The sequence below is a fragment of the Roseateles sp. GW821-FHT02E12 genome (assembly GCF_059421665.1).
The window spans coordinates 1-54,328 of the sequence record NZ_JBWKVK010000004.1 but is presented as its reverse complement, the minus strand read 5'-3'; the positions used below and the strand labels follow the sequence as shown (position 1 = coordinate 54,328).

The following is a 54,328-nucleotide window of genomic DNA, read 5'->3' as shown; positions in this document are numbered from 1 at the left end:
TTGAACATCCCCGCCTTCCTGACACGGCCCGCCACCGGCAAGGGCCCCTGGCCACTGGTCGTCATGGTGCACGGCGGGCCTTTCGTGCGCGACCACTGGGCCTGGGACGCCGACACGCAGTTGCTGGCCACGCGCGGCTACGCGGTGCTGCAGCCCCAGTTCCGCGGTTCCACAGGCTTCGGCAAGGCCTTCGAGCAGGCCGGCTACGGTCAATGGGGCCTGGCCATGCAGGACGACATCACGGCCGGCGTGCAGCACCTGATCCGCACCGGCGTGGCCGACCCGAAGCGCATCTGCATCTATGGCGCGAGCTACGGCGGCTACGCGGCCGTCTGGGGCCTGATCAAGACGCCCGAGCTCTACCGCTGCGGCGTCAGCTTCGCCGGCGTATCGGACATCGCCCAGCTCTACGCGGACAGCTCCGACTCCACCAAGATCACACGCGAGACGGCCCGGCTGCGCGTCGGCGACCCGGAGAAGGAGCGTGCCAAGCTGGACGCGGTCTCACCGCTCAAGAATGCCGCCCGCATCCAGGCGCCGCTGCTGATCGCGCATGGCGACGACGACATGCGCGTGCTGATCGGCCACAGCGAGCGGCTGATGAAGGCCATGGACAAGGCAGGCCGGCGGTATGAGTGGCTGCTGCTGAAGGACGAAGGCCACGGCTTGAGCACCGTCCAGGGCGCCGAGTTGTTCGCCACCCGCCTGCTGGGCTTCATCGACAAGCACATCGGCAAGCCCACGGGCGCAGACGCGGACAAGTAAACGCGAGGCATTCGGGGCATCAAGCCGCGGCCTGATGCCGCCCGCTCACGAGTGGTCCCATCCCAGCCGCACCACGCCGCAGTGCCGGCACACGAACTTGTAGAACGCGTTGTCGCCCGCCGGCTCGTAGCCCTTGGTAGCGCGGGCCCAATCCTTCTCGGTCAGCCCGTAGTGCTGCCGCCAATCCGCCTTCGTGGCTTCGCTCGCGTCTTCCACGTCCTCCTCCAGCGCGTCGCCGTGGAACTCACAGGCGTCGTTGCAATGCGCCAGCCACTCCTCCTGCTGCCAGCATGAGTAGCCGGGTGTGCGCAGGTTCACCTCGTCGATGACGTCTTGGGCAATGCCCGCTTGCTGCAGCGGGTGTGAGTCAGAAAACCTCGCGCCCAGCTTGCCCGCCGCGGAGCCGTCAGCGATGCACCAGGGGCACAGGCGCTCGTCCAGGTCGCTGGTGCCGTAGACCGGCTGCACATAGACGAAACCACGCGCCTGGCCGCAACAGGCGCATTCGACCTGCCGCGCTGCGATGGCGCCGGTAGCCAGCGGGTCGGGGTGATAGCGGAAGGAAGGCATGTTCATGCCTGCACGCTAGCAGACGCCTGGGCGAAAGCGCCTCTTGGGCGACGCGGTCAGTTCTAGCTGCCTGGTGCCGAGTCCTGCGCCTCGACAAAGGCCCGGCGGAATGCGAGCGGCTCCGCGATACCGTTGATGGGCGCATGGGACGAGCCCGTGCCGGCGATGACGAGCGTGCCGAAGTTGAGCATCCGGCCGATCAGCGACTGATTGACCTGGATGCTTTCCACCTTGTTGATGTTGATCTCTATCGTGCTGCGGCGGATGAACCCGTGCTTGACGATCAAACGCTTGGTCGTCACGGCCAGTTCGGTGGATCGGATGCGGACGTAGGCGACGCCCCAAAGGATGAGGCCCAGGCCGAAGGCCGGCAGCAGGATCAGGCCGAACAGCAGCAGGTGCCACACCGACCAGAGGCTGGTGCGCCCCAGGTGGACGACGCGCTCACCGGGCACGAGAACCTCATCGACGTAGCTGGACATGTTGGGATCTGTGGAGTGGATGCCGAGGATTGGACAACAGTGTCAGTGCATCGGCATCGGCTGGGGAATGCTGAAGAATCCGACTAGCTGGATGGCTAGCCGCCAGAGGCAGCCGCAATGCCGCGCTGGTGGATGCCATGGGGTCAAGGACCCTCAATGCCTGTCGGACAATGCGTGCATGAGTACCCCGCCCCGCCCTCCGCAGCAATACGAAGATTTCATGCGCCATGTGTTTGAACATGGCGTTCACAAGAGTGACCGCACCGGCACCGGCACGCGCAGCGTGTTCGGGCACCAGATGCGCTTCGACCTCAACCAGGGCTTCCCGCTGGTGACGACGAAGAAGGTGCATCTGAAGTCCATCGTGCTGGAACTGCTGTGGTTCCTGCGCGGCGACAGCAACGCCCGCTGGCTGCAGGAGCGCGGCGTGACGATCTGGAACGAATGGGCGCGAGAGGACGGTGACCTGGGGCCGGTGTACGGCGTGCAGTGGCGCTCTTGGCCGACGCCGGACGGCGGCCACATCGACCAGATCGCCGAGGTGGTGAAGCAGCTGAAGACCAACCCGGACAGCCGCCGCATCATCGTCAGCGCCTGGAACGTGGCCGAGCTGTCCAAGATGGCGCTCATGCCCTGCCATGCGTTCTTCCAGTTCTATGTGGCCGACGGCAAACTGAGCTGCCAGCTCTACCAGCGCAGCGCAGACATCTTCCTGGGTGTGCCCTTCAACATCGCGAGCTACGCGCTGCTGACGATGATGCTGGCCCAGCAGTGTGACCTGCAGCTCGGCGACTTCGTCTGGACGGGCGGCGACTGCCACATCTACGACAACCACGTGGAGCAGGTGCAGACCCAGCTCGCCCGCGAGCCCCGGCCCTACCCCGCCATGACGATCAAGCGCCGGCCGGCGTCGATCTTCGACTACGAGTTCGAGGACTTCGAGCTGAGCAGCTACGCCCCCCATCCGGCGATCAAGGCGCCCGTCGCGGTATGAGCTTCATCACTTTGGTGGCGGCGGTCGCGAAAGACGGCGCCATCGGGCGCGACAACGCCCTGCTGTGGCACATCCCTGAGGACATGGCTCGCTTCAAGGCGCTGACCATGGGCAAGCCCGTCGTCATGGGCCGCAAGACCTGGGACTCGATTCCGGCCAGGTTTCGCCCCCTGCCTGGGCGGCGCAACCTCGTCGTCAGCCGCAGCATCGGCGAGTTACCTGGCGCCGAGGTCTTCGCCAGCCTGGACGCCGCCCTCGCCGCCTGCGCGACCGAGCCAGAGACCTGCGTCATCGGCGGCGGCGAGATCTATGCCCTGGCCTTGCCGCGGGCTGACAAGCTGGCGCTGACCGAGGTGGATGTCGTCTACCCTGATGCGGACAGGCATTTCCCGGCCTGGCCGCGCGATCAATTCATCGAAGCCCACCGCGAGACGCGCACGAGCGTGAACGGCATGGCCTTCGATTTCGTCGATTACCTACGCAAGGAATAGAACCATGTCCGGAAAAGGCTTCCATGTCCACGGCCCCCACGAGCACGAGCTGGAGCACGCTGCCCAGCACGAGCCCAAGGGCTTTGCCGGCAAGCTCGCCGTCATCACGGCCATCCTGGCCACGGTCGGCGCCTTCTTTTCCTACACCGGTGGCGTGACCCAGATCAACGCGGCCCTGTACAAGAACGACGCGGCCATCAAGAAGACTGAAGCCAGCAACCAGTGGGCCTTCTACCAGGCCAAGAGCAGCAAGCAGAACCTGTCGGAACTGGCCCTGGACCTGAGCAGCAACGAGGAACAGAAGGCCAAGTACCGCGACAAGATCGCGCGCTACGAGAAGGAAAAGGCCGAGATCAAGGCCAACGCCGAAAAGCTGGAGGAAGAGTCCAAGCATTTCGAGCATGAAAGCGCCGAGCAGATCCATCTGCACCACCGCTGGGCTCAGGCGACGACGGCCTTGCAGGTGTCCATCGCGCTAGCCGCCATCACGCTGCTGACCAAGAAGCGCTGGATGGAATGGGCCACCATCGTCGCCGGCAGCATTGGCATCGTGCTGGGCGGCCTGGCGGCCTCGCACATCTGACGCAGCCGGAATGAAAGGCCGGCAAGCTGGCCAGGGGCGTCAGAGCTTGTAGCTCAACGAGATCGCGAAGTTGCGCGGCGCGTTGTAGATGGCACCGTACGCGAGGCCGCCGATGGCCTTCTTGTCGAACAGGTTGTTGACGTTGAAGCGCACCGTGGCGGCCTTGTTCAGCTCGTAGGCGGCGAAGGCATTGGCCACCAGGTAGGCGTCCTGCCTGGCGCTGCCCACCTTGCTCACGTCATCCTGCCAGCGGCCGCCAACACCCAGGCGCAAGGCCGGCAGCACGGCCAGGCGGGTGTCGACGCGGAAGTTCACCGTGTTGCGTGGCACCCATTCGTAGATGTCGGTGCCATCGGGGCCGGTCAGGTTGAGGTGGGTGTAGCCCAGCGTCAGCCGGGTGTCCTTGCCGACGCGGCCGGTGGCTTCGAACTCGAAGCCCTTGGACTTCACGTCCTTGCCTTCGTACCAGTACTGGCCGTCCAGCTTGGTGCCCGTGCCGCTGATGATGCCGCCATAGGTCGCCAGGCCATCCTGCTTGGCGCTGAATACGGCCAAGGTGGTCAGCAGGGCCTTGTTCAGCCACTCGGCCTTCACGCCAACTTCGGTGTTCACGCCCTTCATCGGCGCCAGGTACTCGCCCTTCTTGTCGGTCTGGTCCTGGTTCTGGAAGATGTCCGAATAGGAGACATAGCCGAGCACGTCCGGCGTGAAGTCGTAGGTCAGGCCCGCGTAGGGGCTGACTTCCTTGGTGTCTGGATAAGCAGTGTTGGTGGCCGCGTTGCCGTAGATAGACGCACCGCTGCGCTCCAGGCGCACGGCGTTCAGGCCGACGATGCCCTTGAGCGAGTCGGTCAGCGCCAGGCGCGAGGCGGCGTACAGACGGGTCAGCTTCTGTTCGCCGCGGGTGCTTGGCTCACGCGGGCCCCATTGCGGTTCCGTGTAGGCATCGCCGCCGTAGGGGAAGGCCGGCAGCGGATCAAGCATGTGGGTCTGCGCGGCGAAGGTGTCCACCGACGTCTTCTCGCGCGACTGCGTCACGCCCACCAGCAGGCTGTGCTTGCGGCCGAAGGCTGAGAACTCGCCGGACAGGTTGGCGTCCAGCACGCGGTTGTCGCCGCTGCCCTCGCTGCGGTAGGGCCAGCCGACCAGGCCGGTGTTGTCCGGGTTGAGCACGCCGGTCTGAGAGTAGGCGTAGAGCAGCCGCGTCGACTCGTTGCCATGGCGGGCGTTGTAGGTCAGCTTGGCTTCCCAGTCGGGGCTCAGGCGATGGGCGTACTCGATGAAGGCGTTGTAGGACTTGTTGTTCCAGTAGGTCCACTTCTGCGAGGTGGACGAGCCCGCATCGAAGTCGGCCTGCGTGCCGTTGGAGCGCAGCAGCGTCAGCGAGCCCCACATCGGCGAGTCCTGCTTGGCGTCAACCGCCGTGACGCCCACGGTCAGCACGCCGTCGCTGCCGATCTGGCCGTCGACCACGCCGTAGACGGACGTGCGCTTGTCGTGCAGATCGCGCAGGTGCGAGTCCTTGTCCTCGTGCGCCACCACCAGGCGGCCGGCCCAGGCGCCGTCCTCGGTCAGCACCTTGTTGTAGTCCAGCGCCACGCGCTTCTGGCCGTAGGAGCCGAGGGTTACGTCGAACTCGCTGCCGTCCTGGTTCTTGGGGCGCTTGCGGATGTAGTTGATCGTTCCCGATGCGTTGCCGACGCCCGTCAGCAGGCCATTGGCGCCACGGATCAGCTCGATGCGATCGAACAGGAAGGTGTCTTCCCGGCCGACGACCGTGCCCCAGGAATTGGTCATGCCCAGGCCGTCCATCTGGGTCAGCTGGATCTCGAAGCCGCGCGCGTTGAAGGTCGCCCGGTTGGTTTCGTACTGCTCGACGTTGATGCCGGTGGCCAGGCCCAGGGCCTCGTTGCTGCCCGTGAGGCCGAAGTCGGCCATCTCGTCCTGGTCGATCCGGCTGATGGTCTGCGGCGTGTCCTTCAGCTCCATCGGCAGGCCGGTAGCGCCCTTGGAGATGCGGTTGGCGCGCTTGCCGGTAACGACGACGGCTTCGATCTGCTGGGTCTGGGCTTGGGCCTGGGCATTGCCCAACATGGCGCTGGCCGCAAGGGCACACGCGCTCAGCACGAATTTGTTCTGCATGGATAAACCTGACGGGAGGGCGGCGCAGCTTGGCGATGCCAGCGGCGTGCCGGCTGCGCCCCGGAGTTGGCGGGGGACTGTCCGTTCAACTATAAATGCAAACGCGAATGAGTCGCATGTAGATTCGCATAAAATGCTGGACTAGCGCCGCCCCTGCCGCAGGGATGGCCTCCAGGAGATCGCATGTCTGCTCACTTCCGCCGCGTCTGGGCCTGGCCCATTGCGCTGGCAGCCCTCACCGCCTCCGGGCTCATCAGCGCCCTCGTCTCCGACAACTGGGGCGACGCCTGGGCCTGGGTCGCCCTGGGGCTGCCCGTGGTCGTCATGGCGCGATACAGCTTCGCGGGGAAGCGGGCATGACGGCGCGCACCCTGCGGGTCTGGGCCTGGCTGCACAAGTGGAGCAGCCTGGTCTGCACCCTCTTCATGCTGCTGCTGTGCCTGACCGGCCTGCCGCTGATCTTCATGCACGAGATCGCTCACCTGACCGGCAAGGCCGTCGAGTTGCCGGACCCAACCGCCAAGGCCAGCCTGTCCACGTTGGATACCGTCATCGCCGCCGGCCGCGCCCGCCACCCTGAGCGTGTCGTGCAGTACGTGTCGCCCGACGAGGAGGACGCGCGCCTGTGGTACGTCACGCTGACGCCCACGCCCGACCCGACCGACGACTACCGCTCCGTCGCCGTGGACGGCCGCAGCGCCACGGTGCTGGCCGAGCCGCGCTTCGACGAAGGCTTCATGTACTGGATGGCGCGGCTGCACATCGACCTCTTCGCCGGCCTGCCCGGCAAGCTCTTCCTCGGCCTGATGGGCCTGCTGCTGGTGATCGCCATCGTTTCGGGCGTGGTGCTCTACGCGCCTTTCATGCGCAAGCTGGACTTCGGCACCGTGCGCCAGGCCAGCGGCCCGCGCACGCGCTGGCTGGACCTGCACAACCTGCTCGGCATCGTCACGCTGGTGTGGGCCCTGGTCGTGGGCGCCACCGGCGTCATCAACACCTGGGCAGACCTGCTTATCAAGTACTGGCAGTACGACCAGCTCACCGCACTGCTCGCGCCCTACAAGGGCCAACCCCTCGTGCCCGAGGCGGAGCGCGCACCGCTGCAGCACGCGCTGGCCGCAGCCCAGGCCCAGGCGCCCGACAGCAAGCTGAGCTTCATCGCCTTCCCCGGCACCGCCTTCTCCAGCCCGCATCACGTCACCTTCTTCATGAAGGGCAACACGCCGCTGACGGCCAAGCTGCTCAAGCCCGTGCTGGTGGACGCGCGCAGCGCGCAGGTAACGGCTGCACCCGACTTGCCCTGGTACCTGACGGCGCTGCTGGTGTCGCAGCCGCTGCACTTCGGCGACTACGGTGGCATGCCGATGAAGATCATCTGGGCGCTGCTCGACGTGGCGACCATCATCGTCCTCGGCAGCGGCCTGTACCTGTGGCTGAAAAAGCGCCGCCAGGTCGCCGCGCGGGCGCCCTCCCCTGGCCCTGACGACATCCCGGTGGGCACCGCCCGCGCCGGCCAGTGATGCGAGACCCTGTCTGGCGTGGCGCCGTGGAATGGGCCGTCGTACTCGCCGCGGTCGTGGCTGTCTACGTGTTCATCCCGTTCACGCCATGAGCGCCGCTACGATGCCCGTCCATGCTCCACCGCATCGACGAAGAGATCAGCTTCCGCAAGCTGGAGATCCTGCTGGCTTTCATGGAAAGCGGCAGCCTCGCGCGCGCGGCGGAGCGGCTGGGCGTCAGCACGGTCAGCGTGCACCGCGCCTTGCACTCGCTGGAGACCGGCACACGCTGCAGCCTGTTCAGGCTTGAAGGCCGCAACCTGCAGCCCAACGATGCGGCCCACGCACTGGCCGACGTGGCCCGTGAGGTGCTGCAGACCATGGCCCACGGCATCCGCGCCACGCGCGAGATCGCCGGCTACGCGGCCGACCGCATCCGCATCGGCTCGCTCTACTCGCTGACCAGCGGCACCGTGCCCGCCCTCATCATGGCGCTGCGCCTGCGCAAGCCCGACATCCAGACCGAGCTGGTGCTGGGCTCCAACAGCGACCTGCTGCGCAAGCTGCGCGACGGCGTGGTGGACGCGACGGTGATGGGCTTCCCGGAGGGCGCAGCCGACGTCGAATCCCAACTGCTGTTCGAGGACGAGATCTTCTTCGCCGCGCCGGTCGACTCGCCCTACGCGAAGCAGACCGAGGTCGACCTCGGCGCCTGCGCCGACGAGCGCTTCGTGTCCCTCAACGAGGGCTATGTGACGCACGACCGCTTCGTCGACGCCTTCCACGTCGCCGGCTTCGAGCCCAACGTGGCGATGACGACCAACGACATCTTCTCGTTGATGAACCTGGTGGGCGGCGGCATCGGCTGCACGCTGCTTCCCGGCCGCGTGCGCGGCGTGCTGCCGCGCAATGTCTGCCTGGTGCCGCTGGCGGCGCGCTACCGCATGCGCCAGAAGATCAGCGTCATCTTCCTGCGCACGCGGGAGCGTGACCCCAACCTGCTGTCGCTGCTGGCCGCCTGCCGCAGTCACTCGGCGGAGTTGGAAGCCGCCAAGGGTTAACCCACGACCGTTGCAGCGGGCGTAAACGTCGCCCGGTGAGGTTGATTGATCGCCAGAGGGGCCGCTTCCACACTGCGGCCGCATACCGCCACCCATGGCGGACCCTGGAGACAAACCATGACCCTGACTCGACGCCAATGGATGGCGGCCACTGCCGCTGCCACCGCCACCGCCGGCTGGACCGACGCTTTCGCCCAGGCGGGCAGCCTGAAGATCTCGCACCAGTTCCCGAGCGGCTCGCTCACCGAAGGTGACTTCCGCGACCGGCTGTGCCGCAAGTTCGCCGCCGAGGTCGAGAAGCGCACCAGCGGCGCACTCAAGGCCTCGGTCTACCCGGGCTCGTCGCTGATGAAGACCAACGCGCAGTTCTCGGCCATGCGCAAGGGCGCGCTGGACATGAGCCTGGTGCCGCTGTCCTATGCCGGCGGCGAGGTGGCCGAGACCAACGCCGGCCTGATGCCCGCCCTGGTGCCCAGCTATGAGCAGGGCGCGGCGTGGAAGACGGCCGAGGTCGGCAAGCTGCTGTCCAAGGTGCTGGACGACAAGGGCGTCATCATCGTCAGCTGGGTCTGGCAGGCCGGCGGCGTGGCCAGCCGCGCGCGGCCGCTGGTAACGCCGGACGACGCCAAGGGCCTGAAGGTGCGTGGCGGCAGCCGCGAGATGGACATGATGCTGAAGCAGGCAGGCGCCTCCGTCATCACCCTGCCCTCTAACGAGATCTACGCGGCCATGCAGACCGGCGCGATGGACGCGGCGATGACGTCCTCCACCAGCTTCATTTCCTTCAAGCTCGAGGAGATCGCCAAGCACCTGACCTCCGGCCGCCAGCACACCTACTGGTTCATGTTCGAACCGCTGATGATCTCCAAGGAGGTCTTCAACAAGCTGCCCAAGGCGCAGCAGGACGTGGTGATGGCCGTGGGTGCCGAGCTGGAAGTCTTTGCCCGCGACGCCGCCAAGGCCGACGACAAGACCGCCGCCGACATCTACGCCAAGGCCGGCGCCAAGGTCTACGACATCGACGAGCCGACGCTGAAGAAGTGGCAGGCCATCGCACGCGACACCGCGTGGAAGGACTTTGGCGAGAAGAACGAGTCGTGCGCCGCCATCCTCAAGGCCGCGCAGAAGCTGCTGTGAGCACGCCATGAGCCACGGTTTTGAAATGCAGCCGGCGGCGGTGGCCGGCATCGACCCCGACACGCCCGCCCTGCTGCGGCCCGTCGCGCGCGGGCTGAACTTCATCAACCACGCCATGGTGGTGCTCGGCATGCTGGCCCTGCTGGTGGCCTCGGCCGTGCTCACCTACAGCGTCTTCTCGCGCTACCTGCTGAAGGCGTCCACCGACTGGCAGGACGAGGCCGCTGTGTTCTGCCTGGTCGGCGCCACCTTTCTGTGCGGCGCCTTCGTGCAGGGCCTGCGCGGGCATGTCGGCATCGAAGCCATGGCCGGCCTGCTGCCGCGCTCGGTCAACCGCCTGCGCCTGATGCTGGTCGACCTGATGTGCACGGCCTTCTGCGCCTTCTTCGCGTGGAAGTCCTGGACGCTGTTCCACGAGGCCTGGGCAGAGGGCCAGACCACGTCGTCCTCCTGGGCGCCGCCACTGTGGATTCCCTATGGCCTGATGGCCCTGGGCATGACGCTGCTGAGCCTGCAACTGCTGGTGCAGCTCACGGCCCGCATCAACGGCCTCTTCAAACCCACGCAAGGAGTCGCAGCATGAGCATGCTCGCCCTCGGCTCGCTGTTCGGCGTCGTCACGCTGCTGTTCATGTTCTCGGGCGCGCCGATCGCGTTCGCGCTCGGCAGCGTCGCGGTGCTGTTCATGGCCATCTTCATGCCGGCCTCGGCGCTGGACACCGTCACGCAGAACGTCTACGAGGAGATGGCCAGCATCACGCTGCTCTCCATCCCGCTGTTCATCCTGAAGGGCGCGGCCATCGGCAAATCACGCGCCGGGCAGGACTTGTACGCGGCCATGCACGTGTGGATGGGCCGCATTCCCGGCGGCCTGGGCATTGCCAACGTGTTCGCCTGCGCGCTGTTCGCCGCCATGGCCGGCTCCAGCCCGGCCACCTGCTCGGCCATCGGCAGCGCCGGCATCCCGGAGATGCGCAAACGCGGCTACTCGCCCGGTTTCGCGGCCGGCATCATCGCGGCCGGCGGCACCCTGGGCATCCTGCTGCCGCCGTCGATCACGATGATCCTGTACGCGGTGGCGGCCGAGCAGTCGCTGGGCCGGCTCTTCCTGGCCGGCATCATGCCGGGCGTGCTGCTGGTGGGGCTGTTCGCCGGTTATGCCGCGCTGCGCTACCGCAAGGAGTACGCGCTGGCCGAGGCCGAATACAAGCGCACCGGTGCCGCCTCTGCGCTGCTGGCCAACGAGACCTTCACGAACCGCCAGAAGTTCGAGATGCTGCCGCGCGTCGTGCCCTTCGTGCTGCTGCTGATCGGCGTGATGGTGGCGCTGTACGGCGGGTTCGCGACGCCGTCTGAAACCGCCGGCCTGGGCGCCCTGCTGGCCCTGCTTCTGATCGCCGTCATCTACGGCGTGTGGCGCCCCAAGGACGTGGCCCCCATCCTCACGTCGACGCTGAAGGAGTCGACCATGCTGATGTTCATCATCGGCATGTCGCTGCTGTTCTCGTACGTGATGAGCTATCTGCACATCAGCCAGGCGGCGGCGGAGTGGATCGTCGGCATGCACCTGTCCAAGTGGGTGCTGCTGGCGGCCGTGCTGCTGATGGTGATCCTGCTGGGCTTCTTCCTGCCGCCGGTCAGCATCATCCTGATGACCGCGCCCATCATCCTGCCACCGCTCAAGGCCGCGGGGTTCGACCTGATCTGGTTCGGCATCCTGATGACCATCGTCATGGAGACCGGCCTCATCCACCCACCGGTGGGGCTGAACATCTTCGTCATCAAGAACATCGCGCCCGACATCGACCTGCGCGACATCATCTGGGGCGTGCTGCCCTTCGTCATCCTGATGCTGCTGGCGGTGCTGCTGATCTGCATCTTCCCGGGCATTGCCACTGGGTTGCCCGACATGGTCATGGGCGCCGTCGCCACGGCGCACTGAGGAGCACACGATGAACGCTCCTGCCTGGAACCTGCGCGACCGCCAGCGCCGCGAGCGCCTGGCCCGCGCGGCCGAGGCCCTCGGCACGCGGCTGCAGGGCCGGCGCGTCGCCACCGATGCGGTGGTGGCGCTGCTGGAAGCCGTGCTGCAACCCGGCGACCGCGTCTGCCTGGAAGGCAACAACCAGAAGCAGGCCGACTTCCTCGCGCAGTCGCTCACCCAGGTGGACCCACAACGCGTGCGCGACCTGCACATGGTGCAGTCGGTGCTCGCGCTGCCCGAACACCTGGACGTGTTCGAGAGCGGCATCGCGAAGCGGCTGGACTTCAGCTTCTCCGGCCCGCAGGGCACGCGACTGGCCAAGCTGGTGGCAAGCGGTGGCATCGAGATCGGCGCCATCCACACCTACCTCGAACTGTTCGCCCGCTACTTTGTCGACCTGACGCCCAAGGTCGCGCTGGTGGCAGCGCATGCTGCTGACGCGCAAGGCAACCTCTACACCGGCCCCAACACCGAGGACACGCCGGCCATCGTCGAGGCCACAGCCTTCTCGGGCGGCATCGTCATCGCCCAGGTCAACGAGATCGTGGATGTCCTGCCGCGCATCGACATCCCGGCCGACTGGGTGGACTTCGTCGTGCCCGCGCCGCGCCCCAACCTCGTCGAGCCGCTGTTCACGCGCGACCCGGCGCAGATCAGCGAGATCCAGGTGCTGATGGCCATGATGGCCATCAAGGGCATCTATGCCGAGTACGGCGTACAGCGCCTGAACCACGGCATCGGCTTCGACACGGCCGCCATCGAGCTGCTGCTGCCCACCTACGCGGAGTCGCTGGGCCTCAAGGGCAAGATCTGCAAGCACTGGGCGCTGAACCCCCACCCTGCCCTCATTCCCGCCATCGAGGCCGGCTGGGTGGAGTCCATCCACTCCTTCGGCTCCGAGCTGGGCATGGAGGACTACATCCGTGCCCGGTCGGACGTGTTCTTCACCGGCGCCGACGGCAGCCTCCGCAGCAACCGCGCCTTCTGCCAGGCCGCCGGCCACTACGCCTGCGACCTCTTCATCGGCTCCACGCTGCAGATCGACCTGCAGGGCAACAGCTCCACGGCCACGCTCGGCCGCATCACCGGCTTTGGCGGCGCGCCGAACATGGGTGCTGACGCGCGGGGCCGCCGCCACGCCAGCCCCGCCTGGCTGAAAGCCGGCCGCGAGGCGCGCGACGGCCGGCAAGGTGCTGCGGGCACACCACGGGGCCAGAAGCTGGTCGTGCAGATGGTGGAGACCTTCCGCGAGCATATGCAGCCCGCCTTCGTCGAGCGGCTCGATGCGTGGACGCTGCAGGAGCAGGCCCATATGGCCCTGCCGCCCATCATGATCTACGGCGACGACGTGAGCCACATCCTGACCGAGGAAGGCATCGCCAACCTGCTGCTGTGCCGCAGCGACGAGGAGCGCGAGCAGGCCATCCGTGGCGTGGCCGGCTACACCGCGGTGGGCCTGGCGCGGGATGCACGCATGGTGGAGAACCTGCGCGACCGTGGCGTCATCAAGCGGCCTGCGGACCTCGGCATCGACCCGCGCGACGCCACCCGAAACCTGCTCGCCGCGCGCAGCATGCGCGACCTCGTGCGCGCCTCCGGTGGCCTCTACAGCCCGCCCAAGCGCTTTCGCAACTGGTGAGGAAACGATGACCACCCCTGGCCTCGAAACCCTGGACTACGCCTTCACCGGCACGCGGCCCGCTGGCGCCTTCACGCCCGTGCTGGTCGGCGTCGTCGGCTCCGGCAATCTCGAAGTGCTGCTGGAGCCCGCCGCAGGAAGCGACTGCCGCATCCACATCGAAACCTCGGCGCGCGGCTTCGGCACGATCTGGTCGGCCGTCGTCAGCGACTTCCACCAGCGCCACCAGCTCGCCGGCGTGCAGCTGTCCATTCACGACATGGGCGCCACTCCGGCGGTCGTCAGCCTGCGGCTGGACCAGGCCGCACAGGAGTTGCAGCCATGATCTCCTACGCGGAATGCTCGGCGCGCGAGCGGCTGGGCCTGATCGTCGACACCGGCAGCTTCCACGAATGGCTGCCGCCCGCCATGCGGCTCACCAGCCCGCATCTCGCGCAGCTTGGCGTGCCCTCTTCCTTCGACGACGGCGTGGCCATCGGCCGCGCAAAGCTGGCAGGAAATGAAATCTTTGTCGCCGCGCAGGAAGGCCAGTTCATGGGCGGCGGCGTGGGCGAGGTGCATGGCGCCAAGCTCGTTGGCCTGCTCAAGCGCGCCCTGCGCGACAAGCCGCGCGCCGTGCTGCTGCTGGCCGAATCCGGTGGCGTGCGGCTGCACGAGGCCAATGCAGGGCTGATCGCCGTCTCGGAGGTCATGCGTGCGCTGCTCGACGTGCGCGCGGCCGGCATCCCGGTCATCGTGCTGATCGGCGGGGCCAACGGCTGCTTTGGCGGCATGGGCATCGTCGCGCGCTGCGCCGACCACATCGTCATGAGCGACCTGGGCCGCCTGGCCATGTCGGGCCCCGAGGTCATCGAGGCCTCGCATGGCGTCGAGGAATTCGACTCACGCGACCGCGCGCTGGTGTGGCGCACCACCGGCGGAAAGCACCGCTGGTTGAGCGGCGATTGCGATGTACTCGTCGAGGACGACGTCACCGCCTTCCGTGAGGCTGCCATCGCAGCACTGGATTCGGGTCGACCGGTCACGCTCGACTTGCTGGAAGCCGAGCACACGCGGCTGGCCGCCAGGCTGGCCTTCGCCGGCGCGGAGGCCATCGCGCTGTGGTCCGCGCTGGGTGTGCAAAACGCCGCCCGCGTGCCCGACCTTGACGTGGCCGGCGTGCTGGCCCTGGGAGCCCACTGATGGACTGGCAGACATTGGCAACCCAGCTCTTCGGCGCTGGCCACGGCATCGTGCGCGATGGCGACTTCCTGCGTGGCGAGGTCGAGTTCGACGGAGCGCCGCTGGCCGTCATCGGCACCACCGACCACGCACCCATCGGCGTGCAGCTCGCGCTCACCCAGGCTCGCGCCGTTCTGGACACCATGGCCCAGCACCCCCGCCGCCCCATCCTGCTGCTGATCGACACGCAAGGCCAGCAGCTGCGCCGCCGTGACGAGCTGCTGGGCATCAACCGCGCGATGGCTCACCTGGGCATGACGATCGACCTCGCCCGCCGCCGCGGCCACCGCGTGCTGGGCCTCGTCTACGACCAGGCGCTGTCCGGCGGCTTCATCACCTCCGGCCTCATCGCCGATGCCTGCGACGCGCTGCCCGAGGCCGAGATCCGCGTCATGCGCCTGCCGGCCATGGCCCGCGTTACCAAGCTGCCCGAGGCGCTGCTGGCCCAGCTGTCCGAATCCAACCCGGTGTTCGCGCCCGGCGTGGGCAACTACGTGGCCATGGGCGGTGTGCGCCGGCTCTGGCAGGGCGACCTGGCCCAGGCTCTGCGTGAGGCCCTGGCCGATGCATCGACCGAAGACCGCCGAGCCGAGGACGGTGCCGCGCGCGGCGGGCGCAAGCTCGCCGCCAGCGTCATCCAGCAGGTGCTAGACGCCGCCTGAACGCCATGACGCCGCTGCACCGCCACCAGATCGCCTGGCTGTCACGCGAGGGTTGGCAGCATGTGCTGGACCGCCACTGGGACGCCGAGGCCCGCGACTGCCTGCGGCACTGGGCCGCGCAAAGCCTGCCCGTCGTCGTCACGCGCCAGCCCGAGGATGGCGGCCACGTTGCGCTCGGCCTTTGCGCACCGCAACGCTGGCACCGCCGCCGTATCGCGCTGCAAGTGGCGCTGGCCGACGTGCTGTATTTCGACGAGTTCCCGCGCCTGGAGCAGCTCATCAACCAGCTGCCTCTCACGGCCCGTGTGCCCGCACGCCGGCTGGCCGCGGCGCTGCAGGCCAGCGGCACGACGGCGCGTGTGTACGGCAGCCAGGGCTGGCGCCACCTGACGGGGTTGAACCATCTGCGCGAGGGCTCGGACCTCGATCTCTGGGTAGGTGTGACCGACGCCGAGCAGGCCGATGCCGTGGCGGCGGCGCTGAACGACTTCGCCGCGCCGACGCGGCTGGACGGCGAGCTGGTGTTTGCCGGCGACGCCGCGGTGGCCTGGCGTGAATGGCAGGCCTGGCGCGAGGGCCGCGTGCGCGCCCTGCTCGTGAAGCGCCTCCACGGCGCCTCGACGGTCACCTCGTTCGAATTGTTCGATGGCGTCGAGGTAGTGGCATGAGGCCGCACCTCGCCCCCGCCTCGCCGGCGCTGACCGCACAGGAGATCGGCCGCGCGGCCACGCTGGCGCTGCACGACGAACTCGCGCTGTCGCCCAAGCCCGGCCTGGTCACGCTGACCGACCGCGGCAGCCATGCCGACATGGACGCCCACACCTTCATGCGCAGCCTGTTCGCGCTGCGCAGCTACTTCGTCCGCATCGCCGAGCTGGGCGCAGCCGGCGCGCCCTTCGAGGCGCTGGAGCGCTGCGGTATCGCCGCCGAGGCGCGCATGCTGGCGGCCACGGGCGGCATCAACACCCACCGTGGCGCGATCTTCATGCTGGGGCTGCTGTGCGCGGCGGCCGGTGCCCTGGGTCAGCGCGCCACGCCCGCCGAGCTGCGGCAGACCTTGTTGGCGCGCTGGGGCGAGGCCCTGAGCGCGCGTGCGCAACGGCCGTCCAACCTGCCGGGCGGCATGGCTGCACGCCGCTTCAACCTGCGCAGCGCGTCGGCCGAGGCCGCACTCGGTTTCCCGACGCTGTTCGAGACCGCCGATCCGGCCCTGCGCAACGCCCGCGCGCGCGGCCTGGCGACGACGCCAGCCCACGTCGACACGCTGTTCGCCATCATGGCCGTGCTGGACGACAGCAACCTCGCCCACCGAGGTGGCCTCGAAGGGCTGCACTTTGCGCAGACGGCCGCGCGCAACTTCCTTGCCGCCGGTGGCGCGGCCGCTCCCAAAGGCCTCGACGCTGCCACCGCCCTCGGCGCCGAATTCGTTCGCCGCCGCCTGTCGCCCGGCGGCTCGGCTGACACGCTGGCCGCCGCCTGCTGGTTGAGCCGGGTCACGTGAGCCTGGCCCTGCTCTTCCCCGGCCAGGGCGCGCAGCACCCGCAGATGCTGCCCTGGCTGGACACCGAGCCCGAGGCCGCGCCGACGCTGGCCGCCATGGCCCGCCACCTTGGCGCCGACTGGCGTGAGCGCCTGGGCGACGCCGACTGGCTGCACACCAATCGCGTCGCCCAGCCGCTGCTGACCGGTATCGGCATCGCCACCTGGCAGGTGCTGGCCGCGCGGCTGCCGGCGCCTGCCGTCGTGGCCGGCTACAGCGTGGGCGAGCTGGCGGCGTTTTCGACGGCCGGCTTGTTCGATACCGGCACCGCCCTCGATCTGGCGGCCGCACGCGCACAAGCCATGAGCGACAGCGCGGCCGGCCGGCACGGCGGGCTGCTGGCCGTGCAGGGGCCGCATGCGCTGGCCTTGGCGGAAGCGGTGCCTGGGCTGTCACTCGCGATCCGCATCGGCGAGGAGCGCGCCATCGTCGGCGGGCCAGTGGCCGCATTGGAAGCGGCCGCCGCGACCTGGAGCCAGGCCGGCCTGCGCTGCACGCGGCTGCCCATCGGCATCGCTTCACACACGCCGCTGATGGCAGCGGCGGCGGCGGCCTTCGAGCAGCGCCTGGCCGCCGTGGCGCTGCGGCCCGCGCGGGCAGCGGTCGTCTGCAACTTCACCGGTGCCGCCAGCCGCAGCCCGGCCGTGCTGGGCGCGGCGCTGGCTCGCCAGATCGCCAGCACCGTGCGCTGGGACGAGAGCATGGACGCCATCGCCGAACGCGGCGTGCGCTGCGTGCTGGAGGTTGGGCCCGGCACCACGCTGGCGGCGATGTGGCGCGAGCGCCATCCCGAAATCCCGGTGCGGTCGGCCGACGAGTTCCGTGCGGCTGAAGGGCTGGTGCGCTGGATCAGCCAGCAGCTGGCGTAGGCAGCAAGACCTCGAAGCAGGAGCCGACGCCCGGCTCGCTTTGCAGCCTGATGACGCCGCCATGCGCCTGCACGAAGTGGCGGCTGATGAACAGGCCGAGCCCCATGCCGGGCGACGTACTGGCTGCGGCGCCGCGTTCGAACTGCTCGAAGATCCTGTCCTGGTCTTCGCGCGAGATGCCGACGCCGTGGTCCCGCACGGCCAGCCGGGCCATGCCGTCCGCTGTGCGGTTGACCTCTACCTCGACGGCGCCGCCGTCCCCGTAGCGCAGCGCGTTGTTGAGCAGGTTGACCAGCACCTGGCCGATGCGGCTGTCGTCCCACTCGCCGACGATGCCCGGCTGGGCGCTGACCTGCAGCGGCACCTGGCCGAAATGCACGCCGAAGTCCGCCACGATGTGGCTGGCCAGCTCGCCCAGGTCGGTGCTGCACGGGCGTATCGACAGCTTGCCGTGCTGGATGCGGGAGACGTCGAGCATGTCGTCGATGAGGCGGGTCATGGTGCGCAGCTGGCGGGCGTCGCGCGCCACCATGGCGCGCAGGCGCTCGGCGTTGAAGTAGCCGAGGTCGCCGCGCTCCAGCCGGTCGCGGCGCACGCTCTGGTCCAGCGTCATGACGCCCAGCGGCGTGCGCAGCTCGTGCGACACCATGGACATGAACTCGTCGCGCATGCGCAGCGCGCGCTGCAGATCGTCCTGGGTCTGCTGCAGCTCTGCCAGCAACTGTTCCTGCTGGGCGCGAGCGGCTTCGACCGCGACGAGCTGGCGGCGCAGCTCGCGGCTCTTGCGGTAGAGCTCGGTGAAGACACGCACCTTGCTCTTCACCGCCAGGGCGTCCAGCGGCTTGTAGAGGAAGTCCACCGCGCCGTTCTCGTAGCCCCGGAAGGTGTAGGCCGGCTCGTGGTCGGCCGCGCTGACGAAGACGATGGGCAGGTGCATGGTGCGCGAGCTGCCACGGATCAGCTCGGCCAGCTCGAAGCCCGTCATCTCGGGCATCTGAACGTCCACCAAGGCCAGCGCGAAGTCGTGCTCCAGCAGCAGCGACAGCGCGGCGTCGCCTGAGACGGCGGCGTGCACCTCCAGGCCGCCTTCGCGCAGCAACGCCTCCAGCGCCAGCAGGTTCTCGGGCAGGTCGTCGACGATCAGCAGCTTGACGATGTCGGCGGGCGGAAAGGCGCTCACGCAGCACCCCCAGGCTTGGCAAAACTGAGCAACATCTTTTGAATGTCTTTCAAGGTCAGGACGTGGTCGGGCTGGCGGCGTGCGATGGCCGCCTCCGGCATGGTTGCCACGTCGGCGTCCGCGGGTTGCTGGACGATGGTCAGGCCGCCACGCTCCTTGATGGCGGCCATGCCCGCGGCGCCGTCCATGTTGGCACCCGTCAGCAGCACGCCGGCAAGGGCCGGGCCGTAGGCGTCGGCCGCCGAGATCATCAGCACGTCGATGGAGGGGCGGGCGAAGCCCACGGGCGGCTCGCTGCTGAAGGAGAAGCTGCGGTCCAGCTCGATGAGCAGGTGGTAGTCGGGGCTGGCCAGGTAGACGGTGCCGCCAGCGATGGGTTCCTTGTCGCGCGCCTCGCGCACCGGCATGGCCAGGCTACCGTCCAGCACGCTGGAGAGCCGGCTCTCGCGGCGCGGCAACAGGTGCAGCACGGCCACGATAGGCAGGGGATAGTCCGCGGGCAGCGGCGCCAGCAGCTTCATCAGTGCGGTGACGCCGCCGGCAGATGCGCCCACGACGATGAGTTCCGCCCGCGGCGGGGCGGGTTTGGCGGGGGGCGCACGGCGGGAAGGCATGTTCAGCGCTTGCGGAACAGCCGCTCGCGCGCCGCGACGGGTTCGAAGACCTTGCCATGGGCGGAAAAGTCCAGGCTCTCCTTGCTACCCAGGCCCAGGAAGCCGCGATGGCACAGCGACTCCGAGAACAGGCCGATGGCCCGGTCCTGCAGCTTGCGGTTGAAGTAGATCAGCACGTTGCGGCAGCAGATCAGGTGCATCTCCGAGAACACGTGGTCGGTGGCCAGGCTGTGGTCGGCGAAAGTGACGTGGCGGCTCAGCTCGCGGTCGAAGCGCGCGGCGTCGTAGGCGGCGGTGTAGTAGTCGGAGAACCCCCGCGTGCCGCCCGCGGCCTGGTAGTTGCGCGTGTACTGCTGCAGCTCGGCCACCGGAAAGATGCCCTGACGCGCCCGCTCCAGCGCGGCGGGGTTGATGTCGGTCGCGTAGATGATGCTGCGCTCCAGCAGGCCTTCCTCCTTGAGCATGATGGCCAGCGAGTAGACCTCCTCGCCACTGGCACAGCCAGCCACCCAGATCTTCAGCGACGGGTAGGTGTGCAGCACCGGCACGACGTGGCGGCGCAGCGCGAGGAAGAACTCGGGCTCGCGGAACATCTCCGTGAACGGGATGGTCAGCATCTCCAGCAACTGCGCGAAGACGCGCTCGTCGCGCAGCACCAGGCCCTGCAGGGCCGACACCGACTCGCACTGCAGCTGCTGCATCGCGTACTGCACGCGCCGCTTCTGCGACGCCCCCGAGTACTCCCGGAAGTCGTGGCTGTAGCGGTTGTAGATGGCCTCCATCAGGAGGCGCAGTTCCAGGTCGAACAGGGCTTGCGGCATGTCCGTCCTCAAGTCTTTGCGGGACGAGCGCCGGGCCGCTCCCAAGCCGGCCCGTTCAGGCGATGTGCTTGCGGCTCAATGCCGCAAGCATCGCCGTCCCCTCGGGGGACCGGCCAGATGCGCCCGCGTTCAGCGCGGCGCAGATGGACGAGGGGCTTATTCACCCTACAGGCAGCCACACGCGCAGCAGCGAAATGAGGCGGTCCGCGTCGATCGGCTTGGCCAGGTAGTCGTTGGCGCCCGCGCGGCGGCACTGCTCCTGGTCGTCGCGCATCGCCTTGGCGGTGATGGCGATGACGGGCAGCTTCTGCCAGCGCGGGTCGGCGCGGATGCGCCGCGTGGCCTCCAGGCCATCCATCACCGGCATCATCACGTCCATCAGCACGATGTCGACGTCGCCGTGGGCGGCCAGCTTGTCCAGCGCCTCGACGCCGTTGCGGGCCGGCTCCACTGTCAGCCCGCGCTGCTCCAGCACGCTGGTCAGCGCAAAGATGTTGCGGGCGTCGTCGTCCACCAGCAGCACCTTGCGGCCCTCGAACACGCGCTCGCGGTTGCGCGCCGTGCGCAGCATGTCCTGGCGCTCGCCGGACATGCGCGACTCGATCTTGTGCAGGAACAGCGTCACCTCGTCCAGCAGCCGCTCGGGCGAGCGCGCGCCCTTGATGATGATGGAGCGCGAGTAGCGGTTGAGCTCCGCCTCCTCCTCGCGGCTGAGGTGGCGGCCGGTGTAGACGATGACGGGAGGCGGCGTCTTCTCGCTGCTGCGCGCGGCCATGCGCGCCAGCAGCTCGTTGCCGTCCATGTCGGGCAGCTTGAGGTCGATGATCATGCAGTCGAAGTGCTGCTGGTCCAGCAGCGCCAGCGCCTGCTCGCCGTGGGCCACGGCCACCACCTCGATGTCGTCATCGCCGATGAGGTGGGCGATGCTCTCGCGCTGGCGCTGGTCGTCCTCCACCAGCAGCAGCCGGCGGATCTCGTCGGCGCCGTGGTGCTCCAGCTTGCGGAAGATGTCCACCAGCTCCTCGCGCGTCGTCGGCTTGATGGCCGTGCCAACGGCGCCCATCGGCAAGGCCACTTCGCGGAAGTCCTCGCCCGCAATGATGTGCACGGGGATGTGGCGGGTGCGCGGGTCTTCCTTGAGCCGCTGCAGCACCGCCAGCCCCGAGCCATCGGGCAGGCGCACATCCAGCAGGATGGCCTGCGGCAGATGGGCCGTGGCCAGCTCCAGCGCCTCGCGCGCCTCGTGCGCCACGATGCAGCGGTACTGCATCTCGTGGGCCAGCTCGTAGAGGATGGCGGCAAAGTTCGCGTCGTCTTCCACAACCAGCGCCAGGCGGCGGGGCGGTGCATCAGGCGTCAATTCCTGGCGGTCGTCGTCAAAGGCCGGCACCGCTGCAGGCTGGGGCGCGCGCGCGCTGGCCGGCGGCAGCCAGGATGCGGGCGGCGGCAGCGGCTCCGGCCGTGGCTCGGACGCCTGCAGTTCGGCAGGCAGCAGTAGCGTGAACTGGCTGCCCTGCCCTTCCACGCTGCTCAGGCGCAGCTCGCCACCCAGCAGGCCGGCCAGCTGGCGCGAGATGGACAGGCCCAGGCCTGTGCCGCCGTAGCGGCGGTTGAGCGCGCCATCGCCCTGGTGGAAGGCCTCGAAGACGCGCTGCTGCTGGGCCGCCGGGATGCCGATGCCGGTGTCTGCCGCGACGAAGGCGATGCGATCGCCGCGGGGCTCGATCTCCAGCGTCACCGAGCCCTTCTCGGTGAACTTGATCGCGTTGGACAGCAGGTTGCGCAGCACCTGCTCGATGCGCTGGCTGTCCGTCACGATGGATGCGGGCAGGCCAGCCGCCAGCTTCACCTCGAAGCGCAGCTGCTTCTGCTGGGCCTGCGGCTGGAACAGACGGCGCATGCTGTCGGCCAGCGCGCGCAGTTCGAGCGGGCGCGGCGCGATGTCGAGCTTGCCGGCCTCGACCTTGGACAGGTCCAGGATGTCGTTGATCAGCGTCAGCAGATCCTGCCCGGCCGAGTGGATGGTGCCGGCGAACTTGAGCTGTTCCTCGGTCAGGTTGCCGGGCTTGTTCTCGGCCAGCAGCTTGGACAGGATCAGCGCGCTGTTCAACGGCGTGCGCAGCTCGTGCGACATGTTGGCGAGGAACTCGGACTTGTAGCGGCTGGCCCGCTGCAACTCGGCCGCCCGCTCCTTGAGGTCCACCTGCGCCTGGTCCAGAGCCGAGTTGCGCGCCGTCAGTGCCTCAGCCTGTTCGGCGAGCTGCACGTTGGTCTGCTCCAGCTCCGCGCGCTGCTCCTCCAGGTTCAGCTGCGACTCGCTCAGCACGCGCGACTGTTCGCTGAGTTCCTCGTTGGCGGTGCGCAGCTCCTCCTGCTGCACCTGCAGTTCCTCGTTGAGCTGGCGGGTTTCCTCGACCGACGCCTGCAGCCGCTGGCGCGCGTGCGCCGCCTCCACCTGGGCGCCCAGCATCTCTTGCAGCATCGCCAGCAGGGCCAGCGAGCGCGCATCGGGCGGGCTGGCGAAGCCCAGCTCCAGCATGGCGTTGACACGGCCTTCGTGCAGGGCGGGAATGAGCATGATCTCCTGCGGGTGGGTCTCGCCCAGGCTGGTGCTCAGCTTCAGGAAGTCGTCGGCCAGGCCGGGCAGGCGCATCGGCTTGGCGTCGCGCCAGGCCTGCGCCAGCAGGCCGCTCTCGACATCACGCTGCGCGGCGTCTTCCAGCGCGAGCCCATGTGCCGCGATGCATTGCAGCCGGCCGTCCTCGCCGCGCCCGAAGGCCGCCGATACGACGGCACCAACGCGTTCCGCCAGGAATTTCAGCGTGAGGCTGCCGATGCTCGTCAACGCACGCTCGCCCACCAACTGGTCGCTCAGCTCGATCTGCGCCTCGCGCAGCCAGGCACGCTCCAGGCTGTCATTGGCCGTCTGTTCCAGCTTGCCCAGCGCGTCGCCGTACTCCTTGGACAGCGCCGTGATGTCGCGCCGGCCGGCCCAGGCGATCAGCCCGCTGACGATGAGCAGCAGCGCGATGTAGCCACCGACGGAGATCCAGGTGCCGACCTGGGCGTCCTCGTTGCGGTCGCGCAGCAGGCGCAGTTCGGTCTCGCCGAAAGCGCGCAGCTCGCGGCGCATCTCGTCCACCAGCTGCTTGCCGGTCTGCCTGCGGATGGCTTGCTCGACCGCCTCGCCGCGGCGGCGCATGCCGATCACCTCTTCAGCGAACAGGTTCCAGCGTTGCGCCAGCGCCGTCACGCGGCGCAGCCGGTCCACCTGGGCCGGGTTGTCCGCCACCATTTGCTCCGCGGCCTGCAGCTCGGCCATGAACTTGGCCTGCCCGAGGGAGTACGGCGCGAGGAAGCTGTCGTCGCCGCTGAGCAGGAAGCCGCGCATGCCGCTCTCCTGGTCGGCGCTGAGTGTCGACAGCTCATGCCCCTTGGCGACGACGCGATGCGTGTGGTCCACCCAATTCAGCAAGCCCAGCAGATGCCACAGCAGCCCGACGAAGACGACGATGCTGCCCAGGCCCATGGCCAGCGGAACCACGAGGTTGCGGGTGAGGATGCGACGGAATTGGGTCGAGTCCTCGGACCGGGTGTCAGTCATCGAGCGTCCTTGCAGGGGTGCCGCGGCAGTGCGCGCGCGAGACGGGCCGGGAGGCGCACGGACAAGTGCCGCGGCTCAAACAGGCAGTCGGAAATATTTGCCGTCAAATCAGCCGCGCGGCGGGAAAAATGACCTCAGGCGCTCCAGCGACAGGGGCTTGCTGAGCACGTGGTCGATGCCGCAGGCCATGGCCATGTCGTGCGCCTTCTGGCCGCTGCGGCCGGTCACCGCAATCAGCACGAGGTCGGGCCCGTAGCGCTCGCGCAGCCGCCGGGACAGCTCGCAGCCGTCCAGGTCGGGCAGGCCGAGGTCCACCAGGGCGCAAATGGGCTGGTACTCCTCCACGGCCTTCATGGCTTCCTGCGCGGTCGTCGCAAAGCGCACGCTGTAGCCATCGAACTGCAGTACCTCGCTCAGGCTCTCGCACGCGTCCCGGTCGTCGTCGACCAGCACGATGCGGATGTCTTCTTTTGTTTTCATGGCAGTGCTTGGCGGCGAGAGGGTTTGCGTTTCATTTGAAACGTTTTGACAGGCCTTCAAAGCAAGCGAGATGCCAGGTCAGCGAGTGGCTCGGATCGTGTCGGCCTGGGCGTGGATGCGAGCGCGCTCGGCTTCGTCCACCCGCGCAAGGCCACGCACCTGCAGCGCCAGGCGCGGGTGGTCGGCAAAGCGAGCCTCATGGCGCAGCAGGAAGTCCCAGTACAGCGTCGTGAACGGGCAGGCGCGCTCGCCGACGCGTTCGTCCGGCTTGTAGCGGCAGCGGCCGCACAGCGGGCTCTGGCGCGCGATGTATTTGCCGCTGGCGATGTAGGGCTTGCTGGCCATCAGGCCACCGTCGGCGTACTGGCTCATGCCCAGCGTGTTGGGCAGCTCCACCCACTCCACCGCGTCCACGTAAACGCTCAGGTACCAGGCATGCACCTGGGTCGGCTCCACGCCGTAGAGCAGCGCGAACAGGCCGGTCACCATCAGGCGCTGGATGTGATGGGCGTAGCCATGGTCCAGCGTCTGCGTGATGGCGTCGCGCAGGCAAGCCATGTCGGTGTCGCCCGTCCAGTACCAGGCCGGCAGGTCGTGGTGGGCATCGAGCGCATTGCTCTCGGCGTAGGCCGGCATGCGCGTCCAGTAGATGCCGCGCACGTACTCGCGCCAGCCGAGGATCTGGCGGATGAAGCCCTCGCCGCTGGCGATGGGCACCGTGCCCGCGCGCACCGCGGCCTCGGCGGCCGAGACCACCTCCTGTGGCGTCAGCAGCTTGAGGTTGAGCGCGGCCGACAGCTGGGCGTGATACAGCCAGGGCTCGCCCGGCCAGATCGCATCCTGGTAGGGGCCGAAGAGCGGCAGCCGCTCCGTGATGAAGGCGTCCAGCGCCTGAAGCGCCTGCGCGCGGGTCAGCGGCCAGGCGAAGCTGTCGAGGCGCCCCGGGTGGCCGGCGAAGCGCTCGCGCACCAGCGCGATCACCTCGCGCGTGAGGGCATCGGGCTCGAAGCGCGGCGGCTGCGGCAGATCGAAGCCCGGGCCTTGCGGGCCGAAGGCCTCACGGTTCTCGGCGTCGTAGTTCCACTCGCCGCCCAGGGGCGTGCGGCCGTCCATCAGCACACCAAAACGCTGGCGCAGCTCGCGGTAGAAGTACTCCATCCGCAAGCCCTTGCGCCCCCGGGCGTGGGCGGCGAAGTCCTCAGGTGTCGTGTAGAAGTGGCGGTCCTCGCGCAGCTCCAGCGGCACCCCGGCGTCGGCGGCAGCGGCCTGCAGCGCCTGCAACACGCGCCAATCACCCGGTCGCGTCAGCAGGATGCGCGTGGGCCGCAGCGCGGCGAGGTCCACGTGCAACTGCGCGGCCAGGCTTTCACGCGTAGCCGGGTCATCGAGGCGGCGATAGTGAAGCGGCCGGCCCGCACCGCGCAGGGCCTCGGCGAAATGGCGCATGGCCGCGATGAAGACGGCGATGCGCGGCTGGCTGCTCCAGACATGGGTGGACTCTTCGGCCACCTCAGCCATCCAGACGGCGTCGCGCACCGGGTCGAAGCCGTCGAAGGCGGTGGCCTCCAGGTCCAGCTGGTCGCCCAGCACCAGCACGAGGTCTCGCAGCGGCTCAGCCACGGGCGGCCGCCGAAGGCGGTTTGTCGCGCCGGCAGCGTTCACTGCAGTACTTCACGTCATCCCAGGTCCTGGCCCAGGCCTTGCGCCAAGCCATCGGCCGGCCGCAGACCTGGCAGGGCTTGCTGGGCAGGTAGGACTTGTTGCCCTTGCTCGCGTTGGTCTGGTGGGTCACTCGGAGAGTCTCGGCGGATGCTGATCCCGGCTGCGGATTCTCAGGTGCGCGCGACGCAGCCAAGCAAAAAGCCCCAGCGGATCACTGATCTGCTGGGGCTCTTGACTGGTGGGCGGTGCAGGGTTCGAACCTGCGACCCCTGCCGTGTGAAGGATGGGGTTTTGGATTTCCTGGGACGTCAATAGACAGACTTTCTCCTATGAAAATGATGTCGAGCCGTCTCAAGTCGTCCCGCGATTTTTGGCCTACTCGTGGCATTTTTGGCCTACCTTTGGCCTACTTTTGGCCTACCCTTGAAGCATCTCTTTTGACCCCAGGGGAAGGCTGTGGCGGCCAAGCTCGATACCGTCGTCGCGCGCGAAAAATTGAAGCCACGGCGGGAGCCGTACTGGCAACGGCTGGACTCGGGATGCATGCTTGGCTTCCGCAAGATGGCTGCCGACTCAATCGGATCGTGGGTCGCCCGCTACCGCATTGCCGAAACGGGTGCACGCCCAAAGCTCGCGCTTGGTGAGTTCACGGACCGACCGCCCTCGGAACGCTTCAGCGCAGCGAAAGAAGCAGCCGATGTCTGGTTCAGTCATCTCGGGCGCGGTGGCAGTGTTGAAGTCGTGACCGTCAAGGCGGCATGCACAACCTACGTCGCGCACATCTGCGCCACCAAGGGAGACGAGCGCGCGGACGACATTGAGGCTCGGTTTCGTCGTTGGGTCGACGGTGAGCGCATTGCGTCTGTCTCCCTTCCCAAGCTGACCAGGGCCCATGTCGAAGCCTGGCGCAAGAAATTGGCCGCCACGCCAGTCATCGTCAATCCTCATGCCGCTCCCGAAAAGCAAGTGGAGCGAGCGAGGTCTGCGTCAAGTGTCAATCGCGACATGTCGGCTCTGCGGGCTGCGCTGAACTACGCGCACGATCTCGGTCACGTCAGTACTGACATGGCTTGGCGCGTCGCTCTTCGACCCATCAAGAACGCAGGGGCGCCGCGGGAGCTGTACCTTGATCGTTCGCAACGCCGATCTTTGATCGAGGCCGCTCCAAGAGATCTGGCCGAACTGCTTCGTGCTCTCTCTGAGATTCCGCTTCGCCCGGGCGCGCTGGCTGCGCTTAGCGTCGGTCAGTACGAGGTCCGGCTCGGCGTCTTGACGATTGGCAAAGACAAGGCGGGCCGGGATCGAAAGATCAAGCTGCCGACTCAAACGGCGGACTTTCTAAAAGCACTTGCCAAGGACAAGCTGCCCGCTGCCAAGCTACTGGTTCGTTCCGACGGTAAACCGTGGACGAAAGACGACTGGAAGAAGCCCATAAAGATCGCAGCAGCAGCAGCCGAGCTTCCGGCGAACACCGTTGCCTACGCACTTCGGCACAGCGCCATCACGGATCTAGTGATTGGTGGCCTGGATTTGCTGACCGTCGCACAGCTCTCGGGGACGAGCGTTGCAATGATTGAAAGGCACTACGGGCATCTGAGAGCGGATCACGCCGCGGCGGCGCTTGCGGCGCTTGCACTTTGATGGCCGCGGCCATCCATAGGATTCGCATGGGGTGCAAGGGGTAGCGAGTTCGAATCCCGCCGTCCCGACCATTTTTATTGAAGTAGATCAACGGCTTAGCATCTTCGGCAGCTAGGCCGTTTGTCCTTCTGGCGGCACATTTCGGTTCCAGGGATATACCAAGGGATATACCGGCGCCAACCTAGCGTGGCTTCACGCGGCGATTCAGAGCCGACTGGCTCGTAACAGCCCGCAGCGTCTTATGCCGCCTCGTCAATGACACCGCCCTTTGCGCTGCGCTTGCCCCTCAGCATCACCTGGTCGGCTTTCTGAACAAGTTCAAAGGCGCTGGGCGTGTCCTTCAGTGTGGAGAGGGCGACCCCGACAGTCGTGCCAACCGACACCAGACAGGCAGAGGCGAGTTGCACGGGTTGTTCGACAGCGACAACCAGCCGTTCGAAGACGGCCCGCCAGTCTTCGTCCTCCAGGGACGTCAGCAACACGACGAACTCATCACCGCCTAACCTGGCCACGGTGTCAGACGGCCGCAAGCCGCTCACCAGCCTCTGCGCGACCATTTGGAGCAGTTGGTCACCTGCCTCGTGCCCGTGCAAATCGTTGACGGCCTTGAATCCGTCAAGATCAAAGTAGCCGACCGCAATCTGACGCTGCTCCCGAACTGCAATGACCTTGTGCGAGCGCTTCATGTAGCCGAACCACGCCTTCACGCCCGGGACGATGGTGTAGACCGCTCCTGCGCCCCACACCGTGCGCGTCTCGGCGCCGTTGAAGCTGTCCATCTTCTCGATGTAGGCCGTTGCATCCAGAGACCCGGCCGCATATCCACCGCCGACGCTCCACGCCTTGCCGTTGCCTTCACTCGCCGTCACGCTGGCCATCACATTGACCGGGCCTTGCACCAGCGAATACTTCACCATGTTGTCCTGGCGCGAGACGTGGTGGCCGCTGAAGAAGGACAGGTAGTCGCCGTTGGGGTTGGTCAGCGGCTGGAAGCGCGTCGACAGGGTGTGCGCCAGCGTGTATTGGCGGCCGAGCTGGACGGTGCCGAATTCGGACGACATGCCGACCCATGCTTCACGGCCCCATGCGCGGCCGCTGGCAGCCAGGCTCTGGCCGTAGTTGGCGGAAGTTGATGACGTAGTGCAGCGGCGCCGTTGCGCCAGAACGCATCTCATCGGCCCAGGTCGAGACTGACACCATCGTGGCGCCTGGCTCCAGGCCCAACAGCCGGTCGACCTCTACTCTCGCGGTAGCGGTCAGTTGGGCCTCGGCCAGCTCGGCGATAAGACGATGGCCGTCAGCACCCCATGCGAACGCTTGGAAGGAACTGAGGATGTCTCCCGGCAGCGCGGTGCAGGGCACGCCCGGTGACAAACAGGTGCCTCCAGAGCTCTTGCCCGTCCTGGCTCAGAATCCCAGCCAGGGCACCCTTCAGTCCAAAGCCGCCCTCGATGGCGAGGCCCGTACGACAAGCTACAGGGCGCTCGATGCGTGGCCGTTTATCGTGTTCGCGGGCGTGAGCAACGAGCGATTCCTGAAGCCCTGGCGGAGCCAGGTGTGGACGGTGGCTTCGCTCGCTGCGCTGGTCTGGCTGATCTGTGTATTCGGCAGCTGGTCGGTCTTGCGTGCAGACGCGAAGACGGAAAAAGCACTGCACGAATTGGCTGGACAGAGCCAAAGGATTCGCGCGCTGCTGCGCATCGCGGCCGATGGCATCCACATCATTGATCGCCGCGGCCGTCTCGTCGAGATGAGCGACTCCTTCGTGGACATGCTCAAGTCCACCCGCGACAACCTGATCGGTCGCCATGTTTCCAGCTGGGATGCCAGGCAAGGCGAAGCTGCCATCGATGCATGGTTGGCGAACGTCAAGGTGGGCGACCGGCAGCGAGTCGATGTGCAGCACCGCCGCGATGACGGGACGGTCATCGATGTCGAGCTGAACATGAGCATTACCGATGTTGACGGCGAAACGCTGGTCTTCGCCTCAGGGCGCGACGTCTCTGAGATCAGGCGCCTGGTCCGCGAGCAATCGGCGATGCTCGACACGGACCTTGTCGGCATCGTCAAGATCGCTGGTCGGGCCATCACCTGGCACAACCGGGCTGTCGAAAGAATATTTGGCTATGGGCCAAACGAACTGGATGGCGCTCCAATGAGGGTGCTTTATCTGGATGACGAGTCGTACCAGGCACTCGGTCGCGAGCTTTATCCCGCCCTGGCGCAGCACGCTCAGTACCGGGCCCAAGTTCGGATGCGTCGGAAGAATGGAGATCCTGTGTGGATTGATTTCGGTGCGGCGCGGCTGTCGGCAACCGAAATCTTTGTCATGGCTGTCGACATCACCGTCATGAAGGAGGCCCATGACCAGCTGTCCCACGCCGCCTTTCACGATCCGCTGACCCAGTTACCGAATCGCGTCTTGTTCTACGACCGCATCGAGCAGGCTTTGGCCAACTTTTGCGAGCGCTCGGGTCGATGACCAGCTCGCTCACAGACATGATCGGGACGATCCACGACATTGCCGAGTCGGTGGGCGGAGCGTCTTCAGAAATCGCCGCAGGCAACCTCGACTTGTCTCAGCGCACCGAGCGTGCGGCAGCAAGCGTCCAGGAGACAGCATCTTCGATGGAGCAGTTGCGCGAGGCCGTCGAGCAAAACGGTCAATCTGCAACCGAAGCCAATCGCCTCGCCGCTTCAGCGTCGGAACTGGCTTCCAACAGCGGCAACACCGTCGTTGGCCTCGTCCAGTGCATCGACGAGATCAGCACCGCGTCCACGCGAATCCAGGCGATCATTTCCGTCATCGACAGCATCGCCTTCCAAACCAACATCCTGGCACTCAATGCTGCCGTAGAGGCCGCTCGGGCCGGCGAGCAGGGGCGCGGATTTGCCGTGGTTGCCGCCGAGGTGCGGAGCCTGGCACAACGAAGTGCCGAAGCGGCACGCGAGATCAAGGGCTTGATTCAGGCCTCCAGCGAGAAAGTCGAGCAGGGTCGTGCCCAAGCTCGAGCGGCTGGTGACGAGATGTCCGAGATGGTAGTTGCCGTGCGCTCGGTCAGCGACCTCATGCGGGGCATCGCCGAGGCTGGCCACGCCCAGGCGGTGGGAATCCGCCAGGCCAACAGCGCGATCGCAGCACTTGATCAGGCGACTCAGCAGAACGCCGCCCTGGTGGAAGAGTCGGCAGCTGCGGCTGGCAGTTTGAAGAGTCAGGCGGAACGGCTGACGTCCGCGGTCGCCGCTTTCAGCGTGTCCCAGTAGGCCGAGTCGCGCGGCAGGCCATCGAAGCCCGCCGGCTCAACCTACAGGTGAACCTCGACGAGGCCGCTGTGGTGCTCCGCACCATCCGACGGGCGTGACACCGGAGCCTTTCCCTTCTCGTCTGTCTTGATCGCCCTGACAACGTCCAGATGCTGTCGCAATGAATGCGACGCTTCCATGCGTTCCCCGGCTTCGAGCAAGTCCAGCAACGCCAGGTGCTCCTCGCACTGCCTGCGCATGCGGTCACGATCCTGGGTCGAGCCAGTCTGCGAGTGGTACTCGATCACGCGACGCAGCTGATTGACATTGCGCAGCGCGTCCAGCAGGAAGCGGTTGTTCGAGCAGGCGACGATAGCCTCGTGGAATTCCGCGCCGGCCTTGAACCGCTCGGCAGTCGGTGCTGTTCCGGGATGGCATCCGCGGTCGGGAAATGGCGAGATAGATCTGAGGTCATGAGGGCATCCGTTACTGAGGCAGCTGCTGTGCCGCGGCCGCGATGGCGATGAAGTCGTCCGCAATGAGCGATGCGCCGCCGACCAACGCGCCGTCCACATCTGGCATGGCAAAGAGGCCAGTCGCGGTGCTTGGTTTGACACTGCCGCCGTAGAGGATGCGGGTGGCGAGGGCGGCTTGCTGGCTGGTCTCGGCGATACGTCGTCTGATCGCTCCGTGCACCTCTTGCGCTTGCTCTGCCGTAGCGGTGCGGCCGGTGCCGATTGCCCACACTGGCTCATAAGCAAGGACGCAGGTGCCAGGGGTAGCCGCCGCCAGCAACGGAACCACATGGTCGAGCTGCCGCAGGACCACCGATTCGGTCTCGCCGGCGTCCCGTTCCTCTAGCGTTTCCCCGACGCAGATGATCGGGGTCAGGCCGTGCCGGTGTGCCGCGCCTGCCTGACCTGCGACTTGCTCGTCGGTCTCATGCCGCAAGCTGCGGCGCTCCGAATGCCCCACGATGACTACGCGGCACCCGACGTCATGCAGCATGGCTGCCGACACGTCGCCAGTGAACGCCCCCTTGTCGTGTTCGCTGGTCGTCTGGGCGCCGATTGCAATCGAGGATGCCTGTACCAGGCTGACCGCAAGTTCAAGGTACGGGGAGGGAACGCAGACGGCGACATCGGTGGCGATAGCCCGTGTGCCAGTGTTCAGCTGAGTCAGGAGCTCGATGGTCAGAGCCCGTGATCCGTTCATCTTCCAGTTTCCGACCACCAGTTTTGGTCGCATGCTCATTCGGCCTGGATGTTGGCTTGCTTGATGACGCGCGACCATTGCGCGACCTCGGTCTTCAGGAACTCATTGAACTGGTCGCGCGGGCCGACCGCAGACTCCGCGCCGAGCTCGGTGAAGCGGGCCTGCACGTCGGGAGTCGCCATGGCCTTCAAGACCTCCCGATGAAGCTTGTCCAGGATGGCCGGAGGCGTCTTGCCTGGTGCTGCGAGGCCCACCCAATGGACCATCTGGAACGTCGGCAAACCAGCTTCAGCGAACGTAGGCACGTCAGGCAGCTTGGGGGCGCGTTTCGTGCCCGTCACGGCGATCGCACGGAGCTTCCCGGAAGTCAGGAACGGTCCAGCGGTGGTGATGCTGTCGAGCAAGATGTCGATCTCGCCGCCCATGAGTCCAGTCAACGAAGGACCGCCGCCCTTGTACGGCACGTGATTCATGTCGATGCCGGTTGTCATTTCGAGCAGGCCTGTCGCCAGGTGGGGTGTGCTTGCGACACCTCCGCTGCCGAACGTGAGCTTGCCTGGTGCGGCCTTGGCGCTGGCGATAAGCCCCTTGAGCGTCTTGTGCGGCGAGCTGGGGTTGGTCATCAGCACGAGCGGTGACTCGGCCACCTTGGTGATGCCGGTGATGTCCTTCAGCGTGTCGTAGGTCAACTTCTTGCCATAGAGCGCCGGCGCGGTGACGAAGGGCGCGCTGTTGAAGAGCAGCGTGTATCCATCCGCGGGTGACTTGGCTACCGCAGCTGTGCCAATGGTCCCGCCCGCCCCAGGCCGGTTCTCAACGATGAACTGCTGGCCAAGGTTGGCGCTCAGCTTGGCTGCCAGGATGCGAGCGTTGCCGCCGCCAGCTTGAGGTGACCGCGCACCTCGCCAACCAGACCCTCGAGCATGTCGCGGTACTCCATCGCCCGCTTCACGTTGCCCTCGCGCAGCAACGACGTGAGCTGGTGGATATTGCGACTAAGTGTCGACACCTCAGCGCACGAGCTATTGAGAGCCGCAATAGTCTCCGGGCGACTACCGCCGGCCTTCAGCACCGGCACATCGTCGGCCAGGCCAACTAGGTAGGCGCCGCGTGACAGACCAGCCGCCTTTGCGCCGGCGTCGAACCGAGCCGCCTCGATCGCGGAGACACGGATCCAGAACTTGACGCCACGATCTCGTTCGGCCGCTCCAAGGGTGGCCGCCGACTCGGTCTCGGCAGCCACCCCTCCCAGTTCAAGTTCGCGCTCCACAGCGCCGCGAACGATGACAGACACACTGACGTTCTTGGACCTCGCCAGAGCCACCAACGAGGCCTTCAGGCCGCGCATCTCGACGGTGACGAAGTCATGCGTTGGGGTGTTCATAAGCCGATCGAAGGAGGCCAGCGAAGCGCTTGTGAATTCGGCGGCGGGCCGCCTATCTCTGCACTCACCAATGAACCAAGTATTGGCTCTGTAGAAGCGTACAGAGCCGCTGGATTCGGCCCCGAATCCAGCAACTGCGCCACCCTTCCTCTGGTCCAACATAGATGCAGGTGGGCCGCTAGCGGGCCGAAGTGATCCAGGAGTGGGTCAGGACCGGGCCGCGAGCGGGCCAAGTGAATCACCAGTGGGCCAAGACTGGGCCGGAACTGGATCAAAACTGGGCCAGCAATGGCCCCGTGAATCACGAATAGTCGCCATGAAGTCTTTGCTTTCCGCAGAGCCAGGACGCGCCACGCGCAAGGCCCGCGGGTACGGCGCCGACATTCTTCGCCTGCGCTCCCAAGGGTGCACGTTCGAAGCAATCCGTGCCGCCCTGGCTGAGGTTGGCGTCAGAGTCAGCAAGAGCACTGTTCAGCGCGAAGCTGCCCGTACCGAGAGCCCGGTCATCACGGCCGTCTCAGTACCCAAGGCGGTGGACATGCTCACGCTGGCCAGCGCATCTCACGATCTCGAGGCGCCGGCCAAAGTTGCCGCGGCTCAAGCGAAAGCCAGTGGCAAGGACATCGCGGACGCCTTCTTTGCTCGAAACCATTTCAACCCACTGCTGCCAAAGGACTGATCATGAAAGTCGCTGTCATCAATTTTTCGGGCAACGTCGGCAAGACCACGGTAGCCCGCCACCTCCTACTTCCACGCATCCCAGGCGCTGGGCTCATATCGATAGAGAGCATCAACGAAAGCGAGGCCAGCGCCCAGTCACTGCGCGGGCGACATTTCGGCGCGCTGCAGGAATACCTCCAGGCCGTTGACAGCGCGGTGGTGGATGTAGGTGCAAGCAACGTGGAGGAGCTGCTTGGCCTAATGGGCCGATACCGGGGTAGTCATGAAGACCTCGACCATTACATCGTGCCTACGGTTGCCGCCCTCAAGCAGCAGAAGGACACCATCGCAACACTGGCAGAACTATCCCGCCTGGGCGTGCCCGCGCAGAAGATCCGACTGGTCTTCAACATGGTCGACGACGACGTGAAGGTCTCGGACGCCTTCAACCCTCTCCTAACCTTCCTCGCTGAGCAGCCGATTGCCGTTGCGGACACGGACTGTCGGCTGGGTTTAAACGAAGTCTACGAGCGCCTTAAGCTGGTCGGAGTGGATGTGGCCGATCTGTTGGACGACGACACTGACTACAAGGCGTTGATCGCCAAGGCACCCGACCCGAAGGAAAAGGTCGCGCTGGCGCGTAAGCTGGCTACTCGTCGACTGGCCATAGGCGTTGCCCCCGATCTCGATGCCTGCTTCAACGCCCTTCGACTCGGGATGCCTGTGGCACCGCTCGTCCGCGCCGCTTGACGGAGCTCGGCGTGAGCGACATGCGCGAAGCTCTTATCGCCGAAGTGCTCGGCGACGTTGCCAAGCTTTTGACCCGGGTCGAGGCCCTCGCGCCGGCCCTTGGGTCCACGTGCGACGCCATTGCGAAAGCCGCGGACTCACTTGACGCTCGCGCCGCGGATGCCGAGGCTCGCTTCGCCACCTTCACTGAGCGCGCGACAACGCAGGTGATCAAGCATGTAGCAAGTCGCTCTGGCGAACTAGCCAGGAATGCCGGGGAACTGGAGACGAGAGCCCTGCAAGCCGCTGCCAAAGCTCTGTTCCGCGAACAGCTAATGCCCGAGTTTCAACGCCTCGCCCGAGCCATCGATTCACGCACAAGTAGGCAGCCAACGTTCTTGGGAAGCTGGTGGGCTCATGCCATGACAGCCGCGACGGCATCGGCCATCACATGGCTTGTGGCGCTTCTTGTGTTGGCAGGACGCTAGACGGCCTCAGACTGGTCTCGCCGCGAGGCGAGTGACCAAGCCAGAAGCCTGCCGGCCATAAAGTAGGCCGTGCATATCCCGGCGCTACCTCAGCGCTCAGTCCGTTAGCTCTTGAGCAGTCGGTCCAGCGGCTTCTGAGCGATCTGTACGGCGGGCCCTGTGCACGTATCGCGGTCCGAAGACGTATGTATCCCGAACGCCGCCCTGTTTTTCACATTTCCAGCCGGCAATAGCAATACACGAACTGCTGCGCGGCGCCCCAGGGCGTCTGGTGAAGGGTGATGCCGTGGTCCAGTAGGCGGAAGCGCCCGCCGAATTCATCGTGCAGTTCGTCCGACGAGTAGCGCGCGACGGGCAAGCCACTGCACTGCGTCGGGCCTTCGGGGCCAAAGGCGCCCACGATGGCAAAGCCGCCAGGCTTGAGGGCTCGCTCCACCTGGCGCACATAGGCCTGGCGCTGCGCTGGATCGGTCAGGAAGTGGAAGACGGCGCGGTCGTGCCAGACGTCGATAGACCGCGCAGCGAAGCGATGCTCTAGCACGTCGGCTGCCAGCCACGTGACATGCGCGGCACGATCGGACAGGCGGCTTCGGCAGACATCAAGGGCCTTCTCGGATATGTCCAGCACCGTCACCCGGCTGTAGCCGGCATCGAGCAGGTCATCGACGAGCGTCGCCTCGCCGCCACCCACGTCGATGATGGACGCGGCATGATCAACGCCCGTGCGACGGATGTAGCCCAACGATTCCGCGAGGTGCGGGGCATACCAGCTGACCGCGTCGGGCGCCTTGGTCTCGTAGACGCGCTCCCAGTGGGACTTGCTCACTTCACCCTCTTCAGCTCGGTGCGGCTGTAGACCATGTAGGGCTTGCCAGGCGGTGCCAGCTCGAAGGTCTCGACAAGCTGGTCGTCGCCAGTGAACTCGTAGGTCTCGCGGGCCTTCCAGGCATTGTTGAAGTTCTCGAAGGCCTCGCTCTCAAACACCAATTTCTCCGCGCCCGGCTCTGAGGCCTGGCGATAGGTGTTGACGAAGCCCTCGATGTGGAATTGCCGCAGCATCAGCATCTTTCGCTGCTTGTCGTAGCTGAACATGCCGGCGTGCTCGTGGACTTCGCCCTTCGGGTTCTTCTCCTGCGCCGGGTAGGTTGAGGTGTTTGTCTCCTGGATGAAGCGCCCGCCCATCACCTTGACGTAGCGCCGCGTGACTGCACCTGCGCCAGCTTGGCCCGCGGCCGTGCCCTGCCAGTCGCCGACGAAGCGCTGCAGCGGCGCCCACGGATCGGCCGAATCGGCGTAGCTGGGCGCAGCCAGGATGGCGGCAAGGGCGAGGATCGCGAACCGACGGGTGCTCATGCATGGCCTCCTGCTTCTGCAAAGAACGGGCGCGCTGCCGCACGACGCTGCACGCGTCGCCGCGACGCATTGGGACAGGGTAAGGCTTGAAGTCTAGCTAGCTGTAGAGGGGCGGCCCCGCGTCGCCCCGAGAGTGAACTCACGCCCGCCGGGCAGCGCGCTCACGCGGCATCCGGGAGCGCGGCACAGCTCATCCTGCCGCGCAGCAGTTCGGCGTTGCGAGCAACTTGGCTTCGGCGGCCGGCATGGCCAGGTCTTCCAGGATGCTGCAGTCCAAAGCTGCGCCCCCTGCGCAGGCGGTGTCGCAGCTGCATACGAAAGCCGCCATCGCGCCCTCCAAGGCCCGCAGCTCCGCCAGCTTGTCGCGCAGCTGCGCCAGATGCCGTGCCGCGACTTCGCGGACTTCGAGGCAGGGGCGCTGCGGCTCGTCCATGAGGCTGACCAGCTCGCGCACCTGCTCGATGGCGAAGCCGAAGTCGCGGCAGCGGCGGATGAAGCCCAACCGGCGCACCGCGGCCTCGTCGTAAACACGCCGGCCTGCCTCCGTGCGCGGCCCGGCTGGAAGCAAATCGATTTCCTCGTAGTAGCGGATGGTTGGCACAGAGCATCCGGTCCGCCTGGCCAGGACACCGATGGAGAAGGCGGGCGACGTCGTCATGCCTCGAGCTTAGCCCTTGCTGCAGCCGCAGCCGGTCGCTTGGCCGGACGGCGGCGCATCGGGCAAAAACTGCGAGAACAGCCACTGCGCATTGATGCCCTCCTGCGGCGGAGCGACGATATTCAGCTCGATCACGTCCAGTCGGTTGGTCAGCTGAAAGACAAGGAAGGCGCAGCATTCCCTCTCCAGTTCGACGATGGCGGTCAACTCAGTTGCAGCCTCGGGCGCGTAGGTCAAACGCAGCGTTGAGCCATGCAGGCTGTGGGTACGCAAGTGGGCGCTCGTGAGCTGGCGGATGCGGGCCAGGCGCGGCCCCATGTCGGCGGCGCTAAGCGTGCACGCAACCGGCGCCGCTATGGCGATTTCAGCGGCAGCCATGCTCACCTCCGGTGGCGCACACGGTCGCACACCCGCACGCAGCGCGCAGCGCGGCTCGCCTGCGTCGCCAGAACCAGAACGCCGCCAGGGCCAACGCCAGCAGTGCAATCGGCAGCAGCTCGTCCGCGCAGGCCCAGAGCGCAGCGGCCGACGAGGCGAGCGCCGCGCCACCAAGCAACGGTATGGCGCAACAGGTGGCGCAGGCGGCGCCCAGGCCAAGCACCAGCTTCCAGGACTTCATGAAGGATCTCCTCGCGATGACGATGCGCACAAGGTAGAACCTCAAGCAGCTTGAGGAGCAAGAGCTTTCTGCGCGTCCGGCGTCGCGACAATGCCCGCATGGAATTGCTCAGGACGTTTGGCCTTTTCGTCGTCACCGCGCTGGCGGAGATCGTCGGCTGCTACTTGCCCTGGCTATGGTTAAAGCAGGGCAAACCTGCCTGGCTGCTCGTGCCAGCCACTGTGAGCTTGGCGCTCTTTGCTTGGCTGCTGACCCTGCACCCCGCAGCAGCGGGCCGCGTGTATGCCGCCTATGGCGGGGTTTACATCGGTGTGGCCCTGCTGTGGCTGTGGGCCGTGGATCGCGTTGCACCGACGGCGACGGACTGGCTGGGCGTGGCCCTGTGCCTGCTGGGCATGGCCGTCATCATGTTCGGCCCGCGCGCGCAGGCCTAGGTCACGCGCCGCCGCATCTCCGCAGGGTAGTCCTCGAAGCCCAGCGAGCCGTAGAGTGCCCTCCCTTCGGGCGTCGCGCCCAGATTGAACTCGCGCACGCCGACGCCCTCGCACTGCTGCATGACGGCGCGTAGCAGCTCGCGCGCCACGCCCCGCCCGCGCAAGGCCTCGGTGGTGAACACGTTGACGATGCGGGCCATCTGGCCGCCGGGGTTGGCGCGAGTTGGCCCCCAGTCCAGCAGCACGGCGCCAGCGCCGCCGACAACCTTGCCGCCTTCCACAGCAAACCAGCCGACATAGCGACTGGCCTCGATGCGTGGTCGCACCCACGCTGCATAGCCGGGGCGCCGCGATGCGTCTTCATCGCGGTAGCAGCCGTGGGCAGCTACCTGCTGGGCGTCATCAGGGTGCACCTGGCGTAGGGTCCATGTTCCGGTCATGCCCCATTGTTACGGGCGGCATTCCAGCTCTCGCCGCCACCCTGCAAGCCGAAGTCTCGTAGACTGATGGCGCTTATGACCCGCCGCCGCATGCACCGCCTCACCACCACGTTCTTCGTGGTGCTGTCGCTGCTGTTCTCGCAACTGGCGCTGGCGAGCTACGTCTGCCCGCAGCAGGCGGATGCGCAGGCCATGGCGGCCATGATGCAGGCCGGCACGCCCTGCAGCGGCATGGACGCGGAGCAGCCGGCCCTGTGTCACCAACACGCGGCCGATGCCAGCCAGTCCTTCGAGGCCGTCAAGCTGCCCAGCGCCGCCCAGCCGCTGCTGATCCAGGTGCTGGAGTTGCCGCTGGTGCTGGAAGCCGAGGCCGCCGCGGCGCTGCCGCCGAGCACCACCGTCGAGGCGCAGCCGCCTCCGGCGCCGCTCTTCCTGTCCACGCTCAGACTGCGAGTCTGATTCCCTCCGTCGACTGAACGCGCTGGCGCGGTTTGACCGCCGCCGGCAAACGCTGTTTTGTCCTCGGAGTTCCCATGCTCACCCATTACCGGCGCGCGGCCCTACTGGCCGCCGCCTTGCTGCCCGCGCTGACGCAGGCCGCGCCCCTGACGCTGGACCAGGCGCTGGACCTTGCCCAGCAACGCTCAGCCGCCGTGCGCGCCGCACAGGCCGGCCGGCTCGGTGCCGCCGAGGCCGCCCACGCGGCTGGCCAACTTCCCGACCCGGTGCTATCGGCCGGCATCGACAACCTGCCCGTCACGGGCCGCGACCGGCTCAGCACCACGGCCGACAGCATGACGATGAAGCGCATCGGCATCAGCCAGGAATGGCTGCCCGCCGACAAGCGCGCCGCCCAGCGCGCCGCGGCGCAAGCTCTGGTGGATCGCGAAACGGCCATGGCCCGCATCGCGGCAGCCGAGACCCGCCTGCAGGCGGCGCTGGCCTATGTGGACACGTTCTACGCGGCCCAGGCGCTGACGCTGGCCGAATTGATGGCGCACCACGGCCGCGACGAGTTCGAGGCCGCCAAGGCCAGGCTCGCCACGGCTGCGGGCAGCGCACCCGAGGCGCTGGCCCTGAGCAGCGCACGCGGCATGGCCGACGACGAGGTGGCCGAAGCCCGGCAAGCCCAGCGCCAGGTGCAAGTGCAGTTGCAGCGCTGGACCGGCTTGCCGCCCGATGACCTCCAGGCTCCTGCCTTCGCGTCGCCGCCGGACGAGCCCGCCTTCGTCGCCAGCCACCCCGCCGTCGTCGCCGCGCAGCGCGACGTGGAACTAGCCCGCCAGGAGGCCAGCGTCACGCAGGCCAACCGCCGGCCGAACTGGACCTGGGGTGTGAGCTACGGCCAGCGCCAGGGCTATGCGGACATGGTGTCGCTGGGCGTGAGCATCCCCATCCCCATTGCGCCCGCCCAGCGGCAGGACCGCGAGGCCGCGGCGAAGCTGGCACTGGTGGACAAGGCCGAGGCCAACCTGGCCGAAGCCCAGCGCAGCGCCACCGCCGAATACCAGAGCCTTGCTGCTGACGCTGAGCGCCTGGCCGAGCGGGCGCAGCGCTACGAGGCTTCCGTCATCGAACCTGCCCGCCAGCGCACTGTCGCTGCGCTGGCCGGCTACAGCTCCAACCAGGGCCAGCTCCTGGCGCTCTTCGAGGCGCGCCATGCCGAGGTCGCTGCCCAACGCAAGGCGCTGTCGCTGCAGCGCGAGCTGGCTCGCACCCGCGCCCAGCTCGCCTTCAAACCCGTCATCGAAGGAGGCGCACCATGAAGCGCGCTCAAACCCTCACGCTGCTTGCCATCGCCGCAGTGGCCCTGCTCGCTGGCGCTTTCCTCGCCGGCCGCCACACCGCGGGCGGTGCTGCCGCCGAGATGCCCGCGCCGGAGCGCAAGGCGCTGTACTGGCACGACCCCATGGTGCCGGGCCCGCGCTTCGACAAGCCAGGCAAGTCGCCCTTCATGGACATGCAGCTCGTGCCCGTCTATGCCGATGAGGGCGGCGACGCCGGGGTCAGGATCGGCTCGGCCGTGCAGCAAAACCTGGGCATCCGCACGGCGGTGGTGACGCGGGCCAGCGCCGCTTCCAGCTTCGAGGCCGTAGGCGCCGTGCAGTTCAACGAGCGGCTGGAGGTGGTCGTGCAAAGCCGCGTGGCCGGCTACGTGGAGCGGCTGCATGTGCGCGCCGCGATGGAGCGGGTGCGCCCGGGCCAGGCGCTCGCCACGATCTACGCGCCCGAGTGGTTGGGCCCCATCAACGAGCTGCTGGCGCTCAAGCGCGCTGGCGTGGCGAACGAGCTTGTCGCGGCGGCGCGTGAGCGACTGAAGGCCATGTCTGTCCCCGACGCCCTGGTGCGCCAGAGCGAGGAGGCCGGCACCGCGCAGGCGCGCTTCACGCTGAGCGCACCGGCCGGCGGCGTCATCGCGGAGCTGGGCGTGCGCGAGGGCGCCGCCGTCAGCCCGGGCATGACGCTGTTCCGCGTCGCGGGCCTGGACAAGGTCTGGGCCGTCGTCGAGGTGCCTGAGGCGCAGGCCCTGCAGCTCAAGCCAGGGCGGAAGGTGACTGCAGCCCTGCAGGCGGACGCCGCGCAAACCTTCACGGGCACGCTGGCCGAGATCCTGCCGCAGGTCAACGCGAGCAGCCGCACGCTGCAGGCTCGCTTCGAGGTGGACAACCGCGCGGGCAGGCTCACGCCCGGCATGCTGTTGCGCGTGCACGTGGCCGGGCCGGCTTTGTCGCGCCTGGTGGTGCCTGCCGAGGCCGTCATCCGCACCGGCACGCGCGCGGTCGTCATCGTGCGCAAAGGCGATGGCTCGTTCGAGCCGCGCGACGTCAAGCTGGGCGTCGAGCTGGGCGAGCAGTTCGAGGTGGTGGAAGGCTTGAGCGAGGGCGACCAGGTCGTGGCCAGCGGCCAGTTCCTGGTGGACTCGGAAGCGCGCTTGCGCTCGGTGCTGGGCGGCATGTCGGCGGCCTCCGCGCCGCAGGGGGGCGCCCAATGATTGCCGCGCTGATCCGCTGGTCGGTGGGCAACCGCTTCCTCGTGCTCATCGCCACCGCCTTCCTGGTGGCCGCGGGCCTCTGGTCGGCGCTGCACACGCCGGTCGACGCGCTGCCGGACCTGTCCGACACCCAGGTCATCGTGCGCACCAGCTACCCCGGCAAGCCGCCCCAGGTGGTGGAGGACCTCGTCACCTACCCGCTGACGACGACCCTGCTCAGCGTGCCGGGTGCGAAGACCGTGCGCGGCTATTCCTTCTTCGGCGACTCCTTCGTCTATGTCCTCTTCGACGACAAGACCGACCCCTACTGGGCGCGCTCGCGGGTCGTTGAGTCTCTCAGCCAGGTGCAAAGCAAGCTGCCGGCCGGCGCCACGGCTGCGCTGGGGCCCGACGCCACCGGCGTGGGCTGGGTCTACGAGTACGCGCTGGTGGACCGTAGCGGCAAGACCGACCTGGGGCAGTTGCGCGCGCTGAATGACTGGTTCCTGAAGTTCGAGCTGAAGACCGTGCCCGACGTGGCCGAGGTGGCCAGCGTGGGCGGCATGGTGCGGCAGTACCAAGTGGTGCTGGACCCCGACCGCATGCGCGCCCAGGGCATCACGCATGCCATGGTGGTGGAGGCGCTGGGCAAGGCCAACCAGGCCTCGGGCGGCTCGGTCGTGGAGATGGCCGAGACCGAGGTCATGGTGCGCTCGCGCGGCTTCCTGAAGTCGCTGGACGACTTCCGCACCATCCCGCTGAAGGTGGTCGGCGCGACGCCGGTGCTGCTGCGCGACGTGGCCTTCGTGCAGATCGGCCCCGAGATGCGCCGCGGCGTGGCCGAGCTGGATGGGCAGGGCGAGGTCACGGGCGGCATCGTGGTGATGCGGTCGGGCAAGAACGCGCGCAGCGTCATCGCGGCCCTGAAGGCGAGGTTGGAGGCCTTGAAGCCCAGCCTGCCGGCCGGCGTGGAGATCGTCGAGACCTACGACCGCTCCAAGCTCATCGACCGCGCCGTGGACAACCTGCGCGAGAAGCTCATCGAGGAATTCATCGTCGTGGCTCTCGTCTGCGCGGTCTTCCTGTTCCATCTGCGCTCGGCCCTGGTGGCCGTGGTCACGCTGCCCGTGGGGGTGCTGACGGCCTTCATCGTCATGCACTGGCAGGGCGTCAGCGCCAACATCCTCAGCCTGGGCGGCGTGGCCATCGCGCTGGGCGCCATGGTGGATGCCAGCGTCGTGCTGGTGGAGGCGGCACACAAGCATGTGGAGCATTTCGAGGACGAGCATGGCCGGCAGCCGGGCGACGCCGAGCGCTGGGCGCTGATGGCCAAGGCCGCGGTGGAGGTCGGGCCGGCGCTTTTCTTCTCGCTGCTGGTCATCACGCTGTCCTTCCTGCCGGTCTTTACGCTGGAGGCGCAGGAGGGGCGGCTGTTCGCGCCGCTGGCCTTCACCAAGACCTATGCGATGGCGGCAGCCGCGGGCCTGTCGGTCACGCTGGTGCCGGTGCTGATGGGCTACCTCATACGCGGGCGCATCCCCAAGGAGACGGCCAATCCCATCAACCGAGGGCTCACCGCGATCTATCGGCCGGCGCTGGAAGCGGTGCTGCGGTTTCCGAAGGCCACCCTCCTCATCGCCGCGCTGGTGCTGGCCGTCACAGCGGTGCCGGTGCTGCGCCTGGGCGGCGAGTTCATGCCGCCGCTAGACGAAGGCGACCTGCTCTACATGCCGTCCGCGCTGCCGGGCCTGCCGGTGTCCAAGGCGGCCGAGCTGCTGCAGCAGACGGACAGGCTCATCAAGACGGTGCCCGAGGTGCTGCGCGTCTTCGGCAAGGCCGGGCGAGCCGACACGGCCACCGACCCTGCGCCGCTGGAGATGTTCGAGACCACCATCCAGTTCAAGCCGCGCGAGCAGTGGCGGCCCGGCATGACGCCAGACAAGCTCGTGGAGGAGCTGGACCGCGTCGTCAAGGTGCCGGGCCTGTCCAACGTGTGGGTGCCTCCGATCCGCAACCGCATCGACATGCTGGCCACCGGTATCAAGAGCCCCGTGGGCATCAAGGTCGCGGGGGCCGACCTGGCCACGCTGGACCGGCTGACGACGCGCATCGAAGCCGTTGTGAAGGACGTTCCGGGCGTGTCATCCGCGCTGGCCGAGCGGCTGACCGGTGGGCGCTATGTGGACGTGGATGTGGATCGCCTGGCCGCCGCGCGCTACGGACTGGCCGTGGCGGACGTGCAGGCCATCGTGGCCTCGGTCATCGGCGGGGACAACGTCGGCGAGGTCATCCAGGGCCGCGAGCGCTTCCCCATCAACCTGCGCTATCCGCGTGAGCTGCGCGACTCACTGGAGAGCCTGCGCCGGCTGCCCTTCGTGACGCCGGCCGGCGCGACGGTGCTGCTGCAGGACGTGGCCCGCGTGCATGTCGAAGACGGCCCGCCCATGGTACGCAGCGAGAACGCGCGCCTGTCGGGCTGGGTCTATGTGGACGTGCGCGGCCGCGACCTGCGCTCCGTGGTGCGGGACATGCAGGCAGCCGTGGCCGCGCAGGTGGCCATGCCGGCCGGCTACGCGGTGTCGTGGTCGGGCCAGTTCGAGTACCTGGAGCGCGCCACCGAGCGGCTGAAGGGCGTCGTGCCGCTGACGCTGGTGGTGATCTTCGTGCTGCTCTACCTGCTGTTCCGCTCGGCGGGTGACGCGCTGCTCGTGATGGCGGCGGTGCCCTTCTCGCTGGTGGGCGGCTTCTGGCTGATCTGGGCGCTAGGGCATGCCATCTCGGTGGCGACCGCCGTGGGCTTCATCGCGCTGGCAGGCGTGGCGGCGGAGTTTGGCGTCGTGATGCTGGTCTACCTGAAGCAGGCCCACGAGCAGCGCCTGGCGGCCGGCGCGGCCGACGACGAGGCCACGCTATTGGCCGCCATCCGCGAGGGCGCCGTGCAGCGCGTGCGCCCCAAGGCCATGACGGTGGCCGTCATCATGGCCGGCCTGCTCCCTGTACTGTTCGGCCACGGCACCGGCTCGGAAGTCATGACCCGCATCGCGGCGCCTATGGTGGGCGGCATGGTCAGCGCACCGCTGCTGAGCATGTTCGTCATCCCGGCGGCGTGGTTGCTCCTGCACCGACGGAGGCTCAGTCGGCGTGCAGCTTCGTCACGAGTGCAGGTTCAAACCCTTGTTGAAAACAGTGGCTGAGAATCGACAGAGCGTATTGACCTGTACTGAGGGAAAGGGCCGCGGGCAACGCGTTGCGTTGCCTACCGCATGAAAGGTTGTCACCCTCAAATAGAGTGCCAAGACACAGCGCTGAATTGCTCGCCTTCGAAATGCTGGGCAGCGGGCCTAGGTGAAACCCGCCACGACGGTTTGCCCGTCTATGCCCCCCGAGAACGGGAATCGCATCGGCCTGGTCGTCCACGCGGAAGGTGGAACCCCGCAAGGGATCAGTCAGTGATAGTCGTCCTCAAGCTGGTGGCGAGCCGCCAGCACCGTGACTGTGGATGCATCCTCGATCTCGAAAAGCACGACGTAGCCCGAACGACCGAACGGCACGATCAGCTCCCGAAGGAAGGGGCTTTGCCCCGCTTTGCGGCAGGTGAAGGGCGAAGTCTTGAGCGTCGCGACGCCAGCACGCAGTGCGTCCAGCGCCTCGCCTGCCAATTCGAGGTTTCCGCCCTCGCGCGCCAGCTCGCGCTCCAGCACGAAGTCAAACAGCTCTTCGAGATCCCGTTCGGCTGTACGAGTCAGCCTGACCTGGAAACTCACTTGCGGTTCTTCGCGATCTGCATCTGCGCCGCGTCGAGCTTGCGCTGCAGGTTGCCAAGAACGACCTCGGCCTCCACATACTCGTCGGTCCGATGGGCTTCGTCCCGCGAGAGCAGCCCACGCGCAATGAACTCCGTTTGCAACTTGCGGCGCTCGACGGTCTGGCGAACTGCCCCCTCGATGAAGCTCGATAGCGACTCGCCGTCTTGCAGGACCTCCTCGGCCGCGTCTCGCAGCTCCTGGTCGACTCGCAGCGAGGGAAACGTTGCGGTTTTCATCGCATCCTACTGTTGCGTTGCATTTGCGATGCATTGTAGATCAATGCCGCTGAACTGTTGAACCCTTTGGCGATTGCACCGCTTCCATGTAGGTCGAAATCGCGACGGCAAGGGCTGGCTTCAGAGCGTTGAGTACTTCCCCCGGCAGCGCGCACGGCAAGGAGTCGATGAATCTCCAGGTCGCAAGATTCAATGCCTCACTCGTGATCTCGACTTGGTGACATGCGGACATGATGATCTCCTTGCCCATGTTGTGCCGCTTTGAACTATGGCGCTGTGTTGCTTCAAGCCAGCGCTGGATTCGGCCCTGAATCCAGCGCATCACTGTTTTCAAGCCTTGATCTTGCGCATCTCCTCGGCCAGCATCCACAACGCTCGATTGAGGCTCACACCTCGATCGATGCTGCCCACGGGCCGGGTGTGAAGCCGCCGCCCTTGGGAGCTGCGGCCAGGCTGACCACCACGGATCACGTTTTCCTGCACCCGCTGAAACGTCGTCCACAGGCTGTGACCAGCGTCTTCAGGCCTTCTGGCTTGGATGAGCTGTTGAGCTGTCACCGGCGCCGGCCGATGGCCACCGGTTTCTTCCACCACTCGCTCGCCGAACCGCAGTGCCAGCGCGGCAGTCGCGAAGGCCACTTCTTCTGGCGCTTCCAGCTGCAGCGCTTTCATGGCCTCTGCGTGCTCTTCCACGGCCGCGAACTCATCGAGTACGCGGAATGCGCCCTCAATGACCTCGCCCTGGACGTTGCCTTTGTGGGGGATGCGGATGTCATCGACGACGTCACCGACCACCAGGCCATTGCAGCAGACGAAGCGGAACATGCCCGCGAGCATCTGGTACGAACTGGCACCGTCGTGGCTGTTGATCAGGATGATCTCGTTGGCCTCGGGCTTGGTCTGGACCTGCCCTGCATGCCGCATGCGGATCATGTGCTTGGTGAACTCCGTCTTGCCCGCGACGCGACTGGAGCCTTGGGCCACCATGAAAGGCTCAAAGCCTTCCTTGCGCAGGCCGCGCAGGACGTCGATGGTGGGGATATATGTGTAGCGCTCCGAACGGCTGACATGCTTGCCCGCCGCAAAGATGGACGGAGCAGCCGCGCGCATCTGGTCCTCAGTGAGAGGTTCGTCGCTGCGGAGCGTGCGCGAGGTGCGGCCGGAAAAACGGGTGGCCAGCGTGGGATGAGTCGAGTACATGATGGATTCCTTCGATCGTTGATGGCTTCGAAGGGCGGACTGACTGCGATCAGCGAAGCCCGCCTCGGTGGGGTCAGGCATCGGCATGCGCCGGCCGTCGTGTATCGCCTGACTGCGTACGCCGCGCCTCCCCTTCGGCACGGGTATCGAGGTAGTCGATCTCCTCGGCCGTGAACTCCATGCCGTAGACCGTCGCGCCGTCCTTCTCGTAGTTGTTGTTGCGCACGCGACCGACGATGTTCACGTGCGAGCCACGGCCCAAGAAGTCCGCAGCGTTCTCAGCGAGAGGGCCCCACAGCGTCCATTGAATGGCGGTGGCCGTCTCTTCGCGGGTCTCGCCCGAGCCCCGCACCGAATTGCTGATCGCCGTCACCGTCGCCTTGGTGATGCGGCCTTCAGGACGCGGGACGAACTGAACCACCACCGGTCCCGCGAGGTGCGCATTGCGTTGAATGACTTGAACGTTGGCCATGACCAATCTCCTGTCGTGAAAGATCAGCCGGGCTCCGGGTTGGTTGCCCTGAATGAAGATCCTTCACTTGGACTCCTCGCACCCGCCCACGGGCGGGCGGGGGGTGGGCATGGCCCCTTCCTTTGGGAAGGGGTTGGGGATGGGGTCGGGTTTGAACGCAGCCGAAGCAGTGCGCCGGTTTCCCGGCCCACCGTATGAAGATCCCCCGCAAGTCCCCCTCACCCAGGGACGGGGGTTGCGGGGGAGCGCGGTGGGACGACCAGCGCACAGGCTGCCCCTCCACGGGCGACGCAGACTCGCGACCGATGTGCCAGCTCGCCTGGCGCAGCGGTTGCAACGAAGTCGCCCGCATCTCTCGAGCAGCGGCGTCCCCGCGGCCGGCGTGACACCAAGCGCAGCGACTGGCGCGACGGTCGAGCCGTTGCGAGCACTTCTCCGCCTTCGCGGCCCGGCTACGGGCTTGGCGAGTGAGAGGGGTGGCGATCTGGCCGGCCAGGCGCGCAGCGCAACCGATCAGGACCGGCCTGTTCGCCAAGCGGGCCCGTTCGCGCGCAGCGGAAGGAAATCGGCCCGCGGTCCCCGAGCACGGGAGGGCCGCGCCGCTCTAGCCACGCGTGCGCCGCACGCCTCGCCGTGTCGCGCAGCGACGCCAAGGGAGGTTGCCCCGGCGGCCCAGGAGAAACGTCTGGAAGAGCCGCCCGCGCCGGCCGCCGATGCGGCAGGCGCGGTTCGGGCCGCATCCCTGCGGCCCGTGACCTGCTTCGCAGGATCAGCCCATGCGGTCCGCCAGCAGATGTGCAGCTGGGACTTTCCACACCGTGCCATCGTTCATCCGCGAAGCGCAGCACATCAAACCGGCCTAGTGGCCAAGCGGGCCCGTTCTCGCACAGCCGGAAGGATTTCGGCCCGCGATCCCCAACCGCGGGAGGGCCGCTTCGAAGGCCATGCTAGCGCCTAGAACCGGCAGAGCCCTTTCGCGGCAAGCTTCGGGCGTGGCGGGCGCCGGCAAAGCCGAACAGGCCTGCGGCCAGATCGGCAATAGCGGCGCGGGTACGGGCAGCGCGCCGCCCAGGCAATGCCTCGGCGGCGCTATCGCCAAGCATCAGAAAGCGGGCAAGGGGCTAAGCCCCCTGCCCTGGCCCCGCCAGGCCTCGGTCCGCAGCAGGTCCGGCAACCAGCGCTTGCCCGCCAGCAGGCCTTCTGCCATGTCGACCGCCTCCGCCTTCTTGAGCCTCGACACCTCACCCACGGCGTCGCCCTGCCCTGCTTCCGTGAGCGCCTGCACGATGCGCGCCTTGGGAACGCGGCCGAGATAGGTCTGGCCGGTGGCTTCCCACCAGTCGGCCATATCGAGCGCCGCGGCCTGAGCCAGCACCTGGGCGGGTTTCGCCTGGGAACACCCGTACAGCGCATGCGCGGTCAGCACCGCGCACACCACCAGCAGCTCCTGCAGTGTCTAGATCGATTGCTCCAGCAGAAACGCCATTAGCTCCTTCGGGTCGGCCGGCAGGCGTTTACGCCACGCATCGACGACGCTGCTCAGGCACTTGTGCGCTGGGCTGCCTGCCATCACGGGCGCGATCTGCAACAGCTGCCAGTTCGGGCTGCGCACCGAAATAGCCAGCGCGGTCGGCGACCGCATATTCCGGTGGACGTGAGCATCCAGTTCAGCACGATGAGCACGTGATCCAGTGTTCATGAGCGCCGGCGGCTGTCCCGCACTTGTGGCAGCTCTGCAGCGAATACTGCCGATCGCGGTCTATGTGTTGATTGGCTGGAGTCGGCCAATTGCTGCCGGTCACGAGCGACTGCGTGCGGGCAGCCCATGAAGCCGGGGATCAACGGGAAGTTGCGGTTTGTGATGGAGGCGTGTAGTCCGGAGGCGGCGGGAAATGAATTAACTAGCGGCGGATGACGGGGCTGCGAATTTTCTTGCCAACGAAGTCGTTCGGAATGGCGGGCGTTGAGTCCCCTCAACTTTGGGGATAGTTCCGTTGCCACGGGCAACTCCAAGTGTTCTCTTCCATGGCTCGAAACAACCAGCTTACTGGCAGGTTTGCCGACAATACAGTTGAGGTCAACACGCTGGACAGCAGCCGAAGGCTAGTCGAGGTCGATCAGCGCCGATCTGTACGAGCTGGCGAAGCCAGCTGTGGCTACGAACTACCGATTTCGTGGAGCTAAGAATGACGAGAACACTGATCGCGGCAATTTGCTTGGCGGGGCTGCTTGCAGCCTGCGGCGGGGGTGCCGACAACTCAACTCAGTCAATCAGCTCGCCTCAGTCCGCCGCACCTGGCGGCGCCACCGGTCCGACGATGTCGAAGGTCTTGGGACTGGCGGCACAACGAGCTGAACGCCAATCCATTTCGGACGACGGCGCAGGCGCTCGAACAATCGGCTTCGCTGAAGCCTCTTCTGGTCGCGCGGTTGCCACCAGCATAGGCACTGCCATTTCCACTCCCGAGACCGCACGCGCAAAGGCCCAGGCAGTGACGCAATCCAGCGTCGGTGCCACTACCGACCTGATCTGGCACAACCCCAGTACGGGCCAGACCGTCAGCTGGGCCATGAACGGCGCTACTACCGCCAGCTCCACCGTGCTGCTGCAACTGCCCAACTGGAAAGTGAGCCGCACGGCCGACCTCAACGGCGACGGCCAGCAAGACCTGATCTGGGAAAATAGCAGCACCAACCAGATCGTGGCCTGGCTGATGAACGGCACGCAGACGCTGCAAAGCACCGTGTTGCTGCAAAACGCCGGCTGGAAGATCACCCACACTGGCGACTTCAACGGTGACGGCAAGGCCGACCTGCTCTTCTACAACGCCACCACCGGCCAGACCGTGCTGTGGCTGATGAACGGCACGACCGTGCTCAGCAGCCAGATTCTCTTCACCAGCACCGTCTGGCAGGTGAGCCTGGTGGCCGATCTCAACGGCGACGGCAAGGCCGACCTGATCTGGCGCAACAGCCAGACCGGCCAGACGGCCGCCTGGCTGATGAACGGCACGGCCGTCAGCGCCAACGCCACCCTGCTCGAACTGGCCAGCTGGCGCGTCACGCAAGTGGGCGACCTGGACGGCGACGGCCGGGACGACCTGATATGGACCAACGCGGGAACAGGGCAGACCGTGGTGTGGCTGATGAACGGCCTGGCCACCAGCAGCTCGACGCTGCTGTTCACGCACCCCACCTGGCGCGTGAGCCGGGTCGCGGATCTGGACGGTGACGGCAAACAAGACCTGATCTGGGGCAACTCGGCTACCGGCGAGGTGGCGGGCTGGCTGATGGACGGTGCGGCGATCAAGAGCAACGCGGTGCTGCTCGGCAACGCGAACTGGCAACTGGCCAACGTGGTGGACCTGAACGGTGACGGCAAGCAGGACCTGATCTGGCGCAATTCGGGCACCAATCAGACGGTGGCTTGGGTGATGAACGGGTTGGCAGCGGCGTCGCAGACGACGTTGCTGGGGATTGCGGGATGGGAGGTCGTCGGGACGAGATCGACCAGTCCGCCGCCTGCACCAGCGCCAGTACCGACTATGGTTGCCCCAGTGATCTTTAGTGTTCGTGATTACTCATGCGACTCAGTAAAGTCGGATGAGTGCGATTCTTCGCCGTTTGCCATTAAGTGGTCGCTGACTGTGGCTCAACTCGTTGACTACCTAAGTAGTTCTTACGGGAAGGCCAAAACAGATTATTCATCTGAGCTATCCTGCAAAGTTAGTGCGGCATGTCCAGCAATTTGGGGTGCCGGGCTTGCGTCAAACCAAGTGCAGGCAATGCAACGAGCCGCTTCAGCGGTGGTTCGAGTGTCATCCACAAACGATCACATGAACTTTGGATCGTTTGGTATTGGCATTTCTGGTTCCTGTTCAGGTGTAGTAGTAAAGAGTACGTTGGACTCTTCAATCTACGTGCTCACGGCCGGGCATTGTCTCTATGAGCAACCTCTCTATCCCAATGTCAGATTCAGTACCTATCGAGATTTAGGTTTGCCGTTATATGTGACATTTGGATATGAAGCTGAAACTTGCGGCGCGCCAATCACATTTACCGGCCCTGCAACTCTCACGCTCCCCGCAATGCTTATTGGATTCAGCTACAGCACTGCAGGTCAATCCCACCCGGACTGGAACTTCAGCAGTCCCAATTCAACAGATCTGGCTGTTCTCAGGCTTATGGCACCATTGCCCGCGAATGTGATGGCAGCAACCGTTCGACAAACCGCAGTTACTCAGCCGGACAAACTATTCTCATTTTGGCATCCACTAGGCTTGGACAAAATGGGGGGATTGATTGACAACGGGGCAGATTTTGGCGCGAGTACCGAGTATCAATACATATTGAATTCATCCAAGAGAATATCCGAGCGAGGTTCAAGTGGCGGCCCCCTGTTTGCATACGATGCATCCAAGAATGAGGTGTCGGTCGTGGGCACCTTGAGCGGTTCGGAATTTAAAGGAGGGTCCCTCGCGAAAGTATGTGATACATCGCAGAGACTCAACTACGGCCGGCTAGACGTACATGCTCCCTTCCTAGCGAAGTATCTTGGAAAGTTGAATTAATGCCGGTCAATCGGCATTTACCAAGACTCCACAAAACTTAATCAATTCCTTTTCGACTTTCTGAAGTCCCAAGGCGGCAGGTCACGCATTTAGCGACTGCACCCCGGCGATGTTCATGCGCTTCACGCGCAGGTATCCTTGATGGGGACCGCCAAGCTGTTCGTGTGGGAGTTTCTGCCGTCGAGGCGCAGTCGCCGTCTCTGCATTTCCATGGCCACCAGCATGCCAAGCCGGTGGATCATGGTGTGATCCTTGTGCGCCCGACTCGAAAACCCAGTCTGGCAACGCCCGGATCCGGTCAGGTCCATTCGTTCAACCTCGCTGAGTGGGAGTCAGCAAGGGGCACATTGCTGACAGCCCACTCAGCAGAGCGAGGGGCGGCATAACGCTGCAGAGCCGAAGTACCGCTCCGTTCACTTCCTTGCTGCCGCTGGTGCTCATGGTGATTGGATTGCGTGCTCATCGCGCTGGCCTGGATGTTGACGACCACTGGAATACGCAGGACGGCTCGCCCTAGAACGGCACATCCAGCAGGTCCACGCCAGCTGCGTCAAGAAGCCGCTCCCGTACTCCCGGAGCGTCGATGTCCGAGACGTGTACGACGAGGCGGCGCCACACCTCACGCCTTGCATATGGCACGCCGAACGGCGGGCAGCTGTAGAGGTAGCGCATGGGCTTCCTCGACTCATCGACCATCACCGCCATGTCGAAGTCCGCCCCACGGACCACGCTCAGCGCTGCCTCATTCACATGGGTGTCGTCGTACTTCATCTGAGATCCTTTGGCCCCTGATCCGCCCAGGCTGGCGGCGCAGCTTGCGAGACGAGTGCTACGCCCCTTGCCTTGTTCATCGTGGGTGGGAACCTGGCCTTGGCTCGGGCCTCTTGCTCATCGACGGGATCGCGGACGGGATCACACCACCAGACCTGCGGCACCGGCTTTGGACTCTTGGCGCTGAAGCCGTGATCCTCGTAACCCAACACCATGATCTGGCCGTCCCTGATCTTGACCCGTGCGCGGTCGAGCTGGCGCCAGCGGATCTCCGGGCCGCCTCGGACGCCGAGCAGGGAGGCTGTCATCGGTCGGCGCTCGCCGTCCTCGGCCCAACCGCGCATGACAGTCAACGAACCGTACTGACGGGCCGGGACTTGAGCGACTCGTTCAGCGTTGCGGCAAGGCGAACGCTGGCCAGCGACAGTCGCTCAACCAGCGCGCCATCCCATTGCTCCTGATAGGTGGCCAGAGAACGCCGTCTGTTCAACCGCCTACCGACGGATCAAACGGCAAAATTTAGCCGTCTTGTTCTTCGTACTTTTTCCGTACGGGCAAAGAAAAAGCACCTAGCGTCGCCGCTAAGTGCTTGTTCTACCTACCGAATTTGGTAGGCGCGATTGGATTCGAACCAACGACCCCCAGCATGTCAAGGTGGCGCCCCCGCCAGCGAGGGCCCAGCACCTGGAGGCGCCGTACTCCGGGGACTTCTCCGCAACGTTGCCGATGCAGTAACTTTCGCAGTAACCAGATCCGCGGCGCGAGCATTTAGCTAGGCTAGATGCGGCGGTCCGCGTCGATTTCGATCCTCCTCCTCCACCAACCGATCATCCTGGACGATCTCGCGTCGTCCCAGAAACTGAAGAATGCCCCTGAGCATCAACGCTTTGGGTTTTTTCTTTTCTCACGGGCCGTCGGGCACCAAGCGATACCTGATCGCCGCTACGCGGCAATGACCGCTCGTCGAAAGCTAGGGTTGCACATCTCTCGTGATCAACGCGAATCGCCGATCGCCCTCACGTCCGATCTCGGGTATGCGCAGCACGGCGGCCGCGCCGAGCACGCCGAGCACTGCAAGCATCAGGTAGAACGCCGTGAAGCCGCCGAAGCCAAGAAAGACTGGCGCCACCAGCGGGACCAGCGACGCCGGAAGCGCGCTCGCCATGCTGAGAACGGCGAAATCCTTGCCGACGGACTCGGCGTTTGGAAGCACGCGCAAGCACATCGCAAAGTCGGTGGCCAGGAACATGCCATAGCCGATACCCACCATGCCAGTCGCGACAAAGACCGCGGGGACCGTGGTCGCGAACGCCAGCAGCACAAGCCCCACCGCGCAAATCAGGCCTCCTCCCATGACGAAGGGCTTCTGCCGCTTCAGGCGGTCGGACAGATAGCCGAACAGGAAGCATCCGAAAGCCACTGGGGCTATCGACACCAG

General features: G+C 66.5%; 60 protein-coding genes and 1 pseudogene (1 of these 61 cut by a window edge). 29 read left to right on the top strand and 32 right to left on the bottom strand.

The genetic code is table 11. From position 1 onward, the window contains the following. A protein-coding gene (locus AC07V5_RS23160) for an alpha/beta hydrolase family protein (RefSeq protein WP_495118082.1) crosses the window boundary here: on the top strand, positions 1–765 show its final stretch. The gene continues 1,149 nt to the left of window position 1, outside the view; the window shows 765 of its 1,914 coding nt (coding positions 1,150–1,914); the start codon falls outside the window, past its left edge; the stop codon is at positions 763–765. Between the two features lie 45 nt (positions 766–810). Here the strand turns inward: AC07V5_RS23160 and AC07V5_RS23155 are convergent, their stop codons facing one another. Then, positions 811–1,341, bottom strand: a complete 531-nt coding sequence (locus AC07V5_RS23155) for a CbrC family protein (protein ID WP_495118081.1) — start codon at positions 1,339–1,341, stop codon at positions 811–813. Positions 1,342–1,397: 56 nt separating this feature from the next. Next, positions 1,398–1,817: a PH domain-containing protein gene (locus AC07V5_RS23150; RefSeq protein WP_495118080.1), complete on the bottom strand. Its 420-nt coding sequence runs from the start codon at positions 1,815–1,817 to the stop codon at positions 1,398–1,400. 178 nt (positions 1,818–1,995) lie between these two features. Here AC07V5_RS23150 and AC07V5_RS23145 point away from each other — a divergent pair, with 178 nt between their 5' ends. The 3 genes from AC07V5_RS23145 to AC07V5_RS23135 are packed head-to-tail and all read left to right on the top strand — an operon-like array spanning position 1,996 to position 3,885. Continuing rightward, entirely contained in the window at positions 1,996–2,811 is an 816-nt protein-coding gene (locus AC07V5_RS23145) for a thymidylate synthase (protein ID WP_495118079.1), read from the top strand. After that, positions 2,808–3,302 carry a dihydrofolate reductase gene (locus AC07V5_RS23140; protein ID WP_495118078.1) on the top strand — a complete coding sequence of 165 codons (495 nt, stop codon included), beginning with the start codon at positions 2,808–2,810 and terminating at the stop codon, positions 3,300–3,302. The genes AC07V5_RS23145 and AC07V5_RS23140 overlap by 4 nt, the downstream gene beginning before the upstream one ends. A gap of 4 nt (positions 3,303–3,306) precedes the next feature. Beyond that, complete coding sequence (locus tag AC07V5_RS23135) at positions 3,307–3,885, top strand: DUF4337 domain-containing protein (protein WP_495118077.1); 579 nt, start codon at positions 3,307–3,309, stop codon at positions 3,883–3,885. Between the two features lie 39 nt (positions 3,886–3,924). Here the strand turns inward: AC07V5_RS23135 and AC07V5_RS23130 are convergent, their stop codons facing one another. Continuing rightward, complete coding sequence (locus tag AC07V5_RS23130) at positions 3,925–6,027, bottom strand: TonB-dependent siderophore receptor (protein ID WP_495118076.1); 2,103 nt, start codon at positions 6,025–6,027, stop codon at positions 3,925–3,927. Positions 6,028–6,210: 183 nt separating this feature from the next. On the opposite strand from AC07V5_RS23130, the gene AC07V5_RS23125 reads away from it, so the two are divergent. The 13 genes from AC07V5_RS23125 to AC07V5_RS23065 all read left to right on the top strand — a co-directional run bounded on the left by AC07V5_RS23125 (position 6,211) and on the right by AC07V5_RS23065 (position 17,638). Continuing rightward, a complete protein-coding gene (locus tag AC07V5_RS23125) occupies positions 6,211–6,387 on the top strand; it encodes a hypothetical protein (protein WP_495118075.1) in 177 nt (58 codons plus the stop codon). Continuing rightward, the gene (locus AC07V5_RS23120; protein WP_495118074.1) at positions 6,384–7,547 is read left to right on the top strand and encodes a PepSY-associated TM helix domain-containing protein; all 1,164 of its coding nucleotides are present in this window, start codon (positions 6,384–6,386) and stop codon (positions 7,545–7,547) included. The genes AC07V5_RS23125 and AC07V5_RS23120 overlap by 4 nt, the downstream gene beginning before the upstream one ends. A gap of 113 nt (positions 7,548–7,660) precedes the next feature. After that, complete coding sequence (locus tag AC07V5_RS23115; protein ID WP_495118073.1) at positions 7,661–8,587, top strand: LysR family transcriptional regulator; 927 nt, start codon at positions 7,661–7,663, stop codon at positions 8,585–8,587. A gap of 117 nt (positions 8,588–8,704) precedes the next feature. Beyond that, positions 8,705–9,724 (top strand): TRAP transporter substrate-binding protein DctP, encoded by a 1,020-nt coding sequence (dctP, locus tag AC07V5_RS23110; RefSeq protein WP_495118072.1) that lies wholly within the window; start codon positions 8,705–8,707, stop codon positions 9,722–9,724. Positions 9,725–9,731: 7 nt separating this feature from the next. Beyond that, positions 9,732–10,307: a TRAP transporter small permease gene (locus tag AC07V5_RS23105; RefSeq protein ID WP_495118071.1), complete on the top strand. Its 576-nt coding sequence runs from the start codon at positions 9,732–9,734 to the stop codon at positions 10,305–10,307. After that, positions 10,304–11,665, top strand: a complete 1,362-nt coding sequence (locus AC07V5_RS23100; protein WP_495118070.1) for a TRAP transporter large permease — start codon at positions 10,304–10,306, stop codon at positions 11,663–11,665. The genes AC07V5_RS23105 and AC07V5_RS23100 overlap by 4 nt, the downstream gene beginning before the upstream one ends. Positions 11,666–11,675: 10 nt before the next feature. Next, on the top strand, positions 11,676–13,346 hold the full coding sequence (mdcA, locus tag AC07V5_RS23095) for a malonate decarboxylase subunit alpha (RefSeq protein WP_495118069.1): 1,671 nt from the start codon (positions 11,676–11,678) through the stop codon (positions 13,344–13,346). 7 nt (positions 13,347–13,353) lie between these two features. Next, positions 13,354–13,671, top strand: a complete 318-nt coding sequence (gene mdcC / locus AC07V5_RS23090) for a malonate decarboxylase acyl carrier protein (protein WP_495118068.1) — start codon at positions 13,354–13,356, stop codon at positions 13,669–13,671. Next, complete coding sequence (locus AC07V5_RS23085) at positions 13,668–14,528, top strand: biotin-independent malonate decarboxylase subunit beta (RefSeq protein ID WP_495118067.1); 861 nt, start codon at positions 13,668–13,670, stop codon at positions 14,526–14,528. Before mdcC ends, AC07V5_RS23085 begins: the two co-directional genes overlap by 4 nt. Beyond that, a complete protein-coding gene (locus tag AC07V5_RS23080; protein WP_495118066.1) occupies positions 14,528–15,229 on the top strand; it encodes a biotin-independent malonate decarboxylase subunit gamma in 702 nt (233 codons plus the stop codon). The genes AC07V5_RS23085 and AC07V5_RS23080 overlap by 1 nt, the downstream gene beginning before the upstream one ends. A 5-nt stretch (positions 15,230–15,234) precedes the next feature. Beyond that, entirely contained in the window at positions 15,235–15,897 is a 663-nt protein-coding gene (gene mdcG, locus AC07V5_RS23075) for a malonate decarboxylase holo-[acyl-carrier-protein] synthase (RefSeq protein WP_495118065.1), read from the top strand. Continuing rightward, on the top strand, positions 15,894–16,730 hold the full coding sequence (mdcB, locus tag AC07V5_RS23070; RefSeq protein WP_495118064.1) for a triphosphoribosyl-dephospho-CoA synthase MdcB: 837 nt from the start codon (positions 15,894–15,896) through the stop codon (positions 16,728–16,730). The genes mdcG and mdcB overlap by 4 nt, the downstream gene beginning before the upstream one ends. Then, positions 16,727–17,638 carry an ACP S-malonyltransferase gene (locus tag AC07V5_RS23065; protein WP_495118063.1) on the top strand — a complete coding sequence of 304 codons (912 nt, stop codon included), beginning with the start codon at positions 16,727–16,729 and terminating at the stop codon, positions 17,636–17,638. The genes mdcB and AC07V5_RS23065 overlap by 4 nt, the downstream gene beginning before the upstream one ends. Here the strand turns inward: AC07V5_RS23065 and AC07V5_RS23060 are convergent. From AC07V5_RS23060 to AC07V5_RS23030, 7 genes are all read right to left on the bottom strand, one after another. Beyond that, on the bottom strand, positions 17,619–18,818 hold the full coding sequence (locus tag AC07V5_RS23060; protein WP_495118062.1) for a hybrid sensor histidine kinase/response regulator: 1,200 nt from the start codon (positions 18,816–18,818) through the stop codon (positions 17,619–17,621). The genes AC07V5_RS23065 and AC07V5_RS23060 overlap by 20 nt on opposite strands. Next, positions 18,815–19,432 (bottom strand): chemotaxis protein CheB, encoded by a 618-nt coding sequence (locus AC07V5_RS23055; RefSeq protein WP_495118061.1) that lies wholly within the window; start codon positions 19,430–19,432, stop codon positions 18,815–18,817. The genes AC07V5_RS23060 and AC07V5_RS23055 overlap by 4 nt, the downstream gene beginning before the upstream one ends. A 2-nt stretch (positions 19,433–19,434) precedes the next feature. Continuing rightward, positions 19,435–20,253 carry a CheR family methyltransferase gene (locus AC07V5_RS23050; protein ID WP_495118060.1) on the bottom strand — a complete coding sequence of 273 codons (819 nt, stop codon included), beginning with the start codon at positions 20,251–20,253 and terminating at the stop codon, positions 19,435–19,437. 160 nt (positions 20,254–20,413) lie between these two features. Further along, entirely contained in the window at positions 20,414–23,857 is a 3,444-nt protein-coding gene (locus AC07V5_RS23045) for a response regulator (RefSeq protein ID WP_495118059.1), read from the bottom strand. A gap of 108 nt (positions 23,858–23,965) precedes the next feature. Then, positions 23,966–24,337, bottom strand: a complete 372-nt coding sequence (locus AC07V5_RS23040; protein ID WP_495118058.1) for a response regulator — start codon at positions 24,335–24,337, stop codon at positions 23,966–23,968. Between the two features lie 78 nt (positions 24,338–24,415). Next, on the bottom strand, positions 24,416–25,957 hold the full coding sequence (locus AC07V5_RS23035) for a cryptochrome/photolyase family protein (protein ID WP_495118057.1): 1,542 nt from the start codon (positions 25,955–25,957) through the stop codon (positions 24,416–24,418). Beyond that, positions 25,950–26,129, bottom strand: coding sequence for a DUF2256 domain-containing protein (locus tag AC07V5_RS23030; RefSeq protein WP_495118056.1), 180 nt, complete (start codon positions 26,127–26,129; stop codon positions 25,950–25,952). Before AC07V5_RS23030 ends, AC07V5_RS23035 begins: the two co-directional genes overlap by 8 nt. 326 nt (positions 26,130–26,455) lie before the next feature. Here AC07V5_RS23030 and AC07V5_RS23025 point away from each other — a divergent pair, with 326 nt between their 5' ends. Continuing rightward, positions 26,456–27,640 carry a tyrosine-type recombinase/integrase gene (locus AC07V5_RS23025; RefSeq protein ID WP_495118055.1) on the top strand — a complete coding sequence of 395 codons (1,185 nt, stop codon included), beginning with the start codon at positions 26,456–26,458 and terminating at the stop codon, positions 27,638–27,640. 239 nt (positions 27,641–27,879) lie between these two features. On the opposite strand, the gene AC07V5_RS23020 is transcribed toward AC07V5_RS23025, so the two are convergent. Both AC07V5_RS23020 and AC07V5_RS23015 read right to left on the bottom strand, forming a co-directional pair. Next, positions 27,880–28,815: a porin gene (locus tag AC07V5_RS23020; protein ID WP_495118054.1), complete on the bottom strand. Its 936-nt coding sequence runs from the start codon at positions 28,813–28,815 to the stop codon at positions 27,880–27,882. Further along, positions 28,715–29,002 (bottom strand): S1/P1 nuclease, encoded by a 288-nt coding sequence (locus AC07V5_RS23015; protein ID WP_495118053.1) that lies wholly within the window; start codon positions 29,000–29,002, stop codon positions 28,715–28,717. Before AC07V5_RS23015 ends, AC07V5_RS23020 begins: the two co-directional genes overlap by 101 nt. Here AC07V5_RS23015 and AC07V5_RS23010 point away from each other — a divergent pair. Then, positions 28,974–30,122 carry a PAS domain S-box protein gene (locus AC07V5_RS23010; protein ID WP_495118052.1) on the top strand — a complete coding sequence of 383 codons (1,149 nt, stop codon included), beginning with the start codon at positions 28,974–28,976 and terminating at the stop codon, positions 30,120–30,122. The genes AC07V5_RS23015 and AC07V5_RS23010 overlap by 29 nt on opposite strands. Before the next feature lie 230 nt (positions 30,123–30,352). Next, positions 30,353–30,904, top strand: a pseudogene (locus tag AC07V5_RS23005) (methyl-accepting chemotaxis protein); the annotation flags it as partial. Between the two features lie 41 nt (positions 30,905–30,945). On the opposite strand, the gene AC07V5_RS23000 reads toward AC07V5_RS23005, so the two are convergent. Genes AC07V5_RS23000 through AC07V5_RS22985 form a run of 4 tightly spaced genes read right to left on the bottom strand, consistent with a single transcriptional unit; the run spans position 30,946 to position 33,482 of the window. Further along, a complete protein-coding gene (locus AC07V5_RS23000; RefSeq protein WP_495118051.1) occupies positions 30,946–31,458 on the bottom strand; it encodes an FCD domain-containing protein in 513 nt (170 codons plus the stop codon). Further along, positions 31,370–32,137 carry a triose-phosphate isomerase gene (gene tpiA / locus AC07V5_RS22995; protein WP_495118050.1) on the bottom strand — a complete coding sequence of 256 codons (768 nt, stop codon included), beginning with the start codon at positions 32,135–32,137 and terminating at the stop codon, positions 31,370–31,372. The genes AC07V5_RS23000 and tpiA overlap by 89 nt, the downstream gene beginning before the upstream one ends. Continuing rightward, complete coding sequence (locus tag AC07V5_RS22990) at positions 32,134–32,919, bottom strand: tripartite tricarboxylate transporter substrate binding protein (RefSeq protein WP_495118785.1); 786 nt, start codon at positions 32,917–32,919, stop codon at positions 32,134–32,136. The genes tpiA and AC07V5_RS22990 overlap by 4 nt, the downstream gene beginning before the upstream one ends. Positions 32,920–32,942: 23 nt before the next feature. Next, positions 32,943–33,482: a hypothetical protein gene (locus AC07V5_RS22985; protein WP_495118049.1), complete on the bottom strand. Its 540-nt coding sequence runs from the start codon at positions 33,480–33,482 to the stop codon at positions 32,943–32,945. A 316-nt stretch (positions 33,483–33,798) separates the two neighbouring features. Between AC07V5_RS22985 and AC07V5_RS22980 the strand changes: the two genes are divergently transcribed. Genes AC07V5_RS22980 through AC07V5_RS22970 form a run of 3 tightly spaced genes read left to right on the top strand, consistent with a single transcriptional unit; the run spans position 33,799 to position 35,359 of the window. Further along, positions 33,799–34,161 carry a hypothetical protein gene (locus AC07V5_RS22980; protein WP_495118048.1) on the top strand — a complete coding sequence of 121 codons (363 nt, stop codon included), beginning with the start codon at positions 33,799–33,801 and terminating at the stop codon, positions 34,159–34,161. A 2-nt stretch (positions 34,162–34,163) separates the two neighbouring features. Continuing rightward, on the top strand, positions 34,164–34,892 hold the full coding sequence (gene stbB / locus AC07V5_RS22975) for a StbB family protein (protein WP_495118047.1): 729 nt from the start codon (positions 34,164–34,166) through the stop codon (positions 34,890–34,892). A gap of 11 nt (positions 34,893–34,903) precedes the next feature. Further along, positions 34,904–35,359 carry a hypothetical protein gene (locus AC07V5_RS22970; RefSeq protein WP_495118046.1) on the top strand — a complete coding sequence of 152 codons (456 nt, stop codon included), beginning with the start codon at positions 34,904–34,906 and terminating at the stop codon, positions 35,357–35,359. 211 nt (positions 35,360–35,570) lie between these two features. On the opposite strand, the gene AC07V5_RS22965 is transcribed toward AC07V5_RS22970, so the two are convergent. The 5 genes from AC07V5_RS22965 to AC07V5_RS22945 all read right to left on the bottom strand — a co-directional run bounded on the left by AC07V5_RS22965 (position 35,571) and on the right by AC07V5_RS22945 (position 37,989). Continuing rightward, positions 35,571–36,185 (bottom strand): class I SAM-dependent methyltransferase, encoded by a 615-nt coding sequence (locus AC07V5_RS22965; RefSeq protein WP_495118045.1) that lies wholly within the window; start codon positions 36,183–36,185, stop codon positions 35,571–35,573. Beyond that, on the bottom strand, positions 36,182–36,712 hold the full coding sequence (locus AC07V5_RS22960) for a hypothetical protein (RefSeq protein ID WP_495118044.1): 531 nt from the start codon (positions 36,710–36,712) through the stop codon (positions 36,182–36,184). Before AC07V5_RS22960 ends, AC07V5_RS22965 begins: the two co-directional genes overlap by 4 nt. Before the next feature lie 190 nt (positions 36,713–36,902). Next, on the bottom strand, positions 36,903–37,370 hold the full coding sequence (locus AC07V5_RS22955) for a MerR family transcriptional regulator (RefSeq protein WP_495118043.1): 468 nt from the start codon (positions 37,368–37,370) through the stop codon (positions 36,903–36,905). Between the two features lie 9 nt (positions 37,371–37,379). Beyond that, positions 37,380–37,748, bottom strand: coding sequence for a hypothetical protein (locus tag AC07V5_RS22950; protein WP_495118042.1), 369 nt, complete (start codon positions 37,746–37,748; stop codon positions 37,380–37,382). Then, positions 37,735–37,989: a hypothetical protein gene (locus AC07V5_RS22945; RefSeq protein ID WP_495118041.1), complete on the bottom strand. Its 255-nt coding sequence runs from the start codon at positions 37,987–37,989 to the stop codon at positions 37,735–37,737. Before AC07V5_RS22945 ends, AC07V5_RS22950 begins: the two co-directional genes overlap by 14 nt. Positions 37,990–38,087: 98 nt before the next feature. On the opposite strand from AC07V5_RS22945, the gene AC07V5_RS22940 reads away from it, so the two are divergent. Further along, complete coding sequence (locus tag AC07V5_RS22940) at positions 38,088–38,423, top strand: YnfA family protein (protein ID WP_495118040.1); 336 nt, start codon at positions 38,088–38,090, stop codon at positions 38,421–38,423. On the opposite strand, the gene AC07V5_RS22935 is transcribed toward AC07V5_RS22940, so the two are convergent. Further along, positions 38,420–38,863 carry a GNAT family N-acetyltransferase gene (locus AC07V5_RS22935; protein ID WP_495118039.1) on the bottom strand — a complete coding sequence of 148 codons (444 nt, stop codon included), beginning with the start codon at positions 38,861–38,863 and terminating at the stop codon, positions 38,420–38,422. The genes AC07V5_RS22940 and AC07V5_RS22935 overlap by 4 nt on opposite strands. A gap of 75 nt (positions 38,864–38,938) precedes the next feature. On the opposite strand from AC07V5_RS22935, the gene AC07V5_RS22930 reads away from it, so the two are divergent. The 4 genes from AC07V5_RS22930 to AC07V5_RS22915 all read left to right on the top strand — a co-directional run bounded on the left by AC07V5_RS22930 (position 38,939) and on the right by AC07V5_RS22915 (position 45,028). Next, complete coding sequence (locus AC07V5_RS22930) at positions 38,939–39,322, top strand: hypothetical protein (protein WP_495118038.1); 384 nt, start codon at positions 38,939–38,941, stop codon at positions 39,320–39,322. Between the two features lie 74 nt (positions 39,323–39,396). Further along, positions 39,397–40,629: a TolC family protein gene (locus AC07V5_RS22925; protein WP_495118037.1), complete on the top strand. Its 1,233-nt coding sequence runs from the start codon at positions 39,397–39,399 to the stop codon at positions 40,627–40,629. Next, positions 40,626–41,855 (top strand): efflux RND transporter periplasmic adaptor subunit, encoded by a 1,230-nt coding sequence (locus AC07V5_RS22920; RefSeq protein WP_495118036.1) that lies wholly within the window; start codon positions 40,626–40,628, stop codon positions 41,853–41,855. The genes AC07V5_RS22925 and AC07V5_RS22920 overlap by 4 nt, the downstream gene beginning before the upstream one ends. Then, positions 41,852–45,028: an efflux RND transporter permease subunit gene (locus AC07V5_RS22915; RefSeq protein WP_495118035.1), complete on the top strand. Its 3,177-nt coding sequence runs from the start codon at positions 41,852–41,854 to the stop codon at positions 45,026–45,028. The genes AC07V5_RS22920 and AC07V5_RS22915 overlap by 4 nt, the downstream gene beginning before the upstream one ends. A gap of 252 nt (positions 45,029–45,280) precedes the next feature. On the opposite strand, the gene AC07V5_RS22910 is transcribed toward AC07V5_RS22915, so the two are convergent. The 7 genes from AC07V5_RS22910 to AC07V5_RS22880 all read right to left on the bottom strand — a co-directional run bounded on the left by AC07V5_RS22910 (position 45,281) and on the right by AC07V5_RS22880 (position 49,247). Next, positions 45,281–45,598, bottom strand: coding sequence for a type II toxin-antitoxin system RelE/ParE family toxin (locus AC07V5_RS22910; protein WP_495118034.1), 318 nt, complete (start codon positions 45,596–45,598; stop codon positions 45,281–45,283). Continuing rightward, positions 45,595–45,876 carry a YlcI/YnfO family protein gene (locus AC07V5_RS22905; RefSeq protein ID WP_495118033.1) on the bottom strand — a complete coding sequence of 94 codons (282 nt, stop codon included), beginning with the start codon at positions 45,874–45,876 and terminating at the stop codon, positions 45,595–45,597. Before AC07V5_RS22905 ends, AC07V5_RS22910 begins: the two co-directional genes overlap by 4 nt. Positions 45,877–45,916: 40 nt before the next feature. After that, entirely contained in the window at positions 45,917–46,198 is a 282-nt protein-coding gene (locus tag AC07V5_RS22900; protein ID WP_495118032.1) for a hypothetical protein, read from the bottom strand. 8 nt (positions 46,199–46,206) lie between these two features. Continuing rightward, positions 46,207–47,076 carry a DUF932 domain-containing protein gene (locus AC07V5_RS22895; protein ID WP_495118784.1) on the bottom strand — a complete coding sequence of 290 codons (870 nt, stop codon included), beginning with the start codon at positions 47,074–47,076 and terminating at the stop codon, positions 46,207–46,209. 73 nt (positions 47,077–47,149) lie between these two features. Then, a complete protein-coding gene (locus AC07V5_RS22890) occupies positions 47,150–47,548 on the bottom strand; it encodes a single-stranded DNA-binding protein (RefSeq protein WP_495118031.1) in 399 nt (132 codons plus the stop codon). 1,102 nt (positions 47,549–48,650) lie between these two features. After that, complete coding sequence (locus tag AC07V5_RS22885) at positions 48,651–48,983, bottom strand: hypothetical protein (protein ID WP_495118030.1); 333 nt, start codon at positions 48,981–48,983, stop codon at positions 48,651–48,653. 21 nt (positions 48,984–49,004) lie between these two features. Beyond that, positions 49,005–49,247, bottom strand: a complete 243-nt coding sequence (locus AC07V5_RS22880) for a hypothetical protein (protein ID WP_495118029.1) — start codon at positions 49,245–49,247, stop codon at positions 49,005–49,007. A 487-nt stretch (positions 49,248–49,734) separates the two neighbouring features. On the opposite strand from AC07V5_RS22880, the gene AC07V5_RS22875 reads away from it, so the two are divergent. Continuing rightward, positions 49,735–52,119, top strand: a complete 2,385-nt coding sequence (locus AC07V5_RS22875; RefSeq protein WP_495118028.1) for an FG-GAP-like repeat-containing protein — start codon at positions 49,735–49,737, stop codon at positions 52,117–52,119. A 513-nt stretch (positions 52,120–52,632) separates the two neighbouring features. Here AC07V5_RS22875 and AC07V5_RS22870 read toward each other — a convergent pair. The 3 genes from AC07V5_RS22870 to AC07V5_RS22860 all read right to left on the bottom strand — a co-directional run. Then, positions 52,633–52,890: a hypothetical protein gene (locus AC07V5_RS22870; protein WP_477861766.1), complete on the bottom strand. Its 258-nt coding sequence runs from the start codon at positions 52,888–52,890 to the stop codon at positions 52,633–52,635. Next, the gene (locus tag AC07V5_RS22865; protein WP_495118027.1) at positions 52,887–53,198 is read right to left on the bottom strand and encodes a hypothetical protein; all 312 of its coding nucleotides are present in this window, start codon (positions 53,196–53,198) and stop codon (positions 52,887–52,889) included. The genes AC07V5_RS22870 and AC07V5_RS22865 overlap by 4 nt, the downstream gene beginning before the upstream one ends. A 662-nt stretch (positions 53,199–53,860) precedes the next feature. After that, on the bottom strand, positions 53,861–54,328 hold a 468-nt coding region (locus AC07V5_RS22860), incomplete at its 5' end, for an MFS transporter (protein ID WP_495118026.1).

Bases quoted from the DNA above. Each gene is read 5' to 3' on its own strand.
- AC07V5_RS23155 (WP_495118081.1), bottom strand. From the start codon at position 1,341: ATGAACATGCCTTCCTTCCGCTATCACCCCGACCCGCTGGCTACCGGC.
- AC07V5_RS23150 (WP_495118080.1), bottom strand. From the start codon at position 1,817: ATGTCCAGCTACGTCGATGAGGTTCTCGTGCCCGGTGAGCGCGTCGTC.
- AC07V5_RS23145 (WP_495118079.1), top strand. From the start codon at position 1,996: ATGAGTACCCCGCCCCGCCCTCCGCAGCAATACGAAGATTTCATGCGC.
- AC07V5_RS23140 (WP_495118078.1), top strand. From the start codon at position 2,808: ATGAGCTTCATCACTTTGGTGGCGGCGGTCGCGAAAGACGGCGCCATC.
- AC07V5_RS23135 (WP_495118077.1), top strand. From the start codon at position 3,307: ATGTCCGGAAAAGGCTTCCATGTCCACGGCCCCCACGAGCACGAGCTG.
- AC07V5_RS23130 (WP_495118076.1), bottom strand. From the start codon at position 6,027: ATGCAGAACAAATTCGTGCTGAGCGCGTGTGCCCTTGCGGCCAGCGCC.
- AC07V5_RS23125 (WP_495118075.1), top strand. From the start codon at position 6,211: ATGTCTGCTCACTTCCGCCGCGTCTGGGCCTGGCCCATTGCGCTGGCA.
- AC07V5_RS23120 (WP_495118074.1), top strand. From the start codon at position 6,384: ATGACGGCGCGCACCCTGCGGGTCTGGGCCTGGCTGCACAAGTGGAGC.
- AC07V5_RS23115 (WP_495118073.1), top strand. From the start codon at position 7,661: ATGCTCCACCGCATCGACGAAGAGATCAGCTTCCGCAAGCTGGAGATC.
- dctP (WP_495118072.1), top strand. From the start codon at position 8,705: ATGACCCTGACTCGACGCCAATGGATGGCGGCCACTGCCGCTGCCACC.
- AC07V5_RS23105 (WP_495118071.1), top strand. From the start codon at position 9,732: ATGAGCCACGGTTTTGAAATGCAGCCGGCGGCGGTGGCCGGCATCGAC.
- AC07V5_RS23100 (WP_495118070.1), top strand. From the start codon at position 10,304: ATGAGCATGCTCGCCCTCGGCTCGCTGTTCGGCGTCGTCACGCTGCTG.
- mdcA (WP_495118069.1), top strand. From the start codon at position 11,676: ATGAACGCTCCTGCCTGGAACCTGCGCGACCGCCAGCGCCGCGAGCGC.
- mdcC (WP_495118068.1), top strand. From the start codon at position 13,354: ATGACCACCCCTGGCCTCGAAACCCTGGACTACGCCTTCACCGGCACG.
- AC07V5_RS23085 (WP_495118067.1), top strand. From the start codon at position 13,668: ATGATCTCCTACGCGGAATGCTCGGCGCGCGAGCGGCTGGGCCTGATC.
- AC07V5_RS23080 (WP_495118066.1), top strand. From the start codon at position 14,528: ATGGACTGGCAGACATTGGCAACCCAGCTCTTCGGCGCTGGCCACGGC.
- mdcG (WP_495118065.1), top strand. From the start codon at position 15,235: ATGACGCCGCTGCACCGCCACCAGATCGCCTGGCTGTCACGCGAGGGT.
- mdcB (WP_495118064.1), top strand. From the start codon at position 15,894: ATGAGGCCGCACCTCGCCCCCGCCTCGCCGGCGCTGACCGCACAGGAG.
- AC07V5_RS23055 (WP_495118061.1), bottom strand. From the start codon at position 19,432: ATGCCTTCCCGCCGTGCGCCCCCCGCCAAACCCGCCCCGCCGCGGGCG.
- AC07V5_RS23050 (WP_495118060.1), bottom strand. From the start codon at position 20,253: ATGCCGCAAGCCCTGTTCGACCTGGAACTGCGCCTCCTGATGGAGGCC.
- AC07V5_RS23045 (WP_495118059.1), bottom strand. From the start codon at position 23,857: ATGACTGACACCCGGTCCGAGGACTCGACCCAATTCCGTCGCATCCTC.
- AC07V5_RS23040 (WP_495118058.1), bottom strand. From the start codon at position 24,337: ATGAAAACAAAAGAAGACATCCGCATCGTGCTGGTCGACGACGACCGG.
- AC07V5_RS23020 (WP_495118054.1), bottom strand. From the start codon at position 28,815: ATGAGATGCGTTCTGGCGCAACGGCGCCGCTGCACTACGTCATCAACT.
- AC07V5_RS23010 (WP_495118052.1), top strand. From the start codon at position 28,974: ATGTCTCCCGGCAGCGCGGTGCAGGGCACGCCCGGTGACAAACAGGTG.
- AC07V5_RS23000 (WP_495118051.1), bottom strand. From the start codon at position 31,458: ATGTGGACGGCGCGTTGGTCGGCGGCGCATCGCTCATTGCGGACGACT.
- tpiA (WP_495118050.1), bottom strand. From the start codon at position 32,137: ATGAGCATGCGACCAAAACTGGTGGTCGGAAACTGGAAGATGAACGGA.
- AC07V5_RS22985 (WP_495118049.1), bottom strand. From the start codon at position 33,482: ATGAACACCCCAACGCATGACTTCGTCACCGTCGAGATGCGCGGCCTG.
- AC07V5_RS22980 (WP_495118048.1), top strand. From the start codon at position 33,799: ATGAAGTCTTTGCTTTCCGCAGAGCCAGGACGCGCCACGCGCAAGGCC.
- stbB (WP_495118047.1), top strand. From the start codon at position 34,164: ATGAAAGTCGCTGTCATCAATTTTTCGGGCAACGTCGGCAAGACCACG.
- AC07V5_RS22960 (WP_495118044.1), bottom strand. From the start codon at position 36,712: ATGAGCACCCGTCGGTTCGCGATCCTCGCCCTTGCCGCCATCCTGGCT.
- AC07V5_RS22955 (WP_495118043.1), bottom strand. From the start codon at position 37,370: ATGACGACGTCGCCCGCCTTCTCCATCGGTGTCCTGGCCAGGCGGACC.
- AC07V5_RS22950 (WP_495118042.1), bottom strand. From the start codon at position 37,748: ATGGCTGCCGCTGAAATCGCCATAGCGGCGCCGGTTGCGTGCACGCTT.
- AC07V5_RS22945 (WP_495118041.1), bottom strand. From the start codon at position 37,989: ATGAAGTCCTGGAAGCTGGTGCTTGGCCTGGGCGCCGCCTGCGCCACC.
- AC07V5_RS22940 (WP_495118040.1), top strand. From the start codon at position 38,088: ATGGAATTGCTCAGGACGTTTGGCCTTTTCGTCGTCACCGCGCTGGCG.
- AC07V5_RS22935 (WP_495118039.1), bottom strand. From the start codon at position 38,863: ATGACCGGAACATGGACCCTACGCCAGGTGCACCCTGATGACGCCCAG.
- AC07V5_RS22930 (WP_495118038.1), top strand. From the start codon at position 38,939: ATGACCCGCCGCCGCATGCACCGCCTCACCACCACGTTCTTCGTGGTG.
- AC07V5_RS22925 (WP_495118037.1), top strand. From the start codon at position 39,397: ATGCTCACCCATTACCGGCGCGCGGCCCTACTGGCCGCCGCCTTGCTG.
- AC07V5_RS22920 (WP_495118036.1), top strand. From the start codon at position 40,626: ATGAAGCGCGCTCAAACCCTCACGCTGCTTGCCATCGCCGCAGTGGCC.
- AC07V5_RS22915 (WP_495118035.1), top strand. From the start codon at position 41,852: ATGATTGCCGCGCTGATCCGCTGGTCGGTGGGCAACCGCTTCCTCGTG.
- AC07V5_RS22905 (WP_495118033.1), bottom strand. From the start codon at position 45,876: ATGAAAACCGCAACGTTTCCCTCGCTGCGAGTCGACCAGGAGCTGCGA.
- AC07V5_RS22900 (WP_495118032.1), bottom strand. From the start codon at position 46,198: ATGCGCTGGATTCAGGGCCGAATCCAGCGCTGGCTTGAAGCAACACAG.
- AC07V5_RS22895 (WP_495118784.1), bottom strand. From the start codon at position 47,076: ATGTACTCGACTCATCCCACGCTGGCCACCCGTTTTTCCGGCCGCACC.
- AC07V5_RS22890 (WP_495118031.1), bottom strand. From the start codon at position 47,548: ATGGCCAACGTTCAAGTCATTCAACGCAATGCGCACCTCGCGGGACCG.
- AC07V5_RS22880 (WP_495118029.1), bottom strand. From the start codon at position 49,247: ATGAACACTGGATCACGTGCTCATCGTGCTGAACTGGATGCTCACGTC.
- AC07V5_RS22875 (WP_495118028.1), top strand. From the start codon at position 49,735: ATGACGAGAACACTGATCGCGGCAATTTGCTTGGCGGGGCTGCTTGCA.
- AC07V5_RS22870 (WP_477861766.1), bottom strand. From the start codon at position 52,890: ATGAAGTACGACGACACCCATGTGAATGAGGCAGCGCTGAGCGTGGTC.
- AC07V5_RS22865 (WP_495118027.1), bottom strand. From the start codon at position 53,198: ATGACAGCCTCCCTGCTCGGCGTCCGAGGCGGCCCGGAGATCCGCTGG.